Below are 55,940 nucleotides of genomic sequence, written 5' to 3'. Positions count from 1 at the left end.
AGAGCAGCAATGGCTACCCGGCGTAAAAACGTCGGTTTTATCATCGTTATTCTCCAGATGTACGGGGGTCGGCCCCCACTAAGCCTGGTGCATAACTCTGAAATAATCATCGTAACGGCGAGAAAGGAGTAAACTTAAATGATCCCCGAGAGGAGAAAAGCGATGAAACGACTCTTACTTTTAGCCATGCTCTTGCCGTTTGCAGGCTTTGCACAGCCCATCAACACCATGAATAACCCGAATCAACCCGGTTATCAGATCCCGAGTCAGCAGCGTATGCAAACCCAAATGCAATCACAGCAGATTCAGCAGAAAGGGATGCTCAACCAGCAGTTGCAAACGCAGACGCGCATGCAGCAACAGCATATGGAAAACCAAATCAACACGAACACCCAGCGCGTGCTGCAGTCTCAGCCGGGCGAGTTGAATTCTGGACAGCAGCAAATGCTGCCTAACAGCAACGGAGGGATGTTGAGTGGAACCCGTAATCCGGACAGCTCGCTCAATAAGCAACATATGCTGTCGGAGAAAAAGAACGGCGACATGCTGAAGCCCTCCAGCACGCCGCAACCTAACGTTCCGTTAAAAACGATTGGGCCTTAACTGGGCTGGAAATCCGGACCAATGGTATCAATGGCATCGGTACAGATGCTGTCTACGCCCCAGCGCAGCAGTTCTGCCGCGCGCTGGGGTCGGTTTACGGTATAAACCAGTATACGTAGCCCAGCATCGCGCAGCGCATCCACGCGCGCCTCATCCAGCAGCTTATGATTAAGATGAATAGAGACGCAGCCAAGCCGCGTGGTCAGCTCACGCCAGTCCTCGCGCCATTCATCCAGCAGCAAACCTCTCGGCAGTTCAGGCTCCGCCTGCTGCGCCGCTTCTAGCGCATCAATTTCAAAGGATGACAACAGCGGTGGCGTCATTTCCGCCCACAGTTCACGTGCGGCCAGCGCCACGACCTTCCCGGTGAGCGCCCCCGTCCCGGTGGTGGGTTTGATCTCAATATTTGCCATCATGCCGTGCTGGCGACAGCGCTCAGCAACTTGCGAGAGCAGCGGCAACGGTTCGCCTTTAAACTCACCGCTAAACCAGCCGCCGGCGTCCACGCGCAATAGATCCTGCCAGTTCAATTCGCCAGCCACACCCCAGCCGTTACTGGTGCGTTCCAGGTTGTCGTCATGCAGTAAGAAGATCTCACCGTCTTTCGACAATTTAGCGTCAAACTCAATCATGGTATGCCCGTATCGTGCCCCCACATCGATCGCCGCCAGGGTATTTTCCGGGGCTAACTTACCGCCGCCGCGATGGGCGACAATATGGGGGTAAGGCCAGTTATTCATACGCGTTGTCCTGTTTCGCCATCAAAAAGATGCAGATGATGTTCTGGCAGATGCAGCCACAGCGTACTGCCTGCCGTCGGGCGATGCTGATGCGCCAACCGCACCACCAGCTTTTGCTCACCCCAACGTCCATGTGCCAGATTATCCGCACCCAGCATTTCCAGCGTGTCGACGACCAGCGGCACGCCGCCTTCGGCCTGCGAGCTTAGCGCAATATGCTCCGGGCGGATACCCAGCGTCATGTTACGCCCAATACACTCCCTGGCGCTTCTGCCGATGGGCAACGTCATGCCGCCCTCCAGCTCAAAATGGGTACCCGTAGCGCTGATGCGCCCATCGAGCAGATTCATCGCCGGGCTGCCAATAAAGCTCGCCACAAAGCGGCTGGCGGGTTTTTCATACACCTCAACTGGGGTGCCGATTTGCTCGGCAATACCTTTGTTCATTACCATTACCCGTTGGGCGAGGGTCATCGCTTCAACCTGATCGTGCGTCACGTACAGCGAGGTGGTTTTCAGTCGGCGATGCAGATGTTGTAACTCCAGACGCATCTGTACGCGCAGCTTGGCATCAAGGTTAGAAAGCGGCTCATCGAACAGGAATACCGCCGGGTCACGCACAATCGCTCGTCCCATCGCTACGCGCTGGCGCTGGCCGCCGGAAAGTTCGCGCGGACGACGTTTGAGCAGCTCACCCAGCTCGAGAATACGTGCCGCCTCTTTTACCCGCTCAGCAATATGCTCCTTGCCCATCCCGCGGATTTTCAGCCCCCAGGCCATGTTTTCTTCCACGCTCATATGCGGGTAGAGAGCATAGTTTTGAAAGACCATCGCAATGCCGCGATCCTTCGGCTCCATCTCGGTGACGCGTTTATTATCAATCCAGATATCGCCGCCGCTTACCCGTTCAAGCCCGGCCACCATCCGCAGCAGCGTAGACTTACCGCAGCCGGATGGCCCAACCATCACAATAAATTCCCCGTCCGCGACGTCCAGCGTCAGCGGTTTAATCACCTGGGTTTTGCCGTCCCAGCTTTTGGTTACTGCCTGTAGTTTTAAACCAGCCATTTTTATTTCTCACTGTCCACTAAACCACGCACAAACGCGCGCTGCATGGCTAACACGATGATTACCGGAGGGATGAGCGTTAGCAGCATGGCGGCCATTACCTGGTTCCACTGCGTGGTGCCTTCACCGGTGGCAATCATGCCTTTGATACCTGCCACCGCAGTGCCCAAATTGACGTCGGTAATAATTAACAACGGCCACAGATACTGGTTCCAGCCGTAGATAAAGGTAATAACGAACAGCGCCGCCAGATTGGTTTTTGACAACGGTAGTACGATATCGCGGAAAAAACGCATTGGTGACGCGCCGTCAATACGCGCCGCCTCAACCAGTTCATCCGGCAGGGTCATAAAGAACTGACGGAACAGGAAAGTCGCTGTCGCAGATGCCATCAACGGCAGTGTCAGACCCGCATAGCTGTCGAGCATCTTCAGATTGGCGATCACTTCTACCGTCGGGAAAATACGCACCTCAACCGGTAGCATCAGGGTGATAAAAATCATCCAGAAGAACAGGTTGCGCAGCGGAAAGCGAAACCAGACGATGGCAAATGCGGAAAGCATAGAGACAGTAATTTTCCCTACCGTAATGCTGAACGCCATGATGAAACTGTTGAGCATCATCAGCCAGAACGGCGCGCTGTTGACGCCCACGCCGTTGACCCAGATGTATTTCATGTTTTCCAGCAGCTGCGTGCCGGGAACCAGCGTCATCGGCGTCTCAAACACCGCTTTGTTGTCCAGCGTCGCCGCGACAAACGCGACGTACAACGGAAACAGAATCACCATGATCCCCATAATCAACATGGCATGGCTGAATATTGTCAGCCCACGACGGTTCTCAATCATTGGTAACGCACCTTACTTTCCACATAGCGGAACTGCACCACCGTCAAAATAATGACCAGGAACATCAGCACCACCGATTGTGCAGCGGAAGAAGCCAGATCCAGCCCGACAAAACCTTCGCGATAGATCTTATAAATCAGCGTCGTGGTCGCCTGTACCGGCCCGCCTGCAGTGGCAGCATCAATCACCGGGAAGGTGTCAAAGAAGGCATACACCAGATTCACCACCAGCAGGAAGAAGCTCACCGGGGCAATGAGCGGCAGCGCCAGTTTAAAGAAGCGGCGAACCGGCCCCGCACCGTCAATCGCGGCGGCTTCGATCAGCGAGCGAGGAATAGACTGCAGTGCGGCAAAGAAGAACAGGAAGTTGTAACTAATCTGCTTCCAGACCGACGCAAACACCACCAGGAACATTGCCTGACCGCTGTTTTGCGCATGGTTCCAGTCATAGCCAAACTCACCGAGAAAATGGGTAATCAGCCCGCGCCCTGGGTTAAACAGGAAGATCCACAATACGGCGGCAACGGCGGGCGCAACGGCGTAAGGCAACAGCATTAGCGTTTGGTAAAAACGGCTGCCGCGCACCACGTAATTCACCAACGCCGCAAAAAATAACGACACCAGCAGACCGCTTAGCGTGACTAACGTACTGAACTTAATGGTGGTCCAGAATGAGTCGAGGTAGTACGGGTCATGAAACAGCGCGACAAAGTTTTCCAGTCCGACAAACTGGCTGGAAAGACCAAACGGATCAACGGATTGTAGCGAGTACCACAGCGCTTCACCGGCAGGCCAGATAAAGAAAATAACGGTGATAACCAGCTGCGGAGCCACCAGTAAATAGGGAAGCCAGCGCGAACGGAACACCGGACGGGATGAGGACATGGAAGTTTGATTCCTGAACAGCGCCGGATGGCGCTACGCTTATCCGGCCTACGCGCATTTGTAGGCCGGGTAAGGCACAGCCGCCACCCGGCATTTCACATTACGATTTGGTCGATTGCTCAAAGCGGCGCAGTAACTGATTGCCACGCTCAACGGCGGCATCCAGCGCCTGCTGCGGGTTTTTCTTCCCGGTCCAGACGCTTTCCAGCTCTTCATCCACAATGGTACGGATCTGCGGCATGTTGCCCAGACGCAGCCCTTTGGTGAACGGCAACGGCGGCTTGTTCAGCATCTGGCGGGTGGCAATATCAGCCCCAGGGTTCTTATCATAGAAGCCCTGCTCACGGGTCAGGTCGTAGGCAGCTGTGGTGATCGGCAGATAGCCGGTCTTCTGATGCCATTCGGCAGCAATTTCAGGCTTCGCCAGGAAGTTGAGGAACTTCGCCACGCCTTCGTAGGTGGCTTTGTCTTTGCCCTGCATCACCCAAAGACTGGCCCCACCGATAATTGCGTTCTGCGGCGCGCCCTTCACATCGGCATCGTACGGCATCATCCCGACGCCATAGTTGAATTTTGCGTAGTGGCGGATATCAGCCAGCGAACCGGAAGAGGCGGTGGTAATGGCACAATCCCCGTTATAGAACTTCTCAGTGGATTCGTCCTTACGCCCGAAGTAGCTGAAATCGCCTTTTTTGTTCAGCTCTTCCAGCAGAGCGATATGTTTTACCTGTTCCGGTTTATTGAACTCCAGCACCGCGTCAGTACCGTCAAAACCGTTGTTTTTGGTAGCGACCGGCAGACCGTTCCAGGCACTGAAGTTTTCAATCTGAATCCACCCCTGCCAGCCGCTGGCGTAACCGCACTTCATGCCTGCCGCTTTCAGCTTCGCGGTGTACTCCGCCAGGTCCTGCCAGGTTTTCGGCGGCTGCTCAGGGTCTAAACCAGCTTTTTTAAAGGCATCTTTGTTGTAGTACAGCACCGGAGTGGAGCTGTTAAACGGTTGAGAAAGCAAATGTCCGCTTTTAGAGTCGGTGTAATAACCAGAAACCGTCGGTACGAACTGAGACTCATCGAAGTTGATGCCAGCCTCTTTGAATACTTCATAGACCGGTTTAATGGCTTTCGAAGCCATCATCGTTGCCGTACCCACTTCATAAACCTGTAGCAGCGCAGGCGCGTTTCCGGTACGGAAAGCGGCAATTCCTGCACTCAGGCTCTGCTCGTAGTTGCCTTTGTACTGCGGAACAATTTTGTAGTCGGGATTGGCGGCATTAAAACGTTGCGCCAGAGAATCAACTTCTTTACCCAGTTCGCCTTCCATTGAGTGCCAGAATGGGATGGTGGTGACCGCCAGTGCCTGACCTGCAAACGCCAGGCTAAGTGCCAGTCCTAAAGCTGTATGTCGTAACGATATCATCGGTTATCTCTCTTGTTGTGCCGGATGCGCGATATCACGCGTTTTATGCTCGCGGGGGTAACATGACATGCTCGAATGACAGAAAAATAACTTTTTTATTACAAAAAAAAGATAGTAAGGCGACAAACAGATGGCAAGGCGGTGAAAGCGTAGTGACAGGAAAATGCGGAGTGGTGCACAACAAAGCCGGGTAGCGGTATGCCTTACCCGGTCTAATAGCGGTTCAGATATCGAGATGATGCATTAATGGCGCAGACGATGCGCAATTTGTTCTAACGTGAGTTGTCCTGCTGCCGCTTCAACCGTCATGGCGACAAAATCAGGGTTTGCAGATAATACGATCCCATTACGTTTTAAAAACAGCAACGTAATAAATAACGCAGTACGCTTGTTACCATCATTAAAGATATGCCCACGGGAAATGGCTAACAAATGCATTGCCGCCAGTAGCCACACGTCAGTCACACCTTCATATTCGATTTGATTCAATACCCGATACATCAGCGCTTCCGCACGACCGGGGTCAGGCATACCTGCGACACCAGGCGTCACGCGGAGCAGCCTGTCGTGAAACTGTATTATCTCTTCCGCTGAGATAATCTGTAGCGTCATTTATCCGCCAGCTCCCTGATTTCATTACCATGAATCATCATTATGTCGGCAAATTCATCATCAAGTCTGGCGGCCTGATAGCGTTCAAACTCTTCCGCGCTGATGATTACCGCAGGTTTATGACCACGGCGCGTAATGGTAACAGGCACACCAGTGACAGCGCTCTCCAGCACTTCAGCCAGGTTTTGTCGAGCTTCACTATAGTTCATAGTGCGCATAAAGCCTCCTCATATGTACATCTTAATTGTACAACTGAAGCGTACAAAAGAGAAGCATCAGTCAGCGCATGTAATCGTGGATACGTTGCCTGACGTACGACCTCATTATCTCTGGATAGACTTAATCTCTGCGCCAGCGTCGTTCGTACTCATTCTGTAAACGCTGCTGCTCTCGCCGCTCACGTTCACGTTGGATATCTGATTTATCATCTTCCCAGCCCGGGCATACCGAGCTGGTAAACACTTCGCAGGGCGAGTCGGATTGCGCTAACGGGTTGTCCGATTTCTCTTCCCAGATTGCGGGATCGCGCGGGTCAAACGCTGGCGGTGTCGAGGCCAGGGTAGTTAAAGAAAGCGTCAAAAACAAACTGCCAATCATCATGCAGGTACCTGAACGAATCATCCTTTCTCCATGTTCATTTTTTATTATTGATAACTATTCTCAATAATAACATAGCGCAATAAAAAGGGGCCACAGCGGGCCCCTTGTCTATTCAGAGAATGATTAACCGCCCAGATACGCACTGCGCACCGCTTCGTTAGCCAGTAGCGCATCGCCAGTGTCTTCCAGCACCACATGACCGTTTTCCAGCACGTAGCCGCGATCGGCGAGCTTCAGCGCCTGGTTAGCGTTCTGTTCGACGAGGAAGATGGTCATCCCCTGCTCGCGCAGTTGCTCAATAGTGTTAAAGATCTGCTGGATGATAATCGGTGCGAGACCCAGCGACGGTTCATCAAGCAGTAGCAGCCTCGGCTGGCTCATCAGCGCACGGCCTATCGCTAGCATCTGCTGTTCACCGCCGGACATCGTTCCCGCACGTTGAATACGACGCTCATGCAGGCGAGGAAACAGGTCATACACCCACTTGATGCGTTCCTGAAACTGGTCTTTCTCGGCAAAGAAACCGCCCATCGCCAGGTTCTCTTCCACCGTCATACGGGAAAACACGCGACGCCCTTCCGGCACAATCGCTACCGCTTCGCGCATGATTTTCGCCGTCTGCCAGTCGGTAATGTCTTTACCATCAAAGACGATTCGCCCGCTGGTCGCTCGCGGGTCGCCACACAATGTGCCGAGCAGCGTGGTTTTTCCCGCGCCGTTGGCACCAATAAGAGTAACGATTTCACCCTGGTTGATATACAAGCTGACGTCATGCAGCGCCTGTATCTTGCCGTAGTGGGCGTTGACTTTGTCGAACGATAACATCGCCTTATCCATATTAATCCTCGCCCCCATTATGCTTCACCTAAATAGGCGCGGATAACATCCGGGTTATTACGAATCTGTTCCGGCGTCCCATTCGCCAGCGGCGTGCCCTGGTTCACCACGTAAATACGATCGGAAATACCCATCACCAGCTTCATGTCGTGCTCAATCAACAAAATGGTGGTGTTGTGATGGTTACGCAGTTCAGCAATCAGCTCGTCCAGCTCTTTGGTCTCTTTCGGGTTGAGTCCCGCAGCGGGTTCGTCGAGCATCAGAATTTCCGGCTGGGTCACCATGCAACGGGCAATCTCCAGACGACGTTGATCGCCATAGGCCAGGTTACTCGCCTGACGGTTGGCGTGCTCCAGCAAACCAATACGCTCCAGCCAGGTAGCGGCGCGATCCAACGCTTCACTCTGCGCGCGACGGAACGACGGAGTTTTCAACAGGCCGGAGAAGACGCCGGTTTTCAGTTGCTGATGTTGCGCCACCAGCAGGTTTTCAATCACCGTCATTTCGCGAAACAGACGTACGTGCTGGAAAGTACGCACCACGCCCATACGCGCGATTTGCTGACCCGGTAGTCCTTCCAGGTGCTGGTCGCGCAGCTTAATCGTCCCGCCGGTCGGCTTATAAAAACCGGTCAGACAGTTAAAGACCGTGGTTTTTCCCGCGCCGTTTGGCCCGATTAACGAAACTATTTCCTGCGGCCGCAGTTCCAGTTCAACGTTGTTTACCGCCAGCAGACCGCCGAAGCGCATCATCAGGCCGTTAACGGATAATAATGGCTGACTCATGCCTGCTCTCCTTTTGCTTCCCCGTTTTTCAGCTTCAACTGTGGACGGGTCATCGGCAACAAGCCCTGCGGACGCCAGATCATCATCAGTACCATTAAACCACCCAGCATTAACATGCTGTATTCGTTGAAATCACGCATCAGCTCGCGTGACACTACCAGCAGGATGGCCGCGAGGATCACCGCAAACTGTGAGCCCATTCCGCCCAATACCACAATTGCCAGCACAAAGGCCGACTCGGCAAAGGTGAAGGATTCCGGGCTGACAAACCCCTGGCGCGCGGCAAACAGCGTACCGGCAAAACCGGCAAACGCGGCGCTGATGGTAAAAGCTGTCAGTTTGATGCGCGTAGGGTTTAAGCCCAGCGAGCGACAGGCAATTTCATCTTCACGTAGCGCTTCCCACGCACGGCCCAACGGCATACGCAGCAGACGGTTAATCACAAACAGCGAGAAGACCACCAGCAGCAGCGCCACCAGATAGAGGAAAATGACGCGGTCAGAGGGATCGTACTTGACGTTAAAGAAGTTGCTGAAGGTATCCCAGCCGCCTTCACGGGCGGTACGGCTAAACTCCAGACCGAAAAAAGTCGGTTTCGGGATCTGGCTGATACCGTTCGGGCCACCGGTCACTTCGGTGTTGTTGAGCAGCAGGATACGGACGATTTCACCGAAGCCTAAGGTCACAATAGCCAGATAATCACCGCGCAGGCGCAGTACCGGGAAGCCGAGCAGGAAGCCCGCAGCAGCGGAAACCAGCCCCGCCAGCGGCAGACAGGTCCAGAAGCCGAGTCCGTAATAGTGGTTCAGCAGCGCGAAGGTGTAAGCGCCAATGGCATAAAAGCCGCCGTAGCCCAGCACCAGCAGGCCGGAAAGCCCCACCACCACGTTTAAGCCGAGGCCGAGGATGATATAAATCATCGTCAGCGTGGCGATATCCACCGTACCGCGCGAGACCATAAACGGCCACGCCACGGCAATCACCAGCAACGCCACCAGGAACAGCTTCTGTTTAACGGTGGAGCCGTCAATCGCTGGCAGAATAAACTTCGGTCCGGAGACGCTCTTCATGCCCTTCTGGAAAGCTGGACGCAGCAACTGGAAGAGGAAGACCACGCCTGTACCAATAAACACCCACTGCCAGCGAATATCCGCCGCGGAATCCACCACCAGTTTGGTGCCGTCAAGCTCTAACTGAACGCCCATAAAGACGCCCGCCAGGACGAAGAACATGGCGGCAGAGAGCAGCGCCATTGCAAAATGCATCGGTTTCATACTTTCTCTACCTCCGGGCGACCCAGAATACCGGTCGGCATCACCAGCAGCACCAGAATCAGCAGCGCGAATGAAACGACGTCTTTGTATTCAGTACTCAGATAAGCAGAGGAGAGCGCTTCCGCGACGCCCAGAATCAGGCCGCCGATCATCGCCCCAGGAATGCTGCCGATGCCGCCAAGCACCGCTGCGGTAAAGGCCTTCATCCCGGCCATAAAGCCGATGTACGGGTTAATTACGCCATAGAATTGACCGAGCAGCACGCCCGCGACCGCCGCCATTGCCGCGCCAATCACAAAGGTCAGCGCAATCACGCGATCGGTGTTGATGCCGAGCAGGCTGGCCATTTTCAGGTCTTCCGCGCAGGCACGGCAGGCGCGACCCATACGGGAGTAACGGATAAACAGCGTCAGCGCCAGCATCGCCAGGAAGGTTACAATCCAGATAACCAACTGCATGGTGGTGATGGAAGCAGAGAAGTTTTCGCTACTGCCAACGGTCCACTGGCCATTAAACAGGCTGGGCAGTGCCACATCGCGCGAACCTTCCGTCAGGCTGACGTAGTTTTGCAGGAAGATGGACATCCCGATAGCGGAAATCAGCGCGATCAGGCGCTTAGAGCTGCGCACGGGTCGATACGCCACGCGTTCAATGCTCCAGCCGTAGGCGCTGGCAATCACAATCGCGCCGACGAAGCCCGCCGCGACCAGTAGCCAACTGGAATCAATGCCCATCATCATTAGCGCGGCGATGATCATAAAGGAGACATAGCTGCCGATCATATACACCTCGCCATGGGCGAAGTTGATCATGCCGATAATGCCGTACACCATCGTGTAACCGATGGCGATCAGCGCGTAGGTGCTTCCCAGCGTGACGCCGTTAAACATCTGCTGCAAGAAATAGAGGAACTGCTCGGACATAAGGTAACCTTTTTATACCCGCCCATTTTACACGGGCGGTGGGATAACTCGTCTTCAGGTATTACTTCGCGACGGTCGATGAACCGTCCGCATGCCACTGGAAGACACCAAACTCAAATCCCTTCAAATCGCCTTTTTCGTCCCATTTCAGCGGCCCAATCACGGTATCAGCCCCGTGTGCTTTCAGATCTTTCACCAGGTCCAGCGGCTCTTTGCTACCGCTGCGATCCATTGCTGTCGCCAATGACTGGACGGCTGCATAAGTGATCCACACGTACGGTCCAGTTGGATCTTTCTTGTCAGCTTTGAGCGCATCGACGATAGCTTTATTCGCCGGATCCTGGTCATAGCGTTTTGGCATGGTCACCAGCATGCCCTCAGCGGCATCACCAGCAATGTTAGACAGCGACGCATTGCCGACGCCCTCTGGTCCCATAAACTGGGTTTTCAGCCCGACGGAACGTGCCTGGCGCAGCATTTGCCCCATTTCCGGGTAGTAGCCGCCGTAATAAACAAAGTCGATATTTTCTTTTTTCAGGCGAGCGATCAGCGCAGAAAAATCTTTTTCCCCGGCGGTGATACCGTCAAAGAAAACGATGTTGGCTTTGCCCGCTTTCAGGCTGTCCTGCACTGAACGCGCCAGGCCTTCACCGTATTGCTGTTTATCGTGAATGATGGCAATGCGCTGCGGCTTCACCTTCTCCAGAATGTATTTCGCGGCGGTCGGCCCTTGAGAGGAGTCCAGGCCCGCTGTACGCATAATGTGAGCGTAACCGCGCTGGGTCAGTTCCGGGTTTGTGGCGCCCGGAGAAATCATCAGAATGCCTTCATCTTCATAGATATCTGATGCAGGCTGCGTGGAAGATGAGCACAGATGTCCAATAACGTACTGAATGCCGTCATTGACGATTTTGTTCGCTACCGCAACGGCCTGTTTCGGATCGCAGGCGTCGTCATATTCCACAGCGACCAGTTTGTCGCCTTTGACCCCGCCTTTGGCATTGATATCTTTAATGGCCTGACGTGCGCCATTAAATTCCATATCACCCCATTGCGCGACCGGACCTGACATCGCGCCGACAACAGCGACCTTGATATCTTCCGCCATGACCGCGTGTGACATTGCCAGTGCTATCACCCCTGCGATGATTGTTTTCGCATTCCGTTTCATTACCTGAATCCCCATTCGTGACGTAATTAATATTTTGTATTTATGTGGTTAAAAAGCAGTCTGTGCTTTTTTTGAACTGCACTATTTTTACCAGTCTCATTAATGGTTTAGCGCAGTCATTTAAGCAAAATCAGGCTAAAATCTCTATTTTTCAGTCGATTAAGAAAAGATAATATTCTGCTTTTCACTATAGATAAACAAAAAAAAGCACGTTTGTCAGCATAAAATAACGGTACAAAGAGCCGAATAAAATGCTGCATTCCAGGGTATTATTCTGCCTGTTTTTCAATCTCTACGGTTTCAAACTGTCATTACTGTTGTTACAAAATTATTAATCTGGTTATTCACATAAAAAAGAGAAAGCATCCGGGCGAATTATTTCGGTACACTCATTCCATCTTTTGTGATTTGGACATGCTGTTAATGAAGCTGACCATCGTTCGTTTAGAGAACTTTAGCGACCAGGACCAGATTGATCTGGGCAAAATCTGGCCGGAATATTCCGCCTCATCATTAAGCGTAGATGAAACGCACCGGATCTACGCCGCGCGCTTTAACGAGCGTCTGTTAGGCGCAGTTCGCGTAACCCTGAGCGGCACACAAGGCGCATTGGATTCATTGCGCGTACGCGATATCACCCGCCGCCGCGGCGTCGGGCAGTATTTGATCGAAGAAGTGATCCGGGAAAACTCTGACGTGAGTTCATGGTGGATGGCCGACGTCGGCGTTGAAGACCGCAGCGTGATGGCCGCGTTTATGCAGGCGTTAGGGTTTACGGCCCAGGAAAATGGCTGGGAAAAAAGATAAAAAAGCCGGATGGCGCTGACGCTTATCCGGCCTACATGCTGGGAGAAAAAATAAAAAACCACCTCGCAATTTTCCAAGAATTTCGCGCTGCAGGAAGGCGGCAAGTTATGAAGTCCCCGGGAGCTTACAGAAGTAAGTGACCGGGGTTGAATAACGTAGCCAACGCACCTGCAGCGCGAAAGGCGCCAGGAAAATTATTTGGCGTCGGTCGCCGTCCCGTTTGCATGCCAGTCAAACACGCCGAATTCGAAGCCCTTCAGATCGCCCTTCGCATCCCATGACAGCGGCCCCATTACGGTTTCCACTGAGTTTGCTTTCAGGTATTTGGCAATTTCAGCCGGGTCGTCAGACTGGTTCAGACCGGCCTGCAAGGATTGCAGCGCGGCGTAGGTGGTCCATACGAATGCACCGCTCGGATCCTGTTTCTTGGCTTTGATCGCGTCCACAATCGGTTTGTTCGCCGGAACCTGATCGTAGTTTTTCGGTTTCGTTACCAGTAAGCCTTCTGCAGACTCACCCGCGATGTTAGACAGCGACACGTTCGCTACCCCTTCTGGTCCCATAAACTGGGTTTTCAGACCCGCAGCGCGTGCCTGGCGCAGAATCTGCCCCATTTCCGGGTGGTAACCACCGTAGTAAACGAAATCGATATTCTCTTTCTTCAGACGCGCCACCAGCGTAGAGAAATCTTTCTCGCCAGCGGTGATCCCGTCGAAGAACACCACGTCAGCGTTGGCTTTCTTGAGGTTGTCCTGCACGGAACGCGCCAGGCCTTCACCGTACTGTTGTTTGTCGTGAACGATCGCAATGCGCTTCGGCTTCACTTTTTCAACGATATATTTGGCAGCAGTCGGGCCCTGATCGGAATCCAGACCGGTGGTACGTAACACCAGGTTATAGCCGCGTGCGGTCAGCTCTGGCGCCGTTGCCGCTGGGGTAATCATCAGAATGCCTTCGTCTTCATAGATATCTGACGCAGGCTGAGTGGAAGATGAGCACAGGTGGCCGATAACATATTTAATCCCGTCGTTGACCACTTTGTTAGCTACCGCTACCGCTTGTTTCGGGTCACAGGCATCGTCATATTTCACCATGACCAGTTTGTCGCCTTTCACGCCGCCTTTGGCATTGATATCTGCAATCGCCTGCTCTGCGCCAGTAAATTCCTGATCGCCATACTGCGCTACCGGACCGGACATCGCGCCGACGACAGCAACTTTAATATCCTTAGCAAACGCTATATTGCTCAAAGACAGGGCGATACATCCTGCCAATAACGCTTTACCCTTCATATTCATCCTGACAATCCCCATTATTGTGGTTATTACGTGTGTTGTGATGTTGTTGTTCAGCACTTTATTTCGATTATTGGATAGCCACCCGTGCTTTAGCAGCATACTCTGCTAAAACATACCCGATTTTTATTATTTTGGAATAGCTAAATTTGACATGCAGATAACAACTTGATGACAAAAAGCATAAACGTCAGGAGAGAGGGGGAGAGATAAAAACAAAAAACCCCGGATTTTCATCCAGGGTTTATCAGCATTTCCAGATCGGCTGGAAGATTATGCTTCGATCGCCGCGCGCAATTTTTTCATGGCGTTCTTTTCAAGCTGACGAACACGTTCAGCGGAAACGCCGTAGCGATCGGCCAGTTCCTGCAACGTCGACTTGTTGTCTTCGTCCAGCCAACGAGCACGAATGATGTCCTGGCTACGCTCGTCCAGACCTTCCATTGCGTGGGTCAGTTTGTTCGCGGCCTGATCTTCCCAGTTATCTTCTTCAATGCCGTCGGCAAAGTTAGAAGATTTATCCTGCAGATACAGCACCGGGGCCATCGGCTGGCTGTCAGACTCATCGTCTGAAGACATGTCAAACGTCATGTCCTGCGCCGCCATACGGGATTCCATTTCGCGCACGTCTTTGCTGGAAACACCCAGCTCGCGAGCAACCATTTCAACTTCGTCCTGGTTAAACCAGCCCAGACGCTGCTTGGTTTTACGCAGGTTAAAGAACAGCTTACGCTGCGCTTTAGTGGTCGCGACTTTAACGATACGCCAGTTACGCAGAACGTATTCGTGGATCTCAGCTTTGATCCAATGCACGGCGAAGGAAACCAGGCGCACACCCACTTCCGGGTTGAAACGGCGCACGGCTTTCATCAGGCCGATATTACCTTCCTGAATCAAATCCGCCTGCGGCAGGCCATAGCCCGCATAATTACGAGCAACATGAACAACAAAGCGCAGGTGAGACAGGATCAGCGTTTTAGCTGCTTCCAGATCGCCCTGGTAATGCAGCTTTTCAGCCAGTGCCCGCTCCTCGTCAGCCGACAACATCGGCCACGCGTTCGCAGCCCGGATGTAAGATTCCAGGTTACCAACAGGGGCTAAAGCTAAATTTTGCATTTCTTTGGTCATTCAAATCCTCTCAATCTTTTCATCTGGCGCATTGGCTAAAACCAATAGCAACAACCATGCCAGAGCTTATGAGCAACGAGAATATCATTCAATCTTTTATCAGACAGTGATTTTATCCACAAGTTCCATGTCGTAATGTGTATAGATTACGCACAAAATGTGACATCACAATGAATACGCCGGGAAGAGATCACAGAGACTCTTTCCCTGCAGAGCGAACTACTCAGTGCAGGGAAAGATTATACCAGAGATTTTTTAATCGGGGGTAAAGTGGCGTAAATGTTGAACCGTGGCAAGCCAGGCTGCCACCCAGCCAATCATCGAGCACACCAGCAGCAATAACAGGCATTCATCGAATGATAAGCCATTGATATCAAACTTGGTTCCAAATACCTGTGCCACTTCAGTCACCGCTGACGACAGACGCATCACCAAAATTTCTGACAAAATCAGTGAAAGAAATGCACCGGAAAAACCGAGCAGTGCCCCGCCGTAGAGGAACGGACGCAGGATAAATCCATCCGTCGCGCCAATCAGTTTTTGCACGTTAATGGTATCGCGACGCGCAAAAATACTCAGACGCACGCTGTTACCGATGACGAGGAAGACCGCCGCTACCATCAGCACGCCAATCATCGCGGAAACGCGTCCGACAAGGCCCGTCAGCGCCGCCAGGCGAGCGAACCAGCTGTCATCCATCCGCACTTCATCAATACCGTTGATTTGTGCGATGCGGTCACGCAGCGTGTTTAGCGACTCCGTACCCTGGAAATCCAGTTTCGGGATCACCACCGCCACGGCCGGCAGCGGGTTCTCTTCCAGCATATCCAGCGCACCGCCAAATCCAGACCAGTTACGGAATTCGCCCAGCGCGTCGTCACGGGAAAGATAATTCACTTTATCCACGCCCTGCTCGGCCTGCAACTGACCAACCACCCGCGCCGCCGCATCATCATCCAACGTTTTTTGCAGGTAAACGGTGATCTGCGGGGACGGATAATACTGACTTGCTGCATGGTTTACGTTCTTATAAACCATGTAGCACACGCTTGGCAGCGTCAGGGAGATGGCAATAACCATCACCGTCAGGAACGTCGCCAGCGGCTTGCTTTTCAGGTCCTGTAACGCGCCCTGGAACGCATAACGTACCTGCTCATTAAAGACATTGGTTTTACGCGAGTTCGGCTTTGGCGCGGCCTTCGCACGCTTAGGCGCGTTGCGACCGCCGTCACCCGGCGCACCGCCCGATTTACGAAAGCGATCCAGTCGGCCACCGAACTGTTTGATTTGGTTAATAGCGTCACGTCTATTCATGCGCCAGGCCTCCATGCAGATGTCCATCGCTCAGAACCATTTGGCGATAGGAGCGACGGGAGATCAGGCCAATATCGTGCGTGGCCATTAATACCGTGACCCCGACGCGGTTAAACTCTTCGAACAGGCGCAGGATCCCTTCCGACAGCGCGTCATCCAGGTTCCCCGTTGGTTCATCCGCCAGCAGCACCGCTGGTTTATTCACCACCGCACGGGCAATGCCGACGCGCTGTTGTTCACCGCCAGAGAGCTGAATAGGGAAGTTTTTCGCTTTGTCCAACAGCCCGACCTTATCCAGCGCCGCTGACACGCGACGACGAATATCGTCCCCGCTGGCGCCCGCGATGATCAGCGGAATTGCCACGTTATCAAACACGGTTCTGTCCATTAGCAGGTGGTGATCCTGAAAAATCATGCCAATCTGACGACGCAGAAACGGCACTTCGCGGTTTTTCAAACGGCTGATGTCATGCCCGCTAAAGTAGATTTTCCCGGCGCTGGGCCGTTCAATTCCACAAATCAGCTTCAGCAGGGTACTTTTCCCCGCGCCGGAGTGGCCGGTCAGAAACGCCATCTCGCCAGGCTGCATATGGAAGGTCACTCCCTGCAGCGCTTGTCTCCCACCGAGATAGGCCTTGCTGACATGTTCAAAGCGAATCATTGTTAATCCTCTCGGGCAAAAAGTGCCTCTATAAAGTCGTCCGCTTTAAACGGACGTAAATCCTCGATACGTTCGCCCACACCGATATAGCGGATAGGGATGCCAAACTGATCGGCAACCGAGAAGATAACCCCGCCCTTCGCCGTACCGTCCAGCTTGGTCAGGGTGATACCGGTTAAGCCCACCGCTTCATGGAACAGTTTGGCCTGGCTTATCGCATTCTGCCCGGTGCTGGCGTCGATAGTCAGCATAACTTCATGCGGCGCATCTTCGTCCAGCTTCTTCATGACGCGAACGATTTTTTTCAATTCTTCCATCAGGTGCGATTTATTCTGCAAACGCCCTGCGGTATCAGCGATCAGCACGTCTACGTTACGCGCCTTCGCCGCCTGGATGGCATCAAAGATAACTGACGCGGAATCCGCACCGGTATGCTGAGCAATCACCGGGATATTATTACGCTGACCCCAGACCTGCAGCTGTTCTACCGCCGCCGCACGGAAAGTATCGCCCGCCGCCAGCATTACTGATTTACCCTGCTGCTCAAACTGACGCGCCAGCTTACCAATAGTGGTGGTTTTGCCCACACCGTTGACGCCAACCATTAAGATAACAAATGGTGTTTTGCCCTCAACATTCAGCGGTTCGTCAACCTTCGCCAGAATCTCGCCCATCTCTTCTTTCAGCAGGCCGTACAGCGCTTCCGCATCTTTAAGCTGCTTGCGGCTGGCACCTTCTGTCAGATTCGCAATGATCTTACGGGTCGTTTCTACGCCCACATCGGCGATCAGCAGTTGCTCTTCCAGCTCTTCAAACAGATCATCGTCGATCTTTTTACCACGGAACAGACTGATAAATCCGGAACCGAGGTTTTCTTTTGTTTTCAGCAGGCTGCGTTTCAGACGCGCAAAGAAACCTTCTTTGGTTGGTTTTTCCTGCTCCTGGACTACCTCTTCTTCTACCGGTTCTTCTACAGCAGGTTCTTCTACCGGCACCACCATAACCGCTTCTTCAGCAGCCTCAGCGGCCAGCGCCTGTGCTTCCAGCTCTTCGTCGGTCAGTTGCGGCTCGTTTTCAGCTTCTTCTTCAGCCGCCTCAACGATTTCCACGGTTTCCGCTTCGGCCTGCCACTCTTCGGCAGAAACTTCTTCGGTTTTCACCTCTTCCGGCAGCGGCAATTCTTCGCGTTCGATAACCACCGCAGCTGGCGTTTCCACTACAGTTTCAGCAACGGGTTCAGCAACCGGCTCAATTTCCGGCTGCGCTTGTTCGGCGACAGGTTCTTCTTCCGGCTGCAGTTTCTCAATTTCCGCAACCTGTTCAGTTAATTCAACGACTTCAGCTGCAAAGGCTTGCGTTTCCGCCTCGCTACGGGTTTCCTCGGCGCGCGGCTGTTCGTCAACGACGGTAGTTTCTTCAGCAACCGGTTGTTGTTCTTCGTTTTTTACTTCTGTCTCGTTTTCCGGTGCCTGCTCTTTTTGACCAAAGCCCAGCCAGGAAAAAAAGCCACGTTTTTTCTCTTTCGCCATTTGCGACTACACTCCCCCGCTGTTGCTTCATGGCACAGCGTCAACGCTATGTACATAGCAGCTAAAAAAATGATGAAATAGTCTATCACTTATACCCAATGAATTTCGAGTTACGTCAAGGCGGCAAGCGCACGAATCCCGATGAGCTTACTTTTAGTAAGTGATTCGGGTGAGGTAAGTGCAGCCAACGAAGAGGTAACTTGAAAGGCGACGGGTTAACTTAACTCACATCACCGCCTGGAATGACATGCTATAGGCGGATTGAGCAATAATAGAAATGAAAAAACCGAATCACTCTGGTAGCGGCCAGATCCGCATTATTGGCGGGCAATGGCGTGGCCGTAAACTCCCGGTTCCGGACAGCCCCGGCCTGCGTCCGACCACCGACCGTGTGCGCGAAACGTTGTTTAACTGGCTGGCCCCGGTAATGGTCGATGCTCACTGTCTGGACTGCTTCGCCGGCAGCGGCGCGCTGGGGCTGGAAGCCCTCTCTCGCTATGCGGCAAATGCGACGCTTCTGGAGATGGATCGCGCGGTATCTCAGCAGCTACAAAAGAATCTCGCCACGTTGAAAGCCTCCCATGCCCGCGTCGTCAATACCAATACGCTGGCATTTTTGGCTCAGACGGGTACGCCGCATAACGTGGTATTTGTGGATCCGCCGTTTCGCAAAGGGTTACTGGAAGAAACATTAACGCTTCTGGAAACTCATGGCTGGCTGGCAAATGAAGCGTATATTTACGTTGAAAGCGAAGTAGAAAACGGTTTGCCGCCGGTTCCGGTGAACTGGTCGCTATACCGTGAGAAAGTTGCCGGACAGGTCGCCTATCGCCTGTACCAACGTGAAGCACGAGGAGAACACGATGTTGATTAACCTGGGACGCCTGCTGATGCTGTGCGTCTGGGCATTTTTACTACTGAATATTTTCCAACCCTTTCCACGCCCGCTTAACATCTTCGTTAACGTCGCACTGATATTTATGGTGCTGATGCATGGCATGCAACTGGCGCTGCTAAAAAGCACCATGCCTAAAGATGGCCCGCAGATGACCAACGGAGAGAAAATCCGTATTTTTCTGTTCGGCGTCTTTGAGCTACTGGTGTGGCAGAAGAAGATTAAAGATCAGTTGAAGAAGTAACTACGCTCTTTTCGCCCGGCGGCACGTTGCGAGCCGGGGCGAAAAAATCTGTAGGCCGGATAAGGCGTAAGCCGCCATCCGGCATCAGTCAGATGACACCTTAGCGTTCAAGCGTAAAATCAACAAAACGCGAACCTTTGTAACTTAGCGTGCCTTTATCCCCGACCGTTAGCGCATGGTACTGCTGAGCATCCAGACGAAACGTCTGCTCCAGGCCGCCGTTTTGTGGCTTAAAGCTGGCTTCATAGCGCATGCTGGTTCCCGCCGGGCTCACTTCCTGTTGACGGGATCGTCGATCGTTAAGCGGTTTTTCCCGTTTGTTACTCACCACCACCTGCTTTTGCACCAGCGGCGCCGCATCATTATCGGCTTTTTCACGCCGCTGCTGAACAAAGCGAAACGACGCGGCGGCAACAATTAAGATAATGATAACAATGAAAAAAAGTGGTGGTTTGCTCATAGTATTAACCCATCAGAAAATGCGGAAATAAGCATACATTGCCCGTTATGGTGTTGTCATCTGGCAGTGTCGACCTCTACACTGGACAGTAGAGCCGTAAGCACCCCGCTTACGAAAAAATAACGAATTCAAGGAACTAAGATGCTTTGGTCGTTTATCGCTGTCTGCCTTTCCGCATGGTTGTTCGTGGATGCTTCCTATCGTGGGCCCGCCTGGCAACGCTGGGTCTTTAAACCCCTGACGTTACTCCTGCTGGCGCTGCTGGCCTGGCAGGCGCCAATGTTTAACGCTATCAGCTATCTGGTGCTGGCTGGTCTGCTGGCCTCGCTGCTGGGCGATGCGCTGACGTTATTGCCGCGCCAACGCCTGCTGTACGCCGTGGGGGCATTCTTCCTGTCGCATCTGCTGTATACCATTTACTTCGCCAGCCAAATGACGCTGTCGTTCTTCTGGCCTTTGCCGTTGGTGCTGGCGGTACTGGGGGCGTTGCTGATCGCCGTGATCTGGACGCGTCTGGAAGAGTTGCGCATCGCTATTTGTACCTTTATTGGCATCACGCTGATGATGGTCTGGATGGCTGGCGAACTATGGTTCTTCCGCCCGACCGCTCCGGCGCTGTCGGCATTTATGGGCGCATCGCTCCTGTTCATCGGCAATATTGTCTGGCTGGGTAGCCATTACCGTCGTCGCTTTCGCGCCGATAACGCCATTGCCGCCGCCTGCTACTTCGCCGGACATTTCCTGATTGTTCGTTCGTTGTATCTTTAAAACGCTTGACTCTGGAGTCGACTCCAGAGTGTATCCTCCGGTTAATACGAAATGATTATCAACCGGAGGATGCCATGTCGACACCTGATACCAGTGGCAAAAAGGCCCCACAATTTTCTTCTTTCAAACCAGCGCCTGCGCCACAAAAGGCGGATGACTGCTGCTGCGAAGGAAGCTGCTCCACTACACCGCCCGTATCCGATACCGTACTAGGTACCCGCTATTCCTGGAAAGTGGCAGGCATGGACTGCGCAGCCTGCGCCCGCAAAGTAGAGAATGCGGTCCGCCAGGTCAGCGGCGTCAACCAGGTCCAGGTTCTGTTCGCCACTGAAAAACTGGTGGTCGATGCCGGTTCCGATATCCGCCAGCAAGTTGAAAACGCGGTGCAAAAAGCAGGCTATACCCTGCGCGATGAGCACGCGACGGACGCCGCCCCCGAGTCACATTTTAAAGAAAACCTACCGCTGATTTCGCTGATTATCATGATGGCGATTAGCTGGGGACTGGAGCAGTTCAATCATCCCTTCGGTCAGATAGCGTTTATCGCCACAACGCTGGTCGGTCTGTATCCCATTGCCCGTCAGGCCCTGCGTCTGATGAAAACCGGCAGCTACTTTGCCATTGAAACATTGATGAGCGTGGCCGCCATCGGCGCACTGTTTATCGGCGCGACGGCGGAAGCCGCCATGGTGCTGCTGCTGTTTTTAATTGGCGAACGCCTGGAAGGATGGGCCGCCAGCCGGGCCCGTAAAGGGGTCAGCGCACTGATGGCGCTCAAACCGGAAACCGCCACGCGCCTGCGTAACGGCGAGCGCGAAGAGGTGGCTATTAATAGCCTCCGCCCTGGCGATGTTATTGAAGTTGCCGCGGGTGGGCGTTTACCTGCCGACGGCAAACTGGTCTCCGGGTTTGCCAGTTTTGATGAAAGCGCCCTGACCGGCGAATCGATCCCGGTTGAACGCGCCACCGGCGAGAAAGTCCCGGCAGGTGCCACCAGCGTGGACCGTCTGGTTACACTGGAAGTGCTCTCCGAACCGGGCGCCAGCGCCATTGATCGTATTCTGAAGCTTATTGAAGAAGCGGAAGAACGTCGCGCCCCCATTGAGCGCTTTATTGACCGTTTCAGTCGAATTTACACTCCAGCAATTATGGCGGTTGCGCTGCTGGTCACCCTCGTGCCGCCGCTGCTGTTTGCCGCATCCTGGCAGGAGTGGATTTATAAAGGACTGACGCTGCTGTTGATTGGCTGTCCTTGTGCACTGGTGATTTCAACCCCCGCAGCCATTACCTCTGGTCTTGCCGCCGCGGCGCGTCGTGGAGCGTTAATCAAAGGCGGTGCCGCGTTGGAACAGTTGGGTAGGGTCACGCAGGTGGCGTTTGATAAAACTGGCACCCTGACCATCGGTAAACCGCGCGTCACTGCGATTCACCCGGCGAGCGGTATTGGCGAAGCTGAACTGCTGGCGCTGGCGGCAGCGGTAGAGCAAGGTGCGACACACCCGCTGGCACAAGCGATTGTCCGGGAAGCACAAACACGCGAACTGACTATTCCTGTCGCAAGAGAGCAACGGGCTCTGGTTGGCTCTGGAATTGAAGCGCTGGTCAACGGCGAACGCGTGCTGATTTGCGCCGCTGGTAAGCAGCCTGCTGATGCCTTTGCCGGGCAGATAAGCGAGCTGGAAAGCGCGGGCCAAACGGTGGTGCTGGTGCTGCGTAACGATACTGTACTCGGCGTGCTGGCCCTACAGGACACGCTGCGCGACGACGCTCGCAGCGCTATCGCCGAGCTTGATCAGATTGGCGTGAAAGGCGTGATCCTGACCGGTGATAACCCGCGTGCGGCGGCCGCCATTGCCGGTGAACTGGGTCTCGAATTTAAAGCAGGACTCTTGCCGGAAGATAAGGTGCAGGCCGTTACCCATCTCAACCGACAATCGCCGCTGGCGATGGTTGGCGACGGTATCAACGACGCTCCGGCAATGAAAGCGGCTACCATCGGCATTGCGATGGGAAGCGGGACCGACGTCGCGCTGGAAACCGCCGATGCCGCCCTGACCCACAACCGCCTGCGCGGTCTGGTGCAAATGATTCAATTGGCGCGGGCCACCCATGCCAATATTCGCCAGAACATTGCGATTGCGCTGGGCCTGAAGGGGATTTTCCTCGTCACCACGCTGCTCGGGATAACCGGATTGTGGCTGGCAGTGCTGGCCGATACGGGGGCAACGGTACTGGTGACCGCTAACGCGCTGCGGTTGTTACGTAAAGGATAGTTTTTTGCCGGATGACGGCGTGGCCTTATCCAGCCTACGGGTTACACGTTCTTTGTAGGCCGGATAAGCGCTGGCGCCATCCGGCAAACAAAACTAGTGACCTTTACGCAGCAGATAGCGGTACGGCAGCGAGTCGGTCTCTTTGGCCACCAGCTCATGCTCCATAAAGGTACAGAAGCCAGGAATATCGCGGGTTGTTGCCGGATCGTCGGCGACAATCAGCAGTGTTTCACCGGCCTGCATGCCACGTACGGTTTTACGCACCATCATCACCGGTTCCGGGCAGCGCAGTCCCTGGGCATCAAGAGTATGGTCGGGGGAAGTAAACAGGTCGCTCATCGTCGTCTCATTCATACAAAAACGGCGTTATTTTACGCTCTGTTGTGGCGTAAGCCAATCAGGTTAACGATTGCGTGAAAAACAACCATTGCAATGTGCTCTTAAAGCAGTATCATGCGACGGTTTTTTATTGGGTTCCCTCACCCCATCCAACAAAAAGGTCACAATATGACTCCGTTTACACAAACTCAGCGCGTAAAAGCGTTGTTCTGGCTATCGCTATTTCATCTGCTGGTGATCACCTCCAGCAACTATCTGGTGCAGCTTCCAATCTCCATTTTTGGTTTCCATACCACATGGGGCGCGTTTAGCTTTCCGTTTATTTTCCTCGCGACCGACCTGACCGTGCGTATTTTTGGCGCGCCGCTGGCTCGACGTATCATCTTTGCGGTGATGATCCCCGCGTTGCTGATCTCCTATGTCGTTTCGTCCCTGTTTTATATGGGATCGTGGCAGGGATTTGGCGCACTGCTGCACTTTAACCTGTTTGTTGCCCGTATCGCCGCCGCCAGCTTTATGGCTTACGCGCTGGGACAAATTCTGGATGTGCATGTCTTTAACCGCCTGCGCCAGAACCGTCGTTGGTGGCTGGCACCGACAGCGTCCACACTATTTGGCAATATCAGCGATACGTTGGCCTTCTTCTTTATCGCTTTCTGGCGTAGTCCGGATGCCTTCATGGCCGAGCACTGGATGGAAATCGCGCTGGTCGATTACTGTTTCAAGGTGCTGATCAGCATTATTTTCTTCCTGCCAATGTACGGCGTGCTGCTGAATATGTTGCTGAAAAGGCTGGCAGATAAATCCGAAATCGCTGCATTGCAGACGAGTTAAAGGTTCATTTTCCGAGTTGTGATAAGATGGACGAATGAGCCGTTATGGCCGTTTATCGAAAGGAAGAAGTCAATGCGCAATCTGGTTAAATATGTCGGTATTGGCCTGCTGGTTATGGGGCTTGCAGCCTGTGATAATAGCGATACAAAAGCGCCAGCCGAGGGTGCTGCCGCAGAAAGTAGCGCCAGCGGACAACCGGTCAGCCTGCTGGACGGCAAACTCAGTTTTTCCCTGCCAGCAGATATGACCGATCAGAGCGGCAAGCTGGGCACCCAGGCGAACAATATGCACGTCTATTCTGACGCAACCGGCCAGAAAGCGGTGATTGTGATTGTTGGCGACAACACCAACGAAGACCTGGCCGTGCTGGCAAAACGTCTGGAAGATCAGCAGCGTAGCCGCGACCCACAACTGCAGGTCGTCACCAATAAATCTATTGAGCTGAAAGGCCACACGCTGCAGCAGTTAGACAGCATCATCTCAGCCAAAGGCCAGACCGCTTACTCTTCCGTAGTGCTGGGTAAAGTGGACAATCAACTGCTGACCCTGCAAATCACGCTGCCTGCTGACGATCAGCAAAAAGCGCAGACTACCGCAGAAAACATCATTAACACGCTGGTTATCCAGTAACGGTTAAGACGATGACGCGGCCTCCGGTGACACCACCTGAGGCCGTTTTTTTAGCCGCCATGTCAGCAATAACGCCACCGCCACCAGCCCAGCTGCCGCCAGATAGATAACCGGCACGCCCGCCCACGTCATTATCAACCCGGCCAGCGGCCCGGTAACCCCCAGCGATAAATCCATAAACACCGTGTAGGTCGCCAGCGCAGCGCCCTGATTTTGCTGCGGGACGGCTTTTACCGCTACCACGCCCAGCGCCGGGAAAACCAGTGAGAACCCAGCCCCAGCCAGCAGAACGCCGATTTTCGCCATCCACGGCATGGAAGCCATCCCGACCAGCAGCAGCCCGACAATCTCGACGCTAAAGCAAATCATCGCCACATTCAGCCCGCCTAAACGGTTGATACCATTTGGGAACAACAGTCGAGTGCCGACAAATGTGCAGCTAAAAAGCGTCAGCGCGAAAGCTGCGCCGTCCCAGCCTTTGGCATCATAAAACAGGGTAATAAACGTGGCGATCACCCCAAATCCAGCGGAGGCCAGGGCCAGCGCCATACCGTACAACCAGACGCGCCCGAGCACCGCGCGAAACGGCAACGGTTTGCCTTTGCTGGCCTTCACCGCAGGACGAGGGAGCGCCAGCAGTATCGCCACCAGCGCCACGCCCATCACGGTCAGCGCCAGCCCCTGTAAGTCCCCCCAGGCATAAAACAGAACGCCCAGCGGCGCGCCTATCGCCATCGCGCCATAGGTCACGATGCCATTCCAGGAAATCACCCGTCCGATGTGCATTGAGCCAACTACCCCCACGCCCCACAGCGTAGAGCCAGTTCCGGCAAAGCTTTGCCCGATCCCGAGAATCACCCGCCCCAGACACAGCAGCAGCAGACTAGCCAACGGCCAGCCGTTCGTTGATCCCGCCAGTAAATAGCCCAGACCACTTAAAAAGCAGCCGCACAGTCCGAATACCACAATTTTCTTTGGCCCCAGCAGGTCGGCATAGCGACCTGCATGCGGACGGCTCAGCAGCGTAGCGAAATATTGCAGGCTGATAACCAGCCCAGCCCAGAAGGCGCTGAACCCCATCACATCGTGGACGTAGCCCGGCAATACCGCGAGCGGCAGGCCGATGGTCAGATAGCTGGCGAAGTTGAACATCACCACAGAGACAATGCGCAGATTAAGGCGTAAACCGCTCAGCGTCGGTTCAGCGACGGGTTCGGGCATGAAGGGTCACCACGTTTTCACAACAGTGTTTCATTTCTACCATGTTGCCGCGCAGAAATCAGCAGTCAGTTTAGGAATCTCAGCCGCAAGCCAGCCGCTACACTTAATGCAAAAACGCAAACAGGAAGAAAATATGACAACCGCTCAGCCCGATAAAACGGGTTTGCACATTTTACTCAAACTGGCTGCTCTGGTGGTGATCCTCGCCGGTATTCATGCCGCGGCGGATATCATTGTGCAACTGCTGCTGGCCCTCTTTTTTGCCATTGTATTGAATCCGCTGGTCGCCTGGTTTATTCGCCGGGGAGTACGTCGCCCGGTTGCCATTACGCTCGTAGTGGTGGTGATGCTGTTCGTCCTCACGGCACTGATCGGCGTCCTCGCGTCTTCGATCACGGAATTCATGGCCATGCTACCCAAATACAACAAGGAGCTGACACGTAAGGTCCTGCATCTGCAAGAGATGGTTCCCTTTTTAAATCTGCATATGTCCCCGGAGCGCATGCTGCAACGTATGGACTCCGACAAAATAATGACCTTCACCACCACGCTGATGACAAGTCTTTCCGGCGCCATGGCCAGCGTCGTTCTGCTGGTGATGACAGTCGTCTTTATGCTGTTTGAGGTACGTCATGTTCCTTATAAGCTGCGCTTTTCGCTGAACAACCCACAAATCCATATTGCGGGGCTGCATCGGGCGCTCAAGGGCGTATCTCACTATCTGGCACTGAAAACGTTGCTCAGCTTATGGACCGGTGCCATCATCTGGCTGGGTCTGGCGCTGATGGGGATTCAGTTTGCTCTGATGTGGGGCGTGCTGGCCTTCCTGCTAAACTACGTGCCCAACATTGGCTCGGTCATTTCCGCCGTCCCGCCCATGATCCAGGCGCTGCTGTTCAACGGCATTTACGAATGCGTACTGGTTGGTGCGCTGTTCCTGGTGGTGCATATGGTTATTGGCAATATCCTCGAACCCCGCATGATGGGGCATCGGCTGGGATTATCGACGCTTATCGTCTTCCTCTCTTTGTTGGTATGGGGATGGCTGCTCGGCCCGGTAGGCATGCTGCTCTCCGTGCCGCTAACCAGCGTGTGTAAAATCTGGATGGAAACGACCACAGGCGGTAGCAAACTGGCAATTTTACTGGGACCCGGCAGGCCCAAAAGTCGATTACCGGGATAAACTTGCAAACAGCATGTGAAGAGTGGTACACAACCCCATTATTACTAAAGGTTAGTCCTGATATGTACCGGATCGTTCTTGGGAAAGTTTCTGTTTTAAGCGCTGGCGAACTGCCTGCCGCGATGAAAGAGCAAGCGCCGCAAGGTGTTCGCCGTGCGCGCTGGCTGGCAGGTCGCGTGCTGCTTTCCCATGCCCTTTCGCCATTACCGAACATCATCTATGGCGAGCAAGGAAAACCGGCCTTTTCCGCCGACACGCCGCTGTGGTTCAATCTCAGCCATAGCGGCGATGACATCGTCCTGCTGCTCAGCGACGAAGGGGAAGTCGGCTGCGATATTGAAGTTATTCGCCCGCGCGATAACTGGCAAACGCTGGCAAATACGGTATTCAGTCTTGGGGAACACGCTGAAGTTGAAGCCGAACACCCGGAGCAACAGCTGGCGGCGTTCTGGCGCATCTGGACGCGTAAAGAAGCTATCGTGAAACAGCGCGGCGGCAGTGCCTGGCAAATCGTCAGCGTCGACAGTACCGCACTGACCTCCTCACTCTCCGTCAGCCAGTGCCAGATCGATACCCTGAGCCTGGCGGTTTGCACCCCCACGCCATTTACCCTGACCGCCGACGCCGTACACAGGCTGTAATGTTTTCATTCCCGTGCGCCGCCGCGCAATATCGTAAGGTTGAAATCTGATGCAACGTATCACCATCACACTTGATGACGATTTATTAGAAACGCTCGACGGCCTGAGTCAGCGCCGTGGCTACAACAACCGTTCCGAAGCGATCCGCGATATTCTGCGCAGCGCACTGGCGCAGGAAACCACTCAGGAGCACGGCACTCAGGGCTTCGCGGTGCTCTCGTATGTTTATGAGCATGAGAAGCGTGACCTGGCGAGCCGCATTGTTTCTACCCAACACCACCACCACGATTTATCGGTCGCCACGCTGCACGTGCACATCAACCATGACGACTGCCTGGAAATCGCCGTACTAAAAGGCGACATGGGCGATGTACAGCATTTTGCCGATGACGTGATCTCCCAGCGCGGCGTGCGCCACGGTCATTTGCAGTGCCTGCCGAAAGAAGAGTAATTGCCTGTTTCGTTGCCGGATGGCGGCTACGCCTTATCCGGCCTACTCCGTTACCGTTTGTAGGCCAGGCAAGCGAAGCCCCTGGCAATAATGAGCAAACCAACTAGCAACTATGCCTGTTTGAGACTTTTGCTGAGCGTTTCGATGATCCATGTATTGACTGATACCTGTTCTTCCGCTGCCGCAAAACTTAAACGTTCTCCGAAAGACTCTGGATAGCGCAGAGTAAACGTCTTCAGCTTTTCCGGGTTTGCGTAAGGTTCTATCCCTGCGGCAGAGCAATCATCAAGATACTCTCGTAAGGAGATCTCCCCCTCTTTTTGCAGCCCCTGAATGCTGTCAGAGACAAAATCACAATAGCCTGACAATCCCAGGAACTTACCGCGAAACGCATTAAGCTCAGGGACATAATTAATTACCGCAGGTTGACCGGCGATTTCCATTGAGTTTGGCGTTTTGGGTTTGATCATGGTTTTACCCCTATACTTGTTAACCAGTCACGTACGTTTTCGACCGCGCCTTTATCTGTATCCGGAGAAGGATGTGGTCTATGAAAACTCGCAATGCTCTTATTTAAAAGAAATTTACATCGCGAGCCTCGTCCTTCTTTGATTTCGCCACCTAACGCCTTGATCAGTGACTCAATTTCCGACCACTTGATTCCCTGCGGCGTCGGTGCTTTAAAAAGCTGATCCAGCGTGTTCTTTTGCTTTTTGCGTAAAGACAACACTTTTTCCTTCATCGCATGTCCTTATGACTTCATCCTTTGAAGTCATATTATAACAGCATACAATGCAGTCAAGATATGAAGCCAACCAATTACGCCATCGTGCCAATCGTCTTTCGAAAGCGCAACAGCGCTATCAGGAAGAACGCGCTGCCAATTGCCAACAGCGTCAGGAACTGCGGCCAGACGATGCCAAACCCTGCGCCGCGGTAAAGTATCGCCTGCGCGAGGCTGACAAAATGGGTAGTTGGCATAGTCAGCATTATGTCCTGCACCGCCTGCGGCATGCTTTCACGCGGTGTAGAACCACCAGAGAGCATCTGTAGCGGCAGCAGTACCAGAATCATCAGTAACCCCAGCTGCGGCATAGAGCGCGCCAGCGTGCCCATAAAAATACCGATCGAAGTGGTGGCGAACAGGCTCAGCGCCACGCCCAGCATAAACAGCGGTATCGAACCTTCAATCGGTACGCCGAGCACGCCTTTTACCATCAGCATCAGCGACAGACCGGAAACCACCAGCACCACCAGACCCATCGACCAGATTTTTGCCATCATGATCTCAAACGGCGTCACCGGCATAACCAGCAGATGTTCTATTGTCCCGTGCTCGCGCTCGCGGATCAGCGCCGACCCGGTAAGCACGATCGCCAGCATGGTGATGTTGTTGATAATCGCCATCACCGCGCCAAAGCGGGCAGGTTCCAGATTAGGGTTAAAGCGCATACGCATTTCCAACGCCACCGGCGGCTCATTGTTGTCACGGTAACGCGCCACAAAGCTGTTCACCTCGCCGCTGATGATATTCTGGATATAGCTGTTGCCGGTAAAGGCCTGGCTCATCCGCGTGGCATCGACGTTAACCTGTATATCCGGCTGCCGACCGGCCAACACATCACGCTGAAAATCAGGTGGAATGTTCACGGCGAAGGTGTAGCGCCCGGCGTCCAGTCCGGCATCCATCTCATCAGCGGTGATCATCTCCGGCGGTAAAAACCACGGGCGATAAAAGCTGTTCACAATCCGGTTCGACAACTGCGACTGGTCCATATCGGCAATAGCAATCGGAGCCAAATGCAGCGAACCCGGCAGGACGGTCGCGGAAGAATAAACCGAAATCGTGAAGGCAAAGACGATCAGCGTCAGCATCGCTTTGTCACCCAGCAGGCTGCGCAACTCTTTGATACCGAGGTTATAAATATTGCGTAATCGGCGCATCACCCCTCCTGTTTTTTCAGCAGTAATACGCTCAGACCAATCACCACCGGAATGGCTACCGCCAGCGGAATAAACAGCTGCCAGAGATCGGTCAGATCCAACGCTTTAGAGAACGTCCCACGCGCGATGGTCAGAAAATGGCTGGTCGGGTAAATTTCACCAATCCAGCGTCCAGGCCCTTCGAGCGAGGCGACCGGGTCGATCATCCCGGAAAACTGCGTCGCCGGGATCAGCGTAATAATCGCCGTACCAAAAATGGCCGCGATCTGGCTTTTCATAAACGTGGAAATTAACAGACCCAGCCCGGTGGCAATGGTGACGTACAACAGCGCGGCCAGCGTCAGGGTTAAAAAACTCCCCTTATGCGGGACGCCGAACACAAAAACTGACAGCGCACACAGCAGCAGGAAGTTCAGCATGCCCAGCACGATGTACGGCAACTGTTTGCCGAGTAAAAACTCGCTGCGAGTCGTGGGCGTAACGTACAGGTTGATAATCGACCCCAGCTCTTTCTCACGCACTACGCTGAGGGCGCTGAGCATCGAGGGGATCATCATCAGCAGCAGCGGGATCACCGCCGGAACAATTGCCGGCAGACTCTTCACATCCGGGTTGTAACGATAGCGAGTTTCAATGGTCATCAGCCCGTTTTGACCACTGGAATTGGGTTGACGCGCCATCACATCCTGCAGCCAGGTCTGGTGCATCGCCTGTACGTAGCCTCTGACCGTTTCAGCGCGGCTCGGCATTGCGCCATCGACCCAGACGCCAATCTTCACCGGCGTGCCACGCGCGATATCGCGGCCAAAGTTTGGCGGGATCTCTATTGCTACCGCCACTTCGCCCGAACGCATCCGTTTGTCCAGCTCGTCATAACTGGTGAGCGGCGGCTGTTCGATAAAATAGCGCGATCCCGCCAGATTCAGCGTCCACGCCTGGCTGCTGACGGTCTGGTCACGATCGAGCACCGAAAAACGCAGATTTTCCACATCCATGCTGATGCCGTAGCCCATGATCAGCATCAGGATCACTGTGCCCATCAGCGCCAGCGTTGAACGTACCGGATCGCGTCGTAGTTCCAGCGCTTCACGGCGGCTGTAGCTGAACAACCGCCGCAGGCTAAAGCCCTGCCGCGGCGGCTGACTATTTTCATGCGCTATCGGAACATTGGCTGGCGGTAACTGAGCTTCCGGTGCCGGGCCTGCCGCTTCCTGTAACCAGGAGATAAACGCCTCTTCCAGACTGGCAGCGCCACGCTGTTTCACCAGTTCCTGCGGCGTGCCGCTGGCCAGCACTTTTCCGGCGTGCATCAGCGACATCCGGTCGCAGCGCTCCGCTTCGTTCATAAAGTGGGTGGAGATAAAAATGGTCACTTTGTCCTGCCGCGACAGATCGACCATCAGTTGCCAGAACATGTCCCTCGCCACCGGATCGACCCCGGAGGTCGGCTCATCAAGAATGAGCATTTCCGGGCGATGGATCACCGCCACCGCCAGCGACAGGCGTTGACGGATCCCCAACGGCAGCGCGCCGGGCAACGCGTCTTCGACATCGGTCAGCGAAAAACGCTCGCTCATCTCTTGTACCCGCCCGGGGATTTCCGCTTCGGGGATATGGAACAGTCGCGCATGTAGTTCGAGGTTTTGCCGGACGGTCAGCTCGCTGTAGAGCGAAAACGCCTGCGACATATAGCCCACCCGGCGGCGGGTATCGATATTCTTCGGGTCAACCGCTTGCCCAAACAACCAGGCCTCACCTTCGCTTGCGGGTAGCAGACCGGTGAGCATCTTCATGGTGGTGGATTTACCGCAGCCGTTGGAGCCGAGAAAACCGAAGATTTCCCCGCGCGGAATACGAAAGTTAACGTGGTCAACGGCGACAAACTTACCGAAGCGCATAGTCAGGTCTTTCGCCTCAATGGCAATCTCTTCCTGCTCAGCGTGATACGGTGGGATCACCACCGGCTTATGCGCCTGGCGCTGGGCTTCAGGTAGCAGCGCGATAAACGCCTGCTCCAGCGTGTTGCTGTTGGTTTGTTCGCGTAGCTGCTGGGCGCTCCCGGTGGCTAACACCTCCCCGGCGTTCATCGCTACCAGCCAGTCAAAGCGCTCGGCTTCTTCCATGTAAGCGGTCGCAACCAGCACGCTCATGTTGGTCTGCCGCTGGCGAATGCTGTTAATTAGATCCCAGAACTGGGCGCGGGACAGCGGATCGACCCCGGTGGTGGGTTCATCGAGAATTAACAGTTCCGGGTCGTGGATTAACGCGCAGCACAGCCCCAGTTTTTGCTTCATCCCGCCCGAGAGTTTCCCGGCGGGACGGTCGCGAAACGGTGCCAGGCCGGTGCTGTTCAGCAGCTCGGTAATCCGCGCTTCGCGTTCCGCTTTATCATGACCAAACAGCCGGGCAAAGAAATCGACGTTCTCATACACCGACAGCGTATGGTACAGGTTTTTCCCTAACCCCTGCGGCATCCAGGCAATGCGCGGGCAGACATCCCGTCGATGTTTTGGGTCGCGCATATCGCCGCCCAACACCATCACGTTGCCGTGTTCAATGACCCGCGCGCCGGAGATGAGCGACAGCAGGCTCGATTTTCCGACGCCATCCGGGCCAATAAGCCCCACCATACAGCGGGCAGGGATATCCAGCGTGATGTTGTTCAGCGCGACCGTTTTCCCGTAATGCTGACTCACGCCGTCAAGGTGCGCCACGGGAGGAACGGGAACCAGCGCCAGATGCGTCATTGCGGCAACCTCACCACCAGGTCGTCAGGCCAGGGGCGATTTTCATCAACACGCACCCACGCCATGCCCGGCAGACCGGTTTTCACGTACTCCAGATGCTGCTGCAACAGCTCTGGCGGGATACGCGCTTTAACGCGGAACATCAGCTTCAGCCGTTCATCACTGGTTTCGACCGTTTTCGGTGTGAACTGCGCAACACTAGCCACAAAGCTAATGGTCGCCGGAATACGCAGATCCGGCGCGGCATCCAGCACCAGGCGAGCTTCGCCACCAATCTTCAATAAACCAGCCTGTTCGGTAGGTAAGAAGAACGTCATGTAGACATCGCTGAGATCGACCATATTCAGTACGCGACCGCCCGCGGAAAGCACCTCGCCCGGTTCGGCGACACGGTACTGCACGCGACCATCGCGCGGGGCTTTCAGCTCGCTGTCATCAATATCAGCGGCAATGCGACGTTCGGTAGCCTGCGCGGCTTCTACGCGGGTTTGCGCCTGAATGATGCTGGTACGAGCGGCTTCAATTGCGGCTTTTGCCGCAGAGACCTGCGCCTTTGCGGATTCCAGTGCCGCGCGAGCGCTTTCAGCCGCTGCCCTGTCGTCATCCAGTTGTTGCTCGGATACAGCCCCACGCAGGGATAGCGAACGGGAGCGAACGTGACGTTTAGAGACCGACTGCAGTTCCGCCTCGCGCTGTTTTACCACCGACTGCGCGGCGCGCATTTCACTTTGCCGCTGTTCCAGCAGCGCTCGTGCCGCAGCCACCGCGCTTTCGGCTTCTTTGATTTGCGCGACAGCTTCCAGCCGCTGCTCCTGCAGCACGCGGGTATCCATTTTCGCCAGCACCTCGCCCTGACGAACGAACTGCCCTTCCGATACGAGGATTGTGTCAATTCTTCCGGCAATCTTGGTGGCAATATCCACTTCGGTAGCTTCTATTCTGCCGTTGCTGGCCGCGAAACCTTCCGGAATCCCCGCAGGACGCAACATCCACCATGCTATTGCAGCAACCACCACCACAATACCCGCGCCCCACCACACCAGATGACGCTTAATCTTTTCCATATCCGACCCGCCGTAATCCCTGTTATCAAACGATGCGTGTCACAAAGCCCACTGAACAGCTATTCAGCGGGAGATTCCATCCGGGATGAGAAGGAATGAGAAATAATGGCCAGAGTGCGGACAGGCGTAATAGCAACGCACGCCGCGAAGGAAGTGAGTGACGAAAATGCTGTGAAATCGGGTAGTAATGTTGTCATCATCAGCGTTCCTGGCCGGAAATGAAACACGCATACTCATAACTGCTGTCTATTGAATACTAACACCTGGATTCAATATGTCTATTCGGTTGTCGTTTCCAGTTCAGCCCTGGCACAAGAAATATTTCGTATATCAACGATTGATAAACAATCGCAACTATAAACATAATCAATGATTAGGCATCCCTATAATAGCGGCTCATTTACCGATCTCGTTATGGCGAGGCTCCTGTACAAATACAAGTTACCGCCCTGCTGGTATCGAGAGAGACCACTCAGGGAAATACAGGCATCCATCGAATCAAGGTGTTGCCAAGGTAACTTCTGACGATTTCACCATCGGACAGATACGTTGTTCAGTGCTAAAACCAGGACGTAGGGATCTGCCTGTGCTAACCCTGTCTTGTTCGCCCCTATGAGAGATTTTTATAGGGAATTACACCATGTCATCTATGCCACTCTGCGCCGCTCATCATCCTATGCCGGATTTCAACGGCGACGCTATCGCCCAATATATGCGCACCGATTTTATTACTCTGCCGGACCATCTCAGCGTGAACGGCGCTCGCGAGTACTTTGTCTCCCAACTCACAACGGATGACATCCCAGGCCAGGTCTTTGTTGTGGCCGGAAAAGCGCTGCGCGGGGTGTTATCCATCAAGCGCTTATTGCAGGAAAAAGATACGTCGCTGAACATCAATCATCTTACGGACAGCTGTTTATTTCATGTAAAGCCTGATGATGAACGGGCGCAGGTCGTTGCCGAGTTAGCCGAACGCGAAGTCGATCTGGTTGCTGTCGTTGAGAGAGGTGAGCTGGTCGGTTGTCTGATGGAAAAAGAGATCGCTCATCTACAGGAAGATGATGTTACCGAAGACGTTCAGCTTCAGGGCGCCACGCTACCGCTGGAAAAACCCTATCTGGAAATTAGTCCGTGGACATTGTGGAAAAAACGTTCGGTCTGGCTCCTGCTGCTGTTTGTCGCAGAAGCCTATACCAGCAGCGTGCTTCAGCATTTTGAAGAGGCGCTGGAATCTGCAATTGCCCTGGCCTTTTTTATTCCGCTATTAATTGGTACTGGCGGCAACAGCGGTACGCAGATCACTTCGACGCTGGTACGTTCAATGGCGCTGGGAGAAGTGCGGCTGCGCGATATGGGCCGGGTGATCCGCAAAGAAGTTTCAACTTCGCTGCTGATCGCTCTGACGCTGGGCCTGGCAGGGTGCTTACGCGCGTGGATGATGGGCATCGGCATGGAAATCACGCTGATCGTCAGCCTGACGCTGGTTTGCATTACGCTGTGGAGCGCCGTGGTGTCATCAGTGATCCCCATGGTGCTCAAGCGTATCGGCATTGATCCCGCCGTGGTTTCGGCCCCGTTTATCGCCACGCTTATCGACGGTACCGGGTTAATTATCTACTTTAAAATCGCCCAGCACTTTCTTGGTCTGAACTAATGATAACGCCCGGCAGCTCAGGTTGTCGGGCGTCACCGTCAGGCTGGCGCTAAATCTTGCGCGCACGCCCAGGCACTCGACCATGCCCACTGGAAGTTATAGCCTCCCAACCAGCCGGTAACGTCCATAACTTCGCCGATAAAATAGAGTCCCGGCACTTTACGTGCTTCCATCGTGCGCGATGAAAGCTCATTGGTATCAACGCCGCCCAGTGTGACTTCAGCGGTACGATACCCTTCCGTACCGTTCGGCTGCACCCGCCAATCGGTCAGCGTCTCAACCAGCGTTTGTTGATCACGCACATTAAGCTGTTTCAGCGAGACGTCCGGGATTTGCCCTAACTGCTGTAAACATTCCACCAGCCGTTTTGGCAACTGCATAGCAAGCGTATTCTTTAAGCTCTGATTAGGGTGGGCGCTGCGTTGGTCATCGAGGAAGCTCGCAAGGTCAACATCCGGCAACAAATTAATGCTGACAAATTCGCCTGGCTGCCAAAAACTGGAAATCTGCAGTACGGCCGGACCAGAAAGCCCGCGGTGCGTAAAGAGCAGATTTTCACGAAAGACGGTGCCGTCCTCGGCGGTGATAACGGAAGAAACGGACACGCCAGAGAGCACCTGAAGCTGCTCCAGCAGTGGCTTATGCAACGTAAAGGGCACCAGTCCTGCGCGCGTTGGCAATACGTTCAGACCGAACTGTTCGGCAATTTTATAACCAAACGGCGTTGCCCCCAGACCCGGCATAGAGAGACCACCGGAGGCAATAACCAGCTTTTTCGTGCCAACGGTCATCCCGTTCAATTCGAGAATGAAATCATCACCCTCTCGCTCGACGCTCAGGACTTCGCTACGTAACCGCATAGTTACGTTACCTTTTTCACACTCGTCTACCAGCATATCGACAATTTGCTGTGCGGAATCATCGCAGAACAGCTGGCCTAGCGTTTTTTCGTGCCAGGCAATACCGTGTTTGCCCACCAGGTCGATAAAATCCCACTGCGTGTAACGCGCCAGCGCCGATTTGCAAAAATGGGGGTTTTGGCTCAAATAGGCGGCAGGCTCGACATAAAGATTGGTAAAGTTGCAGCGTCCCCCGCCAGACATGAGAATCTTACGCCCCGGCTTTTTACCATTATCAATCAGCAGTACGCGACTACCTGCTTGTCCTGCCTGCGCGGCACAAAACATACCCGCTGCGCCAGCGCCTATAATAACGGTATCAAACCTTTCCACGTTGCGATCCTCTCTAAAAAGCGGGTGTGAATTGTAAAGATTCCTCAGTGGTCGCACCAGCACCAAACTACCGATAAAGGGTATTTAACTGAAATATATAGGATAATTCTTTAGTGGTGTAAAACAAAGCAGGAGACAAATCAAAAAAACTCTATATTTCACTTTGCCCGCGCCGCCAAAGTCACTGATAATGCGCCGCGTTCATGTCCTCAAAATGGCGTAACGTCCTATGCTACATTTGTTTGCTGGCCTGGATTTACATACCGGGCTTTTACTATTGCTTGCTCTGGCTTTTGTGCTGTTCTACGAAGCGATTAACGGCTTCCATGATACAGCCAATGCTGTCGCAACCGTGATCTATACCCGTGCAATGCGTTCGCAATTGGCGGTGGTCATGGCTGCGGTGTTCAACTTCTTTGGTGTTTTGCTGGGCGGTCTCAGCGTGGCATATGCCATCGTGCATATGCTGCCAACGGATCTGCTGCTCAATATGGGATCGTCACATGGCCTCGCCATGGTGTTCTCCATGCTGCTGGCGGCAATTATCTGGAACCTGGGTACCTGGTACTTTGGTTTGCCTGCATCCAGCTCCCACACGCTAATTGGCGCCATTATCGGTATTGGTTTAACCAATGCGCTGATGACCGGCACTTCTGTGGTAGATGCACTTAACATTCCGAAAGTTATCGGTATTTTTGCCTCGCTTATCATCTCGCCAATTGTTGGTCTGGTGGTTGCAGGCGGTCTTATTTTCATTCTGCGTCGCTACTGGAGCGGTACAAAAAAACGTGCCCGTATCCACCTGACGCCAGCAGAACGTGAAAAGAAAGATGGCAAGAAAAAGCCGCCGTTCTGGACGCGTATTGCCCTAATCCTCTCCGCTATCGGCGTGGCGTTCTCTCATGGCGCTAACGACGGGCAGAAAGGCATTGGTCTGGTGATGCTGGTGCTGATTGGCGTAGCGCCTGCAGGCTTCGTGGTGAATATGAATGCTTCCGGTTACGAGATTACCCGTACCCGTGATGCCATCAATAACGTCGAAGTCTTCTTCCAGCAGCGTCCTGACCTCCTTAAACAGGCCACAGGCGTAGACCAGTTGATTCCGTCCCCGACGGACGCGGCACCAGCGACGACGACAGAGTTCCATTGCCACCCGGCGAATACCATCAACGCGCTGGAACGTGCGAAAGGTATGCTGGCGAACCTGGAAACCTACGACAAGTTAAGCGTCGAACAGCGTGGTCAGCTGCGTCGCATTATGCTCTGCATCTCTGATACCACCGATAAAGTGGTTAAGCTGCCTGGCGTAAGCACTGACGATCAGCGTCTGCTGAAGAAACTGAAAGCTGACATGCTGAGCACCATTGAGTACGCGCCTATCTGGATCATTATGGCCGTCGCACTGGCGCTGGGCATTGGTACCATGATCGGCTGGCGTCGCGTAGCCACCACCATTGGTGAGAAAATCGGTAAGAAAGGCATGACCTATGCCCAGGGGATGTCGGCACAGATGACCGCCGCAGTCTCTATCGGTCTCGCCAGTTACACCGGTATGCCCGTTTCCACCACCCACGTTCTCTCTTCTTCCGTTGCGGGGACGATGGTTGTTGATGGCGGCGGTTTACAGCGTAAAACGGTGACCAGCATTCTGATGGCCTGGGTCTTCACCCTGCCAGCCGCAATTCTTCTTTCCGGCGGGCTTTACTGGCTCTCTCTGAAGCTTATCTAAGCGAATGCACGGTAAAAAAGCGGGTCAGTTTCTGACCCGCTTTTTTTGTATCTGTCGTTGGCATCAGTGCCAGATAATCAGCGCAACCATGCTGATTAGCACCAGGCCACATAGCGCGCTGGTGAGGATGAACTGACCGCGAACCCGCTCACAGCGGCGAATAAACTCATCATCATGATGATCGCGGTAACGCTGAGCGTAGATATACCACACCAGACGCATCTGCTTGTTCGGTTGCCCATGCGAGGTAAAAAAGCCCCCACCATCTACATACTGGTAAAGCAATGGATCGCAACCACGAAGTACCACTAACAGTGCGCGTAGCGAAGAAAAATAGCGCGCCATATTAACAATGCAAACGACACATAAAGCCCAGAACAATGCAATGGTGCTTATCATACCTCCTCCCCGGCGACCCGCCCACGGAACTCCTTTCCGGGACTACCGCTCCCCGATACCCTGCCAAACCATTCAGTGAAGAGTACAGCCGAACCGTTCGTATTAGTATCACGCATCCGAACGCCTCTCTAGATAGTGTAGGAGATTAGTTAATTTTTTTGCCAGAAGGTTAATCGCTATCAATGCAATTAACTAAAAAATTTGTTTAACTGCTTGGCAAGCAAGGCGGATTGACGGATTATCCTGGTCGCTATAATGTAAGGATAGTCCTTATATGGTACGTTTTTACGACTGGGCTAGCCCCGCGCGCAAGGTTCGCAGGATGCGGATGACGCGGCGGCAGGTAAACGCCAGCAGGCTAGTCATCGACAACTTATGGAAGGAGTAACACTATGGCTTATAAACACATTCTTATCGCGGTTGATCTTTCTCCGGAAAGCAAAGTTCTGGTTGAAAAAGCGGTCTCTATGGCGCGGCCTTACAATGCTAAAGTCTCCCTTATCCACGTTGACGTAAACTATTCCGACCTGTACACCGGGCTTATCGACGTGAATCTGGGCGACATGCAGAAACGCATTTCTGAAGAAACCCACCACGCGCTAACCGAGCTTTCCACCAACGCAGGCTACCCTATCACCGAAACCCTGAGCGGTAGCGGCGACCTGGGTCAGGTTCTGGTTGATGCCATCAAAAAATACGACATGGATCTGGTCGTTTGTGGTCATCACCAGGATTTCTGGAGCAAGCTAATGTCCTCCGCGCGCCAACTGATCAACACTGTCCACGTCGACATGTTGATTGTTCCGCTGCGTGACGACGAAGAAGCATAAAACGCTGGCCGTCGGGAGATAACCCGACGCGCTACAAGTCGTTAAGCCTGTAAACGCCCGCCTTTGCGGGCGTTTTTGTTTTTATCATTCAGACACAATTAGTACATCAACCCAACAAATAAATCATAATTAGTGTGATCAACTAATTGGATCGAAAACTATCTCTATAATACTCTACGCCTGCGGCCAATAACCGCAGTCTATAACAAAATAAGACTTTTTCGGCGCGTTTAAGCATACGCGTTCATACTTTTCGGGATGGCTTTGAAAGGCGATGGAATATGAATAAAACTGCACCTACGGGCTTGCTGCAGCAACCTCGTCCGTTCTTCATGATCTTCTTTGTGGAATTATGGGAACGATTTGGCTATTACGGCGTTCAGGGCATCCTGGCGGTATTTTTTGTTAAGCAGCTCGGCTTTTCGCAGGAACAGGCATTTGTCACCTTTGGTGCATTTGCCGCGCTGGTCTACGGCCTGATCTCGATCGGCGGCTACGTCGGCGACCATCTGTTAGGTACCAAGCGCACGCTGGTACTCGGCGCCATTGTGCTGGCGATCGGCTACTTCATGACCGGGATGTCACTGCTTAAGCCCGACCTGATTTTTATTGCTTTGGGTACCATTGCCGTCGGTAATGGGCTGTTTAAAGCCAACCCGGCAAGCCTGCTGTCAAAATGCTATCCACCGAAAGACGCCCGTCTGGACGGTGCCTTCACCCTGTTTTATATGTCGATTAACATCGGTTCACTGCTGTCGTTGTCGCTGGCACCGGTGATTGCCGATAAGTTTGGCTACGCGGTGACCTATAATCTGTGCGGGGCCGGGCTTATTGTCGCGCTGTTGGTCTACTTTGCCTGCCGTGGAATGGTGAAGAATATCGGTTCAGAGCCGGACCATAAGCCGCTGAATTTCCGTAATCTATTCTGCGTGCTGGCTGGAACGGTAGTGATGGTATTTATCTGCGCCTGGCTGATGCACAACGTGCAGATTGCCAACCTGGTGCTGATCGTCCTGTCAATTGCCGTGACGATCATCTTCTTCCGTCAGGCCTTCAAACTGGATAAAACCGGGCGCAACAAAATGTTCGTGGCCTTTATCCTGATGCTGGAAGCGGTGGTGTTCTACGTCCTGTACGCGCAGATGCCAACTTCACTGAACTTCTTTGCTATCAATAACGTGCACCATGAAATTCTTGGTTTCGCCATCAACCCGGTAAGCTTCCAGGCGCTGAACCCGTTCTGGGTGGTACTGGCGAGTCCGGTACTGGCTGCAATCTATACCCGCCTGGGCAACAAAGGTAAAGACCTGACCATGCCGATGAAGTTTACGCTCGGTATGTTCCTGTGCTCGCTGGGTTTCCTGACCGCCGCTGCAGCCGGAATGTGGTTTGCCGATGCGCAGGGGCTGACGTCGCCGTGGTTTATCGTGCTGGTGTATCTGTTCCAGAGCCTGGGTGAACTGCTGATTAGCGCCCTGGGGCTGGCTATGGTCGCTGCTCTCGTGCCACAACACCTGATGGGCTTTATTCTCGGGATGTGGTTCCTGACCCAGGCAGCAGCCTTCCTGATGGGGGGTTATGTCGCGACGTTCACCGCCGTACCAGAGAACATCACCGACCCGCTGCAAACGCTGCCTATCTATACCAACGTCTTCAGTAAGATTGGTCTGGTGACCCTGGCCGTAACGGTGGTGATGGCGATTATGGTGCCATGGCTGAACCGCATGATTAATACGCCGAGCACCGAGCAATAACCTTCAGTGCCGGATGGCGGCTATTGCCCTATCCGGCATTTTCACTCACTACCCTTTACGCGCGTCTATCCACTCCTGCACTTCCACCACAAAGGTGTCCGGCGCTTTGCGGTACATTTTGCGCGCCAAGTCCAGAATCGTATGCTGACCGAGCGCTTCTTCCATCCGCTGCTGGGCCATGTCCATTACCGAACGCACACCACAAATGCCTTCACAGGCCCACTCTGGTGGATGCTCCTCAAATACCGCCAACCGCTGGCGAATTTCACGACATTCAAAGATGCGCTTATCACCATCAATAGCATTCACCACATCCAGCACAGTGATGTGTTCAGCAGGTCTAGCTAACTGGAAACCACCGCCCTTGCCTTCAATGCTGCGCACCAGACCCGCTTTGGACAGACGGGTGAAAATTTTTGCCAGATAGTCATATGGCACACTTTGCAGTTCGGCAATTTCCCGCACGCTCATATCCCTCGCGTCGCCCTTACTATCGACCATACACATCAGGCTATGAATGCCGTACTCAACCCCAGAACTGTAGAATGCCATTCTATTATCTCAGTCAAAATTAATCTGAGTTTATTGTAGCTTTTTCGTTTCACTCATTCCAGACAGCAAAGTAACCCCTCTTCACAATAAAAATTTAAATACATATTTATCAAATAGATAATAAAAAACCCTCACCCTTTGAAGCAAAAAGGATCTCGATCGCATTGCAATTCTTAACTACGACAAATAAAATCCGAGTAAATAATTCGTAGTCACCAGTGAGAAAACCCCAATGCGTAAACAAATTCTGATCGTGGGCGCCGGCTTTGCCGGTATGTGGGCAGCATTAAGCGCCGCACGACTGGCGGATAAACATCAGCAGGCCATTGATATTACAGTAATTGCGCCACAGCCAGAGCTGCGTGTCCGCCCACGTTTTTATGAAAACGCCGTTCATACGCTGGTCGCACCACTGCAACCGCTGTTTGACGTTACCGGCGTCAACTTCCTGCAAGGTCACGTCGAGCAAATCCTCCCGGACTCTAAAGAGGTGAGCTGGAAAGATGCCAACGGTGACATTCATCTGCGCCGCTACGACCGCCTGGTGCTTGCCAGCGGAAGTCACGTAAACCGCGACGCCGTCACCGGTGCCGCCGAGCACGCGTTTGACCTCGACCAACTTGAGAGCGCCGCCGTACTGGAGCAGCACATTAACGATCTGGCATTACAACCGGAAAGTGAGGCTCGCAATACGGTAGTGGTCTGCGGCGGCGGCTTTACCGGCATTGAAATGGCGCTGGAATTACCAGGTCGTTTGCGCGAAATATTGGGCGCTGATGCTAAGACCAGAGTTGTCGTAGTTGAACGCGGCGCTCAGCCGGGCGGACGCTGGAGCCAGGAATTACTTGACGTGATTATCGAAGCCTCTGCTGAACTGGGTGTCGAGTGGCTGGTCAATGCGGAAGTAGAGTGCGTGGATGCCTCTGGCGTCACGCTAAAAGATGGACAGGTGATTTCTTCCCAGACAGTTATCTGGACCGTCGGCGTTCAGGCTAATAGCCTGACAGCACAGATTAACGCCCCGCGCGATCGCCAGGGCCGTCTGCATGTCAATGCCAATCTACAGGTTGTGGGTCACGATGATATCTACGCCACTGGCGATGTAGCCTACGCCGCCACCGACGACAAAGGCAATCATGCGCTGATGACCTGCCAGCACGCCATCTTGCTGGGTAAATTCGCCGGTAATAATGCCGCGGCAGACCTGTTAAACATAACACCACTGCCATATCGTCAGGAAAACTACGTCACCTGCCTGGATCTTGGTGCCTGGGGTGCGGTGTATAGCGAAGGATGGGATCAGCAGGTGAAACTGACGCGCGCAGAAGCGAAAAAGCTGAAGGTGTCGATTGTCAGCGAGCTGATTTACCCGCCGAAGGCGGACCGCGCGGTAGCGTTTGAGATTGCCGATCCGCTGGCACCGTTTGTTTAACCCGTGATGCCGGATGCGGCTACCGCCTTATCCGGCCTACTAACGGCACCGAGCTGTAGGCCCGATAAGCGTAGCGCCATCGGGCACTATAGCTGACCATCTGGCCTATGCCGTTCCCGCATAAATATCGAACCGATGCCCTTTTGTAACTACCGCGTTCGGCGTTGCCACGTCGGCCAGCGGCGGCGCGTAGTCCGGACGCTTCACCACCACTCGTTTGGTGGCTAACTGACGAGCAGGCTCCAGCAACCCATCCGCATCCAGATCCGGCCCCACCAGCGACTGAAACACGCGCATCTCTTTTTTCACCAGCGCGCTTTTCTGCTTATGTGGGAACATCGGGTCGAGGTACACCACCTGCGGGCGCGGCGTGATATCGGTTAACGCCGTCAGGCTCGACGCGTGAATCAACTGCAAACGCTCCTGCAGCCACGGACCGATTTCCGGGTCGGCATACCCGCGCGCCAGGCCATCGTCAAGCAGCGCAGCAACCACCGGGTTTCGTTCCAGCATTCGTACGCGACAGCCTACCGAGGCCAGTACAAACGCATCGCGCCCCAGCCCTGCGGTTGCATCGACCACATCCGGCAGGTAATCGCCTTTAATGCCGACCGCCTTCGCCACCGCTTCACCGCGGCCACCGCCAAATTTGCGCCGATGGGCCATCGCACCGCCCACGAAATCGACGAAGATACCGCCGAGTTTAGGTTCGTCACGTTTGCGCAGTTCCAGATGTGCTGTCGTCATCACCAGCGCCATCAGGTTATCTTCATCGTGTTCCAGTCCCCAGCGGGCGGCCAGAACAGATAAGGCGCCGTCTCCGGCGCCTGTTTCATCAATTAAGCAGATTTTCAATTCCGCTTTACCCTAAATAATTCGAGTTGCATCAAGACAACAAGTGAAGGAATCCCTGGGAACGTACAAATAGTACGTGACCAGGGTGAGTGAGCGCAGTTGCCGAAGAGGCAGCTTGAAGTATGACGGGTAAATCAGCCTTTAATCCCGTAATGCTCCAGCATCGCATCCAACTGTGGCTCGCGGCCACGGAAGCGTTTGAACAGTTCCATCGGCTCTTCAGAACCGCCACGGGTGAGGATGTTATCGAGGAACGATTGTCCGGTTTGACGGTTGAAAATCCCTTCATCTTCGAAGCGAGAGAAGGCATCTGCCGCCAGCACGTCGGCCCACAGATAGCTGTAGTAACCCGCCGCGTAGCCACCAGCAAAAATGTGGCTGAAGGCATGCGGGAAGCGGCCCCAGGTTGGGCCCGGCACCACGGCGACCTGTTTCTTGATTTCGGCCAGTGTGTCGAGGATTTTCGCCCCTTGCTGCGGGTTAAATTCCGCGTGCAGACGGAAATCAAACAGACCGAACTCCAGTTGACGCAGAATAAACAGCGCCGCTTGGTAGTTTTTCGCCGCCAGCATTTTATCCAGCAGTTCCTTCGGCAACGGTTCGCCGGTTTCATAATGGCCGGAGATAAACGCCAACGCTTGTGGCTCCCAACACCAGTTTTCCATAAACTGGCTCGGCAGTTCGACCGCATCCCATGGCACACCGTTGATACCGGAAACGCCCGCGGTTTCGATACGGGTCAGCATATGGTGCAGACCGTGGCCGAACTCGTGGAACAGGGTAATCACTTCATCGTGGGTAAACAGCGCGGGTTTGCCGTTCACCGGACGGTTAAAGTTACAGGTCAGGTAGGCAACCGGTTTTTGCAACGTGCCGTCACTTTTACGCATCTGGCCGACGCAGTCATCCATCCACGCCCCGCCGCGTTTATGTTCACGGGCATACAGGTCGAGGTAGAAGCTGCCGCGCAGCTCGTTGTTTTCGTCGTACAGCTCGAAGAAACGAACTTCCGGGTGCCAGACGTCAACATCGGTGCGCTCTTTGGCAGTGATGCCATAAATACGTTTAACCACTTCAAACAGACCGTTGACGGCTTTGTTCTCCGGGAAATAAGGACGCAGCTGCTCGTCGCTGATGCTGTAGAGGTGCTGTTTTTGTTTCTCGCTGTAGTAAGCGATGTCCCACGGCTGAAGCTCATCAACGCCAAATTCCGCTTTCGCAAAGGCGCGCAGTTGAGCCAGCTCTTTCTCCCCCTGCGGACGGGCACGTTTCGCCAGATCGGTCAGGAAGTCGAGGACCTGCTGCGGGTTTTCCGCCATTTTGGTAGCCAGAGATTTAAAGGCGTAGCTTTCAAAGCCCAGCAGTTGCGCCAGTTCGTGGCGCAGCGCGAGGATCTCTTCCATTATCGGGCTGTTGTCCCATTTGCCAGCGTTCGGCCCCTGGTCAGACGCGCGCGTGGAGTAAGCGCGATACATCTCTTCACGCAGTCCCTGGTTGTCACAGTAGGTCATCACCGGCAGGTAGCTTGGGATATCCAGCGTTAACAGATAGCCTTCCTGCTCTTTGGCTTCCGCCTGAGCCTTCGCCGCAGCCAGCGCGCTTTCCGGCATACCAGCCAGCTCAGCTTCATCGGTGACTAACTTCGTCCAGCCCATCGTGGCATCAAGGACGTTATTGCTGTACAAGTTGCCGAGCTCAGACAGACGGGTGGCGATTTCACCATAGCGCTGCTGTTTTTCCTTCGGCAGACCAATACCAGAAAGCTCAAAATCGCGCAGCGCGTTATCGACCGCTTTTTTCTGCGCGGTACTCAGGGTGGCGTAATGATCGCCATCACGCAGGTCGCGGTACGCTTTGTACAGGCCTTCATGTTGTCCAACCCAGGTGCTGTATTCAGACAGAAGCGGCAGCGTTTGTTCGTAGGCTTCACGCAGTTCCGGGCTGTTTTTCACCGAGTTCAGGTGGCTAACAGGAGAGAAAATACGCCCCAGCACATCGTCAACTTCCGCCAACGGCTGGCAGAGATTTTCCCAGGTGTACGGCGCGCCCTGCGCAACCACACGTTCAACATTTTCGCGGCAATCGTTCAGCGCCTTAGTGACGGCAGGCACGACATGCTCAGGCTGAATTTTAGAAAACGGCGGCAGTTCGAAGGGAGTCAGCAATGGATTGGTCATTAGCGCGGTCCTGTTGAAAAGAGTGAATGAAGCGCGTATCCGGCGCTGTGCATATTAATTTGTACAATGGGGTTAAGTGTAGAGGATTTCAATGCTAACCGTGACGGAAAGACGCCCGGTGGTGCTGCGCTTACCGGGCCTACGGGTAATCTGTGCCGATCTGCTGTAAACTGTGGCAAATCGTCATTTCAGCGGAATTTCATTACCCATGCTCAGTTATCGCCACAGTTATCACGCAGGCAACCACGCCGACGTCCTGAAACACACCGTCCAGAGCCTGATCATTGAATCGCTCAAAGAGAAAGAAAAACCGTTTCTCTATCTGGACACCCATGCTGGCGCTGGCCGTTATCAGCTGAGCAGTGAGCATGCCGAACGTACCGGTGAATATCTGGAAGGGATCGCCCGTATCTGGCAGCAGGACGATTTGCCTGCCGAACTGGAACCCTACATTGGCGTAGTGCAACACTTCAACCGTAGCGGTCAGTTGCGCTACTACCCGGGCTCTCCGTTAATTGCTCGCCAGCTGCTGCGCGAACAGGATAGCCTGCAATTAACTGAACTGCACCCGAGCGACTTTCCTCTGCTGCGCGGCGAATTCCAGAAAGATGAGCGCGCACGCGTGGCCAAAGCCGATGGTTATCAGCAGCTGAAAGCAAAATTGCCGCCGGTTTCACGTCGTGGGCTGATCCTTATCGATCCACCCTACGAAATCAAAAGCGACTACCAGGCGGTGGTCACCGGTATTAACGAAGGCTACAAGCGTTTCGCGACCGGCACCTATGCGCTGTGGTATCCGGTGGTTCTGCGCCAGCAAATCAAGCGCATGATCCACGATCTCGAAGACACCGGCATCCGCAAAATTTTGCAAATTGAACTGGCGGTGCGCCCGGACAGCGATCAGCGCGGTATGACAGCGTCTGGCATGATTGTGATTAACCCACCGTGGAAGCTGGAGCAGCAGATGAACAACGTTCTGCCGTGGTTGCACAGCAAACTGGTTCCGGCAGGAACCGGTCATACCTCGGTAAGCTGGATCGTGCCGGAGTAATCGCAGCCATCGGTGGAACCTTTTAATATCAGGTATACAATCGCGAATATTTTGGCGGATGGCGTAACGCTTCTCCGCCCTACAATGAACATGAAGGAGCGGTCATGACCAAGCACTATGATTACATCGCTATTGGCGGCGGCAGCGGCGGTATTGCCTCCATTAACCGTGCAGCAATGTACGGCCAGAAATGCGCACTGATTGAAGCCAAAGAGTTAGGCGGCACCTGCGTTAACGTGGGCTGCGTACCAAAGAAAGTGATGTGGCATGCCGCCCAGGTTCGCGAAGCGATCCACATGTACGGGCCGGATTACGGTTTCGACACCACCATCAATAAGTTCGACTGGGATAAACTGATCGCCACGCGTACCGCTTATATCGATCGTATTCATACCTCGTATGACAATGTGCTGGGCAAAAATAATGTCGATGTGATTAAAGGTTTTGCCCGCTTTGTGGATGCCAAAACCATTGAAGTGAACGGTGAAACTATTACTGCCGATCATATTTTGATTGCTACCGGCGGTCGTCCGAGCCATCCGAACATTCCGGGTGTGGAATACGGGATCGACTCCGATGGCTTCTTTGAGCTGCCCGCGCTGCCGAAGCGCGTTGCGGTCGTCGGCGCAGGTTACATCGCCGTTGAGCTGGCAGGCGTGATTAACGGCCTGGGTGCCCAAACGCATCTGTTCGTGCGTAAACACGCGCCGCTACGCAGCTTCGACCCGATGATCGTCGACACGCTGGTTGAGGTGATGAACGCCGAAGGCCCGACTCTGCATACTCACGCGATTCCGAAAGCGGTCGTTAAAAACGCTGACGGCAGCCTGACCCTGCAACTGGAAGATGGTCGTAGCGAAACGGTAGATTGCCTGATTTGGGCAATTGGTCGTGAACCAGCCACCGATAACTTCAACCTGGCAGTTACTGGCGTAAAAACCAACGAAAAAGGCTACATCGTCGTTGATAAATATCAGAACACCAGCGTGCCGGGAATTTATGCCGTCGGCGATAACACCGGTGCCGTTGAGCTGACGCCGGTTGCTGTTGCCGCGGGCCGTCGCCTGTCTGAGCGTCTGTTTAACAACAAACCGGACGAACATCTGGACTACAGCAATATCCCGACCGTGGTCTTCAGCCATCCGCCAATTGGCACCGTCGGCCTGACCGAGCAGCAGGCTCGCGAACAGCACGGCGATGACCAGGTAAAAGTGTATAAATCATCGTTTACCGCGATGTATACCGCTGTCACTTCACATCGTCAGCCGTGCCGCATGAAGCTGGTTTGCGTCGGTCCGGAAGAGAAGATTGTCGGTATTCACGGTATTGGTTTTGGAATGGATGAAATGCTGCAAGGCTTCGCGGTCGCACTGAAAATGGGCGCAACCAAGAAAGACTTTGATAACACCGTTGCGATTCACCCAACGGCAGCAGAAGAGTTCGTTACCATGCGTTAATCGCACTTCATGAGTGTTAAAGGGCAAAGAGGGGTTAGCTCTTTGCCCTTAGTTACGTTTCCGCTATCAGTTCAAAAGTTGCAGCAGATAGCGGATCAGCTCCAGCAACGCGATTAACGCTCCCAGAACGATGATTGCTTTATCAATCACCCGTTTTCTCCATCAGATGGAGTGAGAATGCACCCGCTTACTCATCCATTGCCTGTCACGGGGCATGCTCCATTGTTAGATGATAACTATCTCACCCCGGCCAGAGCATCGGCCAACGGCACCACCCGTTTCGCCGATCAGGACTTAGAAAGCGTTTAGCGCGCGTCCGGAAGGGATAAGTTACAGAGCTAACTGGATAAGTATACAGTTCTTTTAATCGTAACTGCCAGCGCATTCTTGCAATAGTACCGTTAAGGTAATAGGATTGAAGCGTTAGATGATAACTATCTCACTTCGGCCAGAGCCACCAACTCGGGCTGAAGCGTAAAAAAACCGACGTGAAGTCGGTTTTTTTACGTCCGAATCAGGACCAGGGCAAAGTCTATTTACCCTGCATATATGGCGTATACACGCCGTTTAAGCTTTCGAGGAACGCCACGATATCGTCGATATCTTCCTGCGGCAGTTCTTTACCCACCTGATAACGCAGCATCAGTTTTACCGCACCGTCGAGCGTAGGCACATCACCTCGATGGAAATAAGGCGCGGTCAGCGCAACGTTACGCAAGCCAGGGACTTTTTGACGCAGCTTGTCACGTAGTTCATTAGTGACGTTCATGCGGCCAATATCTGCGGCAGTGACCTCGCCGAAATTAAAGTCCTTTTTCAAACCCAATGGCTCAAATGAACGCCCGCCTAAAATAATACCGCCATGACAGGTCGCGCACTTATTATCTTTAAACAACTGATAGCCATGTTTCTGCTGGGCAGTTAACGCCGCTTCATCGCCGCGTAGCCATTTATCAAACGGCGAATTTGGCGTAATTAGCGTTTTCTCAAACTCAGCAATCGCATCGGTAATATTATCTCCGCTGAATCCCTGCGGATAAACCGCGATAAACTCTTGTTTGAGTTGCGGATCCTTATCCAGTTTCTGGATAATTTCATCCCAGGATTTAGACGCCATCTCGATAGGGTTCAACGGCGGGCCGCCTGCCTGCGCCTGCAATGTTGGTGCTCGACCATCCCAGAATTGTTCCACGTTGAAGACAGAGTTAAATACCGTCGGCGCGTTGATAGGACCAACCGCGCCGCCTACGCCGATTGACGTTTTGCGACCATCTACGCCGCCCGCATTCAGGGCATGGCAGTGCGCGCAAGAAATCGTGCTGTCACCGGAAATACGCGGGTCGTGGTAAAGCGTAAAGCCTAGCGCCACTTTGCGGGCATCGGTCGGAATGCTTTCCGGTATCGGCTGCACAGGCTCGTTACGATGCTGCGCGGCGGTATCGTTACTGGCGTAATACTGCTCGCGCTGTTTCGCAATCCAGCCCAGGATCTCTGCTCGCTCCGTATCGCTTACCTTGCCGGCCCAGTGCAGTGCGGTATAACGCGTCGGCGGCATGGTGTCGTACTGCATCACCCATTCAATTTTATTCAGGTCGCTTTGCGAAACGGGTTTATCTGCGACCAGCGCCGCACGAACGGCCTCAAGATTGAATGATTTGTATCCCAGTCGAATATCGTAATTCATCAACTGCTTAGCGACAGGAAAAGAAGAATAGAAAGGTAATTCAGTTGAAGGCGTGTGACAATAATCGCATCCTTTTTCGCGTAAAAAACCTAATACTTTATTATTTTCTTCCAGCGTAGAGGCCTGAACATCTGCCTGTTTACTACGTTGATTATCGTGATACCACACATAACCGGATAATCCAAAATAACAAATCACGACACCAGCTATGGCTATCGCGGTAAGACGGGTAATGATTTTCATTATTTTACCCTCACCGTTGTGAGTTATTGTGACCCAGAAAAATTAGAATAATGAGTGCATAGTCTTTATCAGACTTAACCATCATAGAAAGTAAGGGATTTATTATTTTGATAAGTATCAAGCAATTACATGGGGGATAACTATCGATAGAATAGCCTGTGCCTATTACGGAGATAAGCCGTTATGGTTTTCCGTTCACACCTCGTTGCAATCGAATGTTCTGAAAATGAAATATCTTCAGGTCACGCAGAATTATGAATTCTTCATTATATTCATTGGGATAGTCTTATTTTCTAAATAATATGCAGCACTAAAACGTGATCAACCGCACGCTTTACTCACCAGACACCGAAGCGAATGTCTACGCTTAACTGACGACCGGGCAATAGCCTTAATCTTTCAACGTCCATCGGAGGTCTTTCTCATTATGCTCAACCAGAAACTACCCCACGCCCCTTCAGAAGAAATGACGATCGATATCGATCTGCTTTATGAAATGGATCCGTGCGAGTTAAAGCTGGATGAAATGATTGAGGCAGAGCCTGAGCCGGAGATGATTGAAGGGCTGCCCGCCTCAGATGCGTTAACCCCCGCCGATCGTTACCTCGAGCTGTTTGAACACGTCCAGTCATCCAAACTATTTGCTGATAGCAAAACCTTCCCTGATTGTGCGCCCAAAATGGACCCACTGGACATTTTGATCCGCTATCGCAAAGTTAAACGCCACCGCGACTTTGATCTGCGACGTTTCGTCGAGAACCATTTCTGGCTACCGGAAACGCCCTCCAGTGAATATGTGTCCGATCCGGCAAGCTCGCTGAAAGAGCATATCGATCAACTGTGGCCTGTGCTGACGCGCGAACCGCAGGATCACATTCCCTGGTCCTCGCTGCTGGCGTTACCGCAGTCATATATTGTGCCCGGCGGACGTTTTAGCGAAACCTACTACTGGGATTCCTACTTTACCATGCTGGGTCTGGCAGAGAGCGGCCGCGAAGATCTGCTGAAGTGTATGGCGGATAACTTTGCCTGGATGATTGAAAACTATGGTCACATCCCCAACGGTAACCGTACCTACTACCTGAGCCGTTCGCAGCCACCGGTTTTTGCGCTGATGGTGGAACTGTTTGAAGAAGATGGCGTGCGCGGCGCGCGTCGCTACCTTGAACATCTAAAAATGGAATACGCATTCTGGATGGATGGCGCCGATTCCCTGGTGCTCAACCAGGCCTACCGTCACGTGATCAGAATGTCGGACGGCTCTCTGCTCAACCGCTATTGGGACGATCGTGATACCCCGCGTGATGAATCATGGCTTGAAGACGTTGAGACCGCCAAGCATTCGGGTCGTCCACCCAATGAGGTGTATCGGGATTTGCGCGCGGGCGCGGCCTCTGGCTGGGATTATTCCTCGCGCTGGCTACGCGATGCAGGCCGCCTTGCCAGCATACGCACCACGCAGTTCATCCCGATTGATCTGAACGCATTCCTCTACAAGCTGGAAAGCACTATCGCCAATATTTCCGCGCTGAAAGGCGACAAAGAAACGGAAGCGCAGTTTCGCCAGAAAGCCAGTGACCGTCGCGATGCGGTAAACCGCTATCTGTGGGACGATGAAAACGGCTGCTATCGCGATTACGACTGGCGGCGCGAACAAATGGCCCTGTTCTCTGCCGCCAGTATTGTGCCGCTATATGTCGGTATGGCAACACATGAACAAGCCGACCGGCTTGCTAACGCGGTTCGCAGTCGCCTGCTCACGCCCGGTGGTATTTTAGCCACGGAGCATGAAACTGGGGAACAGTGGGATAAACCGAACGGCTGGGCGCCGCTGCAGTGGATGGCGATCCAGGGCTTCAAACTGTACGGTGACGACCATCTCGGGGATGAAATCGCCCGTAACTGGTTGAAAACGGTGAATCTCTTTTATCAGGAACACCACAAGCTTATCGAAAAATACCACATAGCCGACGCAGCGCCGCGCGAAGGCGGCGGCGGGGAATATCCGTTGCAGGACGGCTTTGGCTGGACCAATGGCGTGGTGCGCCGACTCATCGGTTTGTATGGCGAACCCTAGCGGTTGACGGTCTGATTCATCAGGATGTCAGTTAATCGCATCGTACAACTCGGCGTGAATTTTCTGCCATTTCTTGTTCTCAGGGCTTGGCTGGGCGCGAACACGCAGCTCGGCCTGCTCAAGATTATATTGCTGACGCGCAACGACCGCAGGCACCGAACAAAAACTTTGCAGATAACTTTTATGCAGCGATGTGAGTGACGCCCCATTCGACATCGCATGGCTGAGCGTAGTCATAAACTGTCGGCATGGTTTGCTTTCATCCATCTGCGAAGGGTAACGCAGCAGCAGTCTCAACACCTCGGTATTGCCCGCTGAGAACGCCTGCTCCGTCCACGCCAGCTTCCAGTCCATCCCACCCTGCAGGAACAGTGACGTCACGCGGGTGTCATTGCGATCGATAGCCGCCCGCATGTTAAAGGCATCCCAGGTGATACCCATTCGGGTCACCGCCTCCCGTGCGCTGGGGGCGTCACGTCGCGGTTCCTCCTGCACAATTTCAACGGATTGTCCGGATGACGCCTGTGGCGCTGGCGAAGTGAATAACCAGAACGCACCCAGCGAAATCGCCAGCACCATCACGCCGACTGCTACCCACAACATGCCGGAAATCAGCTGTTCACGTTCTTCCGCCGAACGTTTGGCTCGCTTCTCCGGCGGATCAATACTGTCTGCGATTTCATGCTTATCGCCTCCCGCTTGCTCGTCTTTTTGCTTTGCCGTTTCCCAAAACTGGCGGACCATGGACTCATCAGATTCCAGATACGACGCAGGATTAATGCGCGTACGTCGTTCTTCAAACGCCCGTTGCACAGGATGAGTTATCTGCCGGTACTGGTAGTCCAGCAACAGCAATTGTACTGAGGTTAGCGGTTGTTGCGCGATAACACAGTTACGAGCCAGGCGGCAATCATCCAAAAACATGCGTAGCGTGATGCGCGGCTCAACAAACGACATCAGCACCGAGGTATCGTTAAAAATCTGCGTAAAGTGGCGAACAAATAATTTCTTATCGACGACCATCAGTGCCAGCTCGCTAAACATCATACCGTCCAGCGCATCTCGTCCTTCGCCCAACTTTAGCCAGCGACGCAGACGTTCACCGCCAAAGTGCTGTTTCAGAAAGCTGTTGAGAGGATGTTGATCCGGCCATACCCGCGCAATCAAGGATTTGAGGGTTAATTCTATTGCGCGAAGTTGACGCTGCGCCCGCATCTGAGCATCCGGCTCTACAGGTGCAATTTCGGTTTGATACTTCAGGATGGGCTGTTGCTGGCGCAATTGTTCCAGAGAGGCCACAAAGCGCAGCGCTGAAATCAGCTGGTTTTCACTGACGTCCTGGCCATTTTCATATTGGGGTACACTCTGTTGAAGATGGCGTAGCCGCAGAGTGAACTGGCTCAATTGCGCATCATTCATCTGCAACCGTCTGGCGACAGCCCCCCAACCGCCCAGATTCAGTCGTGCCTGATCCAGTTGTTCGAGAAACCACCGAGGGTCTTTGCCTTCTGTGACATGTACGCCTAACAGCAGTAATATTTCTATCGACGCTTGACGGATAATCCCCAGACAATGTTCAAAGGGTGTACATGTCGCTTGTAACGCGCTATTGGTCATCATCTTCCCTAAAAGGACCCAAAACGTGCGGCCTCATCATGGTATGTAATTATCTTTTTTAAACGCAACGTTGTGCCGATGTAGACTAAAACACATTCATATAGCAAATAAATAAGTTTTACAGTGACTTCCGCACAATCATTGAAAATTATTCTGGAGATAAGCCTGTGCCTGTATTGCAAACATCACGTCTGCTCTGCCGCCCACTGACAGAAAATGACTGGACGTTCTTCTTAACGCTACAGCAGAATCCAGATGTGATGCGCTTTGTCGCTGACACGCGTACTGAAGAGGAGATACGGACAGCCTTCAACTCCCGCCTGCCTGAATGGTCTCCCGGCAGCCCGCACTGGCTATGTCTGGTCCTGTGCGATAAGGCATCGGGAGCACCGCTTGGAGTGACTGGATATATTCATGAAAACAATGAATGTGCCGAGGTCGGTTTTCTGCTCGCCCCTGAAGCGCAGGGGAAAGGTTATGGTACTGAATCTCTGCATGCAGTTTGCGATTTTGCATTTACCACCGGAGGGCTACGCCGGCTTACGGCTTGCGTCACCGCAGGAAACGAAGCCTCACGGCGTCTGTTGGAAAAGGTCGGGTTCATTCACGAAGGCACGCTGCGGGAAAGCTACTGGCTGCATCAAACCTGGAATGATGACTGGATTTTCGGCCTGTTAAAACACGACTATCAGCCACCCGCAGAATAAGACGTTTTGCTGAAAAAACTGGCTGTATGACAACTGGCGTAACGGAGGCGGTTTCTTAAAATAGGTCTCTTTGTACAGAGATGAATATGCCACTCCATTCAACGTATTTCACGCCCGCCTGTGTTGCATTTATTAAACAATGGCAAGGCCTGTCACTGGAAAAGTATCAGGACAAAAATGGTGTCTGGGTGATTGGCTACGGGCACGAAATCACATCCGATGAAAGCTTTCCTGCGCCTGTTTCGGTAACGCAGGCAGAAACACTACTGCTCGCGGATCTGGAAATCTGCGAGGAATTCAT

The 55,940-nt window shown here is 53.5% G+C and carries 57 protein-coding genes, 1 pseudogene and 1 riboswitch (2 of these 59 cut by a window edge); of the genes and pseudogenes, 23 read left to right on the top strand and 35 right to left on the bottom strand.

Translation table 11 applies throughout. The annotated features are described in order from the left end of the window. Nucleotides 1-44, bottom strand: the 5' portion of a protein-coding gene (ggt, locus tag SK39_RS13045; protein ID WP_003023458.1) for a gamma-glutamyltransferase. It extends 1,702 nt beyond the left edge of the window; 44 of the gene's 1,746 nt are visible here — the first part of the coding sequence; the start codon lies at nucleotides 42-44; its stop codon lies beyond the left edge, outside the window. 118 nt (nucleotides 45-162) lie between these two features. On the opposite strand from ggt, the gene SK39_RS13040 reads away from it, so the two are divergent. Next, the gene (locus tag SK39_RS13040; protein ID WP_032937241.1) at nucleotides 163-603 is read left to right on the top strand and encodes a DUF2756 family protein; all 441 of its coding nucleotides are present in this window, start codon (nucleotides 163-165) and stop codon (nucleotides 601-603) included. Here SK39_RS13040 and ugpQ read toward each other — a convergent pair. The 13 genes from ugpQ to livK form a co-directional block, all read right to left on the bottom strand. Next, nucleotides 600-1,343 carry a glycerophosphodiester phosphodiesterase gene (gene ugpQ / locus SK39_RS13035; protein WP_032937239.1) on the bottom strand — a complete coding sequence of 248 codons (744 nt, stop codon included), beginning with the start codon at nucleotides 1,341-1,343 and terminating at the stop codon, nucleotides 600-602. The genes SK39_RS13040 and ugpQ overlap by 4 nt on opposite strands. Then, entirely contained in the window at nucleotides 1,340-2,410 is a 1,071-nt protein-coding gene (locus SK39_RS13030; RefSeq protein WP_003837845.1) for a sn-glycerol-3-phosphate import ATP-binding protein UgpC, read from the bottom strand. Before SK39_RS13030 ends, ugpQ begins: the two co-directional genes overlap by 4 nt. A gap of 2 nt (nucleotides 2,411-2,412) precedes the next feature. Next, complete coding sequence (gene ugpE / locus SK39_RS13025) at nucleotides 2,413-3,258, bottom strand: sn-glycerol-3-phosphate ABC transporter permease UgpE (protein WP_003023450.1); 846 nt, start codon at nucleotides 3,256-3,258, stop codon at nucleotides 2,413-2,415. Beyond that, on the bottom strand, nucleotides 3,255-4,142 hold the full coding sequence (gene ugpA / locus SK39_RS13020; RefSeq protein WP_032937238.1) for a sn-glycerol-3-phosphate ABC transporter permease UgpA: 888 nt from the start codon (nucleotides 4,140-4,142) through the stop codon (nucleotides 3,255-3,257). The genes ugpE and ugpA overlap by 4 nt, the downstream gene beginning before the upstream one ends. Nucleotides 4,143-4,242: 100 nt before the next feature. Then, nucleotides 4,243-5,559: a sn-glycerol-3-phosphate ABC transporter substrate-binding protein UgpB gene (gene ugpB, locus SK39_RS13015; protein ID WP_003023445.1), complete on the bottom strand. Its 1,317-nt coding sequence runs from the start codon at nucleotides 5,557-5,559 to the stop codon at nucleotides 4,243-4,245. Nucleotides 5,560-5,802: 243 nt separating this feature from the next. Next, nucleotides 5,803-6,171 (bottom strand): type II toxin-antitoxin system death-on-curing family toxin, encoded by a 369-nt coding sequence (locus tag SK39_RS13010; RefSeq protein WP_032937237.1) that lies wholly within the window; start codon nucleotides 6,169-6,171, stop codon nucleotides 5,803-5,805. Further along, on the bottom strand, nucleotides 6,168-6,389 hold the full coding sequence (locus SK39_RS13005) for a type II toxin-antitoxin system Phd/YefM family antitoxin (protein WP_032937236.1): 222 nt from the start codon (nucleotides 6,387-6,389) through the stop codon (nucleotides 6,168-6,170). Before SK39_RS13005 ends, SK39_RS13010 begins: the two co-directional genes overlap by 4 nt. A gap of 121 nt (nucleotides 6,390-6,510) precedes the next feature. Further along, nucleotides 6,511-6,792, bottom strand: coding sequence for a hypothetical protein (locus SK39_RS13000; RefSeq protein ID WP_003023442.1), 282 nt, complete (start codon nucleotides 6,790-6,792; stop codon nucleotides 6,511-6,513). A gap of 102 nt (nucleotides 6,793-6,894) precedes the next feature. Then, nucleotides 6,895-7,608 carry a high-affinity branched-chain amino acid ABC transporter ATP-binding protein LivF gene (gene livF / locus SK39_RS12995; protein WP_003827581.1) on the bottom strand — a complete coding sequence of 238 codons (714 nt, stop codon included), beginning with the start codon at nucleotides 7,606-7,608 and terminating at the stop codon, nucleotides 6,895-6,897. Nucleotides 7,609-7,625: 17 nt separating this feature from the next. Further along, nucleotides 7,626-8,393 (bottom strand): high-affinity branched-chain amino acid ABC transporter ATP-binding protein LivG, encoded by a 768-nt coding sequence (gene livG / locus SK39_RS12990; RefSeq protein WP_003023438.1) that lies wholly within the window; start codon nucleotides 8,391-8,393, stop codon nucleotides 7,626-7,628. Then, nucleotides 8,390-9,667 (bottom strand): branched chain amino acid ABC transporter permease LivM, encoded by a 1,278-nt coding sequence (gene livM, locus SK39_RS12985; protein ID WP_032950432.1) that lies wholly within the window; start codon nucleotides 9,665-9,667, stop codon nucleotides 8,390-8,392. Before livM ends, livG begins: the two co-directional genes overlap by 4 nt. Then, nucleotides 9,664-10,590: a high-affinity branched-chain amino acid ABC transporter permease LivH gene (gene livH, locus SK39_RS12980; protein WP_003023435.1), complete on the bottom strand. Its 927-nt coding sequence runs from the start codon at nucleotides 10,588-10,590 to the stop codon at nucleotides 9,664-9,666. The genes livM and livH overlap by 4 nt, the downstream gene beginning before the upstream one ends. A 61-nt stretch (nucleotides 10,591-10,651) precedes the next feature. Continuing rightward, entirely contained in the window at nucleotides 10,652-11,761 is a 1,110-nt protein-coding gene (gene livK / locus SK39_RS12975; protein ID WP_003023433.1) for a high-affinity branched-chain amino acid ABC transporter substrate-binding protein LivK, read from the bottom strand. A gap of 423 nt (nucleotides 11,762-12,184) precedes the next feature. Between livK and panM the strand changes: the two genes are divergently transcribed. Continuing rightward, entirely contained in the window at nucleotides 12,185-12,568 is a 384-nt protein-coding gene (panM, locus tag SK39_RS12970) for an aspartate 1-decarboxylase autocleavage activator PanM (RefSeq protein WP_032950982.1), read from the top strand. Continuing rightward, nucleotides 12,553-12,679: pseudogene (locus SK39_RS27135) on the top strand (hypothetical protein). The gene panM and the pseudogene SK39_RS27135 overlap by 16 nt, the downstream one beginning before the upstream one ends. Before the next feature lie 83 nt (nucleotides 12,680-12,762). Here the strand turns inward: SK39_RS27135 and livJ are convergent. The 5 genes from livJ to ftsY form a co-directional block, all read right to left on the bottom strand. Continuing rightward, complete coding sequence (gene livJ, locus SK39_RS12965) at nucleotides 12,763-13,866, bottom strand: branched chain amino acid ABC transporter substrate-binding protein LivJ (protein WP_156182978.1); 1,104 nt, start codon at nucleotides 13,864-13,866, stop codon at nucleotides 12,763-12,765. Nucleotides 13,867-14,136: 270 nt separating this feature from the next. After that, a complete protein-coding gene (gene rpoH / locus SK39_RS12960; protein ID WP_003023425.1) occupies nucleotides 14,137-14,991 on the bottom strand; it encodes an RNA polymerase sigma factor RpoH in 855 nt (284 codons plus the stop codon). 255 nt (nucleotides 14,992-15,246) lie between these two features. Then, a complete protein-coding gene (gene ftsX / locus SK39_RS12955) occupies nucleotides 15,247-16,305 on the bottom strand; it encodes a permease-like cell division protein FtsX (protein ID WP_048217071.1) in 1,059 nt (352 codons plus the stop codon). After that, on the bottom strand, nucleotides 16,298-16,966 hold the full coding sequence (ftsE, locus tag SK39_RS12950) for a cell division ATP-binding protein FtsE (protein ID WP_003023420.1): 669 nt from the start codon (nucleotides 16,964-16,966) through the stop codon (nucleotides 16,298-16,300). Before ftsE ends, ftsX begins: the two co-directional genes overlap by 8 nt. 2 nt (nucleotides 16,967-16,968) lie before the next feature. Further along, nucleotides 16,969-18,495, bottom strand: a complete 1,527-nt coding sequence (gene ftsY, locus SK39_RS12945) for a signal recognition particle-docking protein FtsY (protein ID WP_048217070.1) — start codon at nucleotides 18,493-18,495, stop codon at nucleotides 16,969-16,971. Between the two features lie 277 nt (nucleotides 18,496-18,772). On the opposite strand from ftsY, the gene rsmD reads away from it, so the two are divergent. After that, complete coding sequence (gene rsmD, locus SK39_RS12940) at nucleotides 18,773-19,369, top strand: 16S rRNA (guanine(966)-N(2))-methyltransferase (RefSeq protein WP_016151121.1); 597 nt, start codon at nucleotides 18,773-18,775, stop codon at nucleotides 19,367-19,369. After that, the gene (locus SK39_RS12935) at nucleotides 19,359-19,634 is read left to right on the top strand and encodes a DUF1145 family protein (RefSeq protein ID WP_003023415.1); all 276 of its coding nucleotides are present in this window, start codon (nucleotides 19,359-19,361) and stop codon (nucleotides 19,632-19,634) included. The genes rsmD and SK39_RS12935 overlap by 11 nt, the downstream gene beginning before the upstream one ends. A gap of 100 nt (nucleotides 19,635-19,734) precedes the next feature. On the opposite strand, the gene SK39_RS12930 is transcribed toward SK39_RS12935, so the two are convergent. Beyond that, nucleotides 19,735-20,094 carry a DUF2500 domain-containing protein gene (locus SK39_RS12930; RefSeq protein ID WP_048217069.1) on the bottom strand — a complete coding sequence of 120 codons (360 nt, stop codon included), beginning with the start codon at nucleotides 20,092-20,094 and terminating at the stop codon, nucleotides 19,735-19,737. Nucleotides 20,095-20,235: 141 nt separating this feature from the next. On the opposite strand from SK39_RS12930, the gene SK39_RS12925 reads away from it, so the two are divergent. Beyond that, entirely contained in the window at nucleotides 20,236-20,862 is a 627-nt protein-coding gene (locus SK39_RS12925; RefSeq protein ID WP_003846172.1) for a lysoplasmalogenase, read from the top strand. A 74-nt stretch (nucleotides 20,863-20,936) separates the two neighbouring features. Further along, nucleotides 20,937-23,135, top strand: a complete 2,199-nt coding sequence (gene zntA, locus SK39_RS12920) for a Zn(II)/Cd(II)/Pb(II) translocating P-type ATPase ZntA (protein ID WP_048217068.1) — start codon at nucleotides 20,937-20,939, stop codon at nucleotides 23,133-23,135. 93 nt (nucleotides 23,136-23,228) lie between these two features. On the opposite strand, the gene tusA is transcribed toward zntA, so the two are convergent. Next, the gene (tusA, locus tag SK39_RS12915) at nucleotides 23,229-23,474 is read right to left on the bottom strand and encodes a sulfurtransferase TusA (protein WP_003023404.1); all 246 of its coding nucleotides are present in this window, start codon (nucleotides 23,472-23,474) and stop codon (nucleotides 23,229-23,231) included. Between the two features lie 168 nt (nucleotides 23,475-23,642). Between tusA and SK39_RS12910 the strand changes: the two genes are divergently transcribed. Both SK39_RS12910 and SK39_RS12905 read left to right on the top strand, forming a co-directional pair. After that, a complete protein-coding gene (locus tag SK39_RS12910) occupies nucleotides 23,643-24,308 on the top strand; it encodes a 7-cyano-7-deazaguanine/7-aminomethyl-7-deazaguanine transporter (protein WP_003837818.1) in 666 nt (221 codons plus the stop codon). Between the two features lie 72 nt (nucleotides 24,309-24,380). Next, nucleotides 24,381-24,938: a DcrB family lipoprotein gene (locus SK39_RS12905; RefSeq protein ID WP_003837816.1), complete on the top strand. Its 558-nt coding sequence runs from the start codon at nucleotides 24,381-24,383 to the stop codon at nucleotides 24,936-24,938. A 3-nt stretch (nucleotides 24,939-24,941) separates the two neighbouring features. On the opposite strand, the gene SK39_RS12900 is transcribed toward SK39_RS12905, so the two are convergent. Beyond that, nucleotides 24,942-26,159, bottom strand: coding sequence for an MFS transporter (locus SK39_RS12900; protein WP_048217067.1), 1,218 nt, complete (start codon nucleotides 26,157-26,159; stop codon nucleotides 24,942-24,944). Between the two features lie 133 nt (nucleotides 26,160-26,292). On the opposite strand from SK39_RS12900, the gene SK39_RS12895 reads away from it, so the two are divergent. From SK39_RS12895 to nikR, 3 genes are all read left to right on the top strand, one after another. After that, nucleotides 26,293-27,342: an AI-2E family transporter gene (locus tag SK39_RS12895; RefSeq protein ID WP_003023393.1), complete on the top strand. Its 1,050-nt coding sequence runs from the start codon at nucleotides 26,293-26,295 to the stop codon at nucleotides 27,340-27,342. A gap of 62 nt (nucleotides 27,343-27,404) precedes the next feature. After that, nucleotides 27,405-27,983 carry a 4'-phosphopantetheinyl transferase AcpT gene (gene acpT, locus SK39_RS12890; RefSeq protein ID WP_003023390.1) on the top strand — a complete coding sequence of 193 codons (579 nt, stop codon included), beginning with the start codon at nucleotides 27,405-27,407 and terminating at the stop codon, nucleotides 27,981-27,983. A gap of 49 nt (nucleotides 27,984-28,032) precedes the next feature. Beyond that, entirely contained in the window at nucleotides 28,033-28,434 is a 402-nt protein-coding gene (gene nikR, locus SK39_RS12885) for a nickel-responsive transcriptional regulator NikR (RefSeq protein ID WP_032937232.1), read from the top strand. 110 nt (nucleotides 28,435-28,544) lie between these two features. Here the strand turns inward: nikR and SK39_RS12880 are convergent, their stop codons facing one another. From SK39_RS12880 to SK39_RS12860, 5 genes are all read right to left on the bottom strand, one after another. Continuing rightward, entirely contained in the window at nucleotides 28,545-28,904 is a 360-nt protein-coding gene (locus SK39_RS12880) for a type II toxin-antitoxin system HicB family antitoxin (RefSeq protein WP_003837808.1), read from the bottom strand. Next, nucleotides 28,901-29,176, bottom strand: coding sequence for a type II toxin-antitoxin system HicA family toxin (locus tag SK39_RS12875; RefSeq protein WP_003837806.1), 276 nt, complete (start codon nucleotides 29,174-29,176; stop codon nucleotides 28,901-28,903). The genes SK39_RS12880 and SK39_RS12875 overlap by 4 nt, the downstream gene beginning before the upstream one ends. 77 nt (nucleotides 29,177-29,253) lie before the next feature. Then, nucleotides 29,254-30,378, bottom strand: coding sequence for an ABC transporter permease (locus SK39_RS12870; protein WP_003837801.1), 1,125 nt, complete (start codon nucleotides 30,376-30,378; stop codon nucleotides 29,254-29,256). Beyond that, nucleotides 30,378-33,125: a ribosome-associated ATPase/putative transporter RbbA gene (rbbA, locus tag SK39_RS12865; RefSeq protein WP_032937231.1), complete on the bottom strand. Its 2,748-nt coding sequence runs from the start codon at nucleotides 33,123-33,125 to the stop codon at nucleotides 30,378-30,380. The genes SK39_RS12870 and rbbA overlap by 1 nt, the downstream gene beginning before the upstream one ends. After that, nucleotides 33,122-34,189 carry an HlyD family secretion protein gene (locus SK39_RS12860; protein ID WP_003023381.1) on the bottom strand — a complete coding sequence of 356 codons (1,068 nt, stop codon included), beginning with the start codon at nucleotides 34,187-34,189 and terminating at the stop codon, nucleotides 33,122-33,124. The genes rbbA and SK39_RS12860 overlap by 4 nt, the downstream gene beginning before the upstream one ends. A gap of 401 nt (nucleotides 34,190-34,590) precedes the next feature. After that, nucleotides 34,591-34,774, top strand: a riboswitch (M-box (ykoK) riboswitch). Nucleotides 34,775-34,829: 55 nt separating this feature from the next. Between SK39_RS12860 and SK39_RS12855 the strand changes: the two genes are divergently transcribed. Continuing rightward, nucleotides 34,830-35,843: a magnesium transporter gene (locus tag SK39_RS12855; protein ID WP_003837796.1), complete on the top strand. Its 1,014-nt coding sequence runs from the start codon at nucleotides 34,830-34,832 to the stop codon at nucleotides 35,841-35,843. Between the two features lie 38 nt (nucleotides 35,844-35,881). Here SK39_RS12855 and SK39_RS12850 read toward each other — a convergent pair whose 3' ends face one another. Then, nucleotides 35,882-37,075 (bottom strand): BaiN/RdsA family NAD(P)/FAD-dependent oxidoreductase, encoded by a 1,194-nt coding sequence (locus SK39_RS12850; protein ID WP_003837793.1) that lies wholly within the window; start codon nucleotides 37,073-37,075, stop codon nucleotides 35,882-35,884. 229 nt (nucleotides 37,076-37,304) lie between these two features. Here SK39_RS12850 and pitA point away from each other — a divergent pair, with 229 nt between their 5' ends. Then, nucleotides 37,305-38,804 (top strand): inorganic phosphate transporter PitA, encoded by a 1,500-nt coding sequence (pitA, locus tag SK39_RS12845; protein ID WP_003023373.1) that lies wholly within the window; start codon nucleotides 37,305-37,307, stop codon nucleotides 38,802-38,804. A 63-nt stretch (nucleotides 38,805-38,867) separates the two neighbouring features. On the opposite strand, the gene uspB is transcribed toward pitA, so the two are convergent. Then, nucleotides 38,868-39,203 carry a universal stress protein UspB gene (gene uspB / locus SK39_RS12840; protein WP_003023371.1) on the bottom strand — a complete coding sequence of 112 codons (336 nt, stop codon included), beginning with the start codon at nucleotides 39,201-39,203 and terminating at the stop codon, nucleotides 38,868-38,870. Nucleotides 39,204-39,595: 392 nt separating this feature from the next. Between uspB and uspA the strand changes: the two genes are divergently transcribed. Both uspA and dtpB read left to right on the top strand, forming a co-directional pair. Then, complete coding sequence (gene uspA / locus SK39_RS12835; protein ID WP_003023368.1) at nucleotides 39,596-40,033, top strand: universal stress protein UspA; 438 nt, start codon at nucleotides 39,596-39,598, stop codon at nucleotides 40,031-40,033. A gap of 281 nt (nucleotides 40,034-40,314) precedes the next feature. Then, nucleotides 40,315-41,787, top strand: a complete 1,473-nt coding sequence (gene dtpB, locus SK39_RS12830; protein ID WP_003023364.1) for a dipeptide/tripeptide permease DtpB — start codon at nucleotides 40,315-40,317, stop codon at nucleotides 41,785-41,787. Between the two features lie 48 nt (nucleotides 41,788-41,835). Here dtpB and SK39_RS12825 read toward each other — a convergent pair whose 3' ends face one another. Further along, nucleotides 41,836-42,339, bottom strand: a complete 504-nt coding sequence (locus SK39_RS12825; protein ID WP_032937230.1) for an RrF2 family transcriptional regulator — start codon at nucleotides 42,337-42,339, stop codon at nucleotides 41,836-41,838. Between the two features lie 232 nt (nucleotides 42,340-42,571). On the opposite strand from SK39_RS12825, the gene SK39_RS12820 reads away from it, so the two are divergent. Next, nucleotides 42,572-43,771, top strand: a complete 1,200-nt coding sequence (locus SK39_RS12820; protein WP_048217066.1) for an NAD(P)/FAD-dependent oxidoreductase — start codon at nucleotides 42,572-42,574, stop codon at nucleotides 43,769-43,771. A gap of 105 nt (nucleotides 43,772-43,876) precedes the next feature. Here the strand turns inward: SK39_RS12820 and rsmJ are convergent, their stop codons facing one another. Beyond that, entirely contained in the window at nucleotides 43,877-44,626 is a 750-nt protein-coding gene (gene rsmJ / locus SK39_RS12815) for a 16S rRNA (guanine(1516)-N(2))-methyltransferase RsmJ (protein WP_003837787.1), read from the bottom strand. Between the two features lie 134 nt (nucleotides 44,627-44,760). Next, on the bottom strand, nucleotides 44,761-46,803 hold the full coding sequence (gene prlC / locus SK39_RS12810; protein WP_048217065.1) for an oligopeptidase A: 2,043 nt from the start codon (nucleotides 46,801-46,803) through the stop codon (nucleotides 44,761-44,763). 208 nt (nucleotides 46,804-47,011) lie between these two features. On the opposite strand from prlC, the gene SK39_RS12805 reads away from it, so the two are divergent. Then, nucleotides 47,012-47,854, top strand: a complete 843-nt coding sequence (locus SK39_RS12805; RefSeq protein ID WP_003023347.1) for a 23S rRNA (adenine(2030)-N(6))-methyltransferase RlmJ — start codon at nucleotides 47,012-47,014, stop codon at nucleotides 47,852-47,854. A 104-nt stretch (nucleotides 47,855-47,958) separates the two neighbouring features. After that, the gene (gorA, locus tag SK39_RS12800; protein ID WP_003837777.1) at nucleotides 47,959-49,311 is read left to right on the top strand and encodes a glutathione-disulfide reductase; all 1,353 of its coding nucleotides are present in this window, start codon (nucleotides 47,959-47,961) and stop codon (nucleotides 49,309-49,311) included. 66 nt (nucleotides 49,312-49,377) lie between these two features. Here gorA and dinQ read toward each other — a convergent pair whose 3' ends face one another. After that, nucleotides 49,378-49,461 (bottom strand): damage-inducible type I toxin DinQ, encoded by an 84-nt coding sequence (gene dinQ / locus SK39_RS27130; RefSeq protein ID WP_003837776.1) that lies wholly within the window; start codon nucleotides 49,459-49,461, stop codon nucleotides 49,378-49,380. A 27-nt stretch (nucleotides 49,462-49,488) separates the two neighbouring features. Between dinQ and SK39_RS27860 the strand changes: the two genes are divergently transcribed. Then, nucleotides 49,489-49,620 (top strand): hypothetical protein, encoded by a 132-nt coding sequence (locus SK39_RS27860; RefSeq protein ID WP_005122496.1) that lies wholly within the window; start codon nucleotides 49,489-49,491, stop codon nucleotides 49,618-49,620. A gap of 223 nt (nucleotides 49,621-49,843) precedes the next feature. Here SK39_RS27860 and SK39_RS12795 read toward each other — a convergent pair whose 3' ends face one another. Further along, a complete protein-coding gene (locus tag SK39_RS12795; RefSeq protein WP_032937227.1) occupies nucleotides 49,844-51,238 on the bottom strand; it encodes a cytochrome-c peroxidase in 1,395 nt (464 codons plus the stop codon). A 427-nt stretch (nucleotides 51,239-51,665) separates the two neighbouring features. Here SK39_RS12795 and SK39_RS12790 point away from each other — a divergent pair, with 427 nt between their 5' ends. Continuing rightward, nucleotides 51,666-53,315: an alpha,alpha-trehalase gene (locus SK39_RS12790; protein ID WP_003846147.1), complete on the top strand. Its 1,650-nt coding sequence runs from the start codon at nucleotides 51,666-51,668 to the stop codon at nucleotides 53,313-53,315. Nucleotides 53,316-53,342: 27 nt separating this feature from the next. On the opposite strand, the gene SK39_RS12785 is transcribed toward SK39_RS12790, so the two are convergent. Beyond that, nucleotides 53,343-54,932, bottom strand: coding sequence for an STY4199 family HEPN domain-containing protein (locus SK39_RS12785; protein WP_032937226.1), 1,590 nt, complete (start codon nucleotides 54,930-54,932; stop codon nucleotides 53,343-53,345). 167 nt (nucleotides 54,933-55,099) lie between these two features. On the opposite strand from SK39_RS12785, the gene SK39_RS12780 reads away from it, so the two are divergent. Together SK39_RS12780 and SK39_RS12775 are read left to right on the top strand one after the other, a co-directional pair. Next, a complete protein-coding gene (locus SK39_RS12780) occupies nucleotides 55,100-55,639 on the top strand; it encodes a GNAT family N-acetyltransferase (RefSeq protein ID WP_032937225.1) in 540 nt (179 codons plus the stop codon). 86 nt (nucleotides 55,640-55,725) lie between these two features. Continuing rightward, nucleotides 55,726-55,940 carry the 5' portion of a glycoside hydrolase family protein gene (locus tag SK39_RS12775; RefSeq protein WP_003837768.1) on the top strand. The gene runs 136 nt beyond the window's last position, so only the first 215 of its 351 coding nucleotides appear in the window; the start codon lies at nucleotides 55,726-55,728; its stop codon lies off the right edge, out of view.

The organism is Citrobacter sp. BIDMC107 (genome assembly GCF_001037575.1).
Classification (GTDB): domain Bacteria; phylum Pseudomonadota; class Gammaproteobacteria; order Enterobacterales; family Enterobacteriaceae; genus Citrobacter; species Citrobacter freundii.
Note: the sequence above shows the minus strand (reverse complement) of the source record. Positions and strands in the feature narration are given on the sequence as shown.

What these genes read in the sequence shown, in the direction of transcription:
- SK39_RS13040 (WP_032937241.1), top strand. Translation starts at nt 163, where the DNA reads ATGAAACGACTCTTACTTTTAGCCATGCTCTTGCCGTTTGCAGGCTTT.
- ugpQ (WP_032937239.1), bottom strand. Translation starts at nt 1,343, where the DNA reads ATGAATAACTGGCCTTACCCCCATATTGTCGCCCATCGCGGCGGCGGT.
- SK39_RS13030 (WP_003837845.1), bottom strand. Translation starts at nt 2,410, where the DNA reads ATGGCTGGTTTAAAACTACAGGCAGTAACCAAAAGCTGGGACGGCAAA.
- ugpE (WP_003023450.1), bottom strand. Translation starts at nt 3,258, where the DNA reads ATGATTGAGAACCGTCGTGGGCTGACAATATTCAGCCATGCCATGTTG.
- ugpA (WP_032937238.1), bottom strand. Translation starts at nt 4,142, where the DNA reads ATGTCCTCATCCCGTCCGGTGTTCCGTTCGCGCTGGCTTCCCTATTTA.
- ugpB (WP_003023445.1), bottom strand. Translation starts at nt 5,559, where the DNA reads ATGATATCGTTACGACATACAGCTTTAGGACTGGCACTTAGCCTGGCG.
- SK39_RS13010 (WP_032937237.1), bottom strand. Translation starts at nt 6,171, where the DNA reads ATGACGCTACAGATTATCTCAGCGGAAGAGATAATACAGTTTCACGAC.
- SK39_RS13005 (WP_032937236.1), bottom strand. Translation starts at nt 6,389, where the DNA reads ATGCGCACTATGAACTATAGTGAAGCTCGACAAAACCTGGCTGAAGTG.
- SK39_RS13000 (WP_003023442.1), bottom strand. Translation starts at nt 6,792, where the DNA reads ATGATTCGTTCAGGTACCTGCATGATGATTGGCAGTTTGTTTTTGACG.
- livF (WP_003827581.1), bottom strand. Translation starts at nt 7,608, where the DNA reads ATGGATAAGGCGATGTTATCGTTCGACAAAGTCAACGCCCACTACGGC.
- livG (WP_003023438.1), bottom strand. Translation starts at nt 8,393, where the DNA reads ATGAGTCAGCCATTATTATCCGTTAACGGCCTGATGATGCGCTTCGGC.
- livM (WP_032950432.1), bottom strand. Translation starts at nt 9,667, where the DNA reads ATGAAACCGATGCATTTTGCAATGGCGCTGCTCTCTGCCGCCATGTTC.
- livH (WP_003023435.1), bottom strand. Translation starts at nt 10,590, where the DNA reads ATGTCCGAGCAGTTCCTCTATTTCTTGCAGCAGATGTTTAACGGCGTC.
- livK (WP_003023433.1), bottom strand. Translation starts at nt 11,761, where the DNA reads ATGAAACGGAATGCGAAAACAATCATCGCAGGGGTGATAGCACTGGCA.
- panM (WP_032950982.1), top strand. Translation starts at nt 12,185, where the DNA reads ATGAAGCTGACCATCGTTCGTTTAGAGAACTTTAGCGACCAGGACCAG.
- livJ (WP_156182978.1), bottom strand. Translation starts at nt 13,866, where the DNA reads ATGAATATGAAGGGTAAAGCGTTATTGGCAGGATGTATCGCCCTGTCT.
- rpoH (WP_003023425.1), bottom strand. Translation starts at nt 14,991, where the DNA reads ATGACCAAAGAAATGCAAAATTTAGCTTTAGCCCCTGTTGGTAACCTG.
- ftsX (WP_048217071.1), bottom strand. Translation starts at nt 16,305, where the DNA reads ATGAATAGACGTGACGCTATTAACCAAATCAAACAGTTCGGTGGCCGA.
- ftsE (WP_003023420.1), bottom strand. Translation starts at nt 16,966, where the DNA reads ATGATTCGCTTTGAACATGTCAGCAAGGCCTATCTCGGTGGGAGACAA.
- ftsY (WP_048217070.1), bottom strand. Translation starts at nt 18,495, where the DNA reads ATGGCGAAAGAGAAAAAACGTGGCTTTTTTTCCTGGCTGGGCTTTGGT.
- rsmD (WP_016151121.1), top strand. Translation starts at nt 18,773, where the DNA reads ATGAAAAAACCGAATCACTCTGGTAGCGGCCAGATCCGCATTATTGGC.
- SK39_RS12935 (WP_003023415.1), top strand. Translation starts at nt 19,359, where the DNA reads ATGTTGATTAACCTGGGACGCCTGCTGATGCTGTGCGTCTGGGCATTT.
- SK39_RS12930 (WP_048217069.1), bottom strand. Translation starts at nt 20,094, where the DNA reads ATGAGCAAACCACCACTTTTTTTCATTGTTATCATTATCTTAATTGTT.
- SK39_RS12925 (WP_003846172.1), top strand. Translation starts at nt 20,236, where the DNA reads ATGCTTTGGTCGTTTATCGCTGTCTGCCTTTCCGCATGGTTGTTCGTG.
- zntA (WP_048217068.1), top strand. Translation starts at nt 20,937, where the DNA reads ATGTCGACACCTGATACCAGTGGCAAAAAGGCCCCACAATTTTCTTCT.
- tusA (WP_003023404.1), bottom strand. Translation starts at nt 23,474, where the DNA reads ATGAGCGACCTGTTTACTTCCCCCGACCATACTCTTGATGCCCAGGGA.
- SK39_RS12910 (WP_003837818.1), top strand. Translation starts at nt 23,643, where the DNA reads ATGACTCCGTTTACACAAACTCAGCGCGTAAAAGCGTTGTTCTGGCTA.
- SK39_RS12905 (WP_003837816.1), top strand. Translation starts at nt 24,381, where the DNA reads ATGCGCAATCTGGTTAAATATGTCGGTATTGGCCTGCTGGTTATGGGG.
- SK39_RS12900 (WP_048217067.1), bottom strand. Translation starts at nt 26,159, where the DNA reads ATGCCCGAACCCGTCGCTGAACCGACGCTGAGCGGTTTACGCCTTAAT.
- SK39_RS12895 (WP_003023393.1), top strand. Translation starts at nt 26,293, where the DNA reads ATGACAACCGCTCAGCCCGATAAAACGGGTTTGCACATTTTACTCAAA.
- acpT (WP_003023390.1), top strand. Translation starts at nt 27,405, where the DNA reads ATGTACCGGATCGTTCTTGGGAAAGTTTCTGTTTTAAGCGCTGGCGAA.
- nikR (WP_032937232.1), top strand. Translation starts at nt 28,033, where the DNA reads ATGCAACGTATCACCATCACACTTGATGACGATTTATTAGAAACGCTC.
- SK39_RS12880 (WP_003837808.1), bottom strand. Translation starts at nt 28,904, where the DNA reads ATGATCAAACCCAAAACGCCAAACTCAATGGAAATCGCCGGTCAACCT.
- SK39_RS12875 (WP_003837806.1), bottom strand. Translation starts at nt 29,176, where the DNA reads ATGAAGGAAAAAGTGTTGTCTTTACGCAAAAAGCAAAAGAACACGCTG.
- SK39_RS12870 (WP_003837801.1), bottom strand. Translation starts at nt 30,378, where the DNA reads ATGCGCCGATTACGCAATATTTATAACCTCGGTATCAAAGAGTTGCGC.
- rbbA (WP_032937231.1), bottom strand. Translation starts at nt 33,125, where the DNA reads ATGACGCATCTGGCGCTGGTTCCCGTTCCTCCCGTGGCGCACCTTGAC.
- SK39_RS12860 (WP_003023381.1), bottom strand. Translation starts at nt 34,189, where the DNA reads ATGGAAAAGATTAAGCGTCATCTGGTGTGGTGGGGCGCGGGTATTGTG.
- SK39_RS12855 (WP_003837796.1), top strand. Translation starts at nt 34,830, where the DNA reads ATGTCATCTATGCCACTCTGCGCCGCTCATCATCCTATGCCGGATTTC.
- pitA (WP_003023373.1), top strand. Translation starts at nt 37,305, where the DNA reads ATGCTACATTTGTTTGCTGGCCTGGATTTACATACCGGGCTTTTACTA.
- uspB (WP_003023371.1), bottom strand. Translation starts at nt 39,203, where the DNA reads ATGATAAGCACCATTGCATTGTTCTGGGCTTTATGTGTCGTTTGCATT.
- uspA (WP_003023368.1), top strand. Translation starts at nt 39,596, where the DNA reads ATGGCTTATAAACACATTCTTATCGCGGTTGATCTTTCTCCGGAAAGC.
- dtpB (WP_003023364.1), top strand. Translation starts at nt 40,315, where the DNA reads ATGAATAAAACTGCACCTACGGGCTTGCTGCAGCAACCTCGTCCGTTC.
- SK39_RS12825 (WP_032937230.1), bottom strand. Translation starts at nt 42,339, where the DNA reads ATGGCATTCTACAGTTCTGGGGTTGAGTACGGCATTCATAGCCTGATG.
- SK39_RS12820 (WP_048217066.1), top strand. Translation starts at nt 42,572, where the DNA reads ATGCGTAAACAAATTCTGATCGTGGGCGCCGGCTTTGCCGGTATGTGG.
- prlC (WP_048217065.1), bottom strand. Translation starts at nt 46,803, where the DNA reads ATGACCAATCCATTGCTGACTCCCTTCGAACTGCCGCCGTTTTCTAAA.
- SK39_RS12805 (WP_003023347.1), top strand. Translation starts at nt 47,012, where the DNA reads ATGCTCAGTTATCGCCACAGTTATCACGCAGGCAACCACGCCGACGTC.
- gorA (WP_003837777.1), top strand. Translation starts at nt 47,959, where the DNA reads ATGACCAAGCACTATGATTACATCGCTATTGGCGGCGGCAGCGGCGGT.
- SK39_RS27860 (WP_005122496.1), top strand. Translation starts at nt 49,489, where the DNA reads ATGCACCCGCTTACTCATCCATTGCCTGTCACGGGGCATGCTCCATTG.
- SK39_RS12795 (WP_032937227.1), bottom strand. Translation starts at nt 51,238, where the DNA reads ATGAAAATCATTACCCGTCTTACCGCGATAGCCATAGCTGGTGTCGTG.
- SK39_RS12790 (WP_003846147.1), top strand. Translation starts at nt 51,666, where the DNA reads ATGCTCAACCAGAAACTACCCCACGCCCCTTCAGAAGAAATGACGATC.
- SK39_RS12785 (WP_032937226.1), bottom strand. Translation starts at nt 54,932, where the DNA reads ATGACCAATAGCGCGTTACAAGCGACATGTACACCCTTTGAACATTGT.